General features: G+C 36.7%; 51 protein-coding genes, 3 pseudogenes and 1 riboswitch (1 of these 55 cut by a window edge). Of the genes and pseudogenes, 42 read left to right on the forward strand and 12 right to left on the reverse strand.

Annotated elements, in window-relative coordinates:
* From CP363_RS01500 to CP363_RS01565, 14 genes are all read left to right on the forward strand, one after another.
* A protein-coding gene (locus CP363_RS01500; RefSeq protein WP_013086159.1) for an RNA-binding protein crosses the window boundary here: on the forward strand, window positions 1-463 show its 3' portion. Its footprint begins 338 nt before the window's first position; only the last 463 of its 801 coding nucleotides appear in the window; its start codon lies beyond the left edge, outside the window; it ends in the stop codon at window positions 461-463.
* Window positions 439-1,263 carry a DivIVA domain-containing protein gene (locus CP363_RS01505; RefSeq protein ID WP_013086160.1) on the forward strand — a complete coding sequence of 275 codons (825 nt, stop codon included), beginning with the start codon at window positions 439-441 and terminating at the stop codon, window positions 1,261-1,263. Before CP363_RS01500 ends, CP363_RS01505 begins: the two co-directional genes overlap by 25 nt.
* A 227-nt stretch (window positions 1,264-1,490) precedes the next feature.
* Complete coding sequence (gene ileS, locus CP363_RS01510; RefSeq protein ID WP_098035726.1) at window positions 1,491-4,274, forward strand: isoleucine--tRNA ligase; 2,784 nt, start codon at window positions 1,491-1,493, stop codon at window positions 4,272-4,274.
* The gene (locus CP363_RS01515; protein WP_005721332.1) at window positions 4,274-4,477 is read left to right on the forward strand and encodes a cold-shock protein; all 204 of its coding nucleotides are present in this window, start codon (window positions 4,274-4,276) and stop codon (window positions 4,475-4,477) included. The genes ileS and CP363_RS01515 overlap by 1 nt, the downstream gene beginning before the upstream one ends.
* A gap of 15 nt (window positions 4,478-4,492) precedes the next feature.
* Window positions 4,493-5,062: an NUDIX hydrolase gene (locus CP363_RS01520; RefSeq protein ID WP_005724551.1), complete on the forward strand. Its 570-nt coding sequence runs from the start codon at window positions 4,493-4,495 to the stop codon at window positions 5,060-5,062.
* 2 nt (window positions 5,063-5,064) lie between these two features.
* Complete coding sequence (locus tag CP363_RS01525) at window positions 5,065-5,379, forward strand: hypothetical protein (protein ID WP_013086162.1); 315 nt, start codon at window positions 5,065-5,067, stop codon at window positions 5,377-5,379.
* A gap of 18 nt (window positions 5,380-5,397) precedes the next feature.
* Window positions 5,398-6,093, forward strand: a complete 696-nt coding sequence (locus tag CP363_RS01530; protein WP_089147655.1) for a 5'-methylthioadenosine/adenosylhomocysteine nucleosidase — start codon at window positions 5,398-5,400, stop codon at window positions 6,091-6,093.
* A gap of 2 nt (window positions 6,094-6,095) precedes the next feature.
* Window positions 6,096-7,253, forward strand: coding sequence for a cysteine desulfurase family protein (locus CP363_RS01535; protein WP_098035727.1), 1,158 nt, complete (start codon window positions 6,096-6,098; stop codon window positions 7,251-7,253).
* 47 nt (window positions 7,254-7,300) lie between these two features.
* Window positions 7,301-7,642 carry a DUF1831 domain-containing protein gene (locus CP363_RS01540; protein WP_013086163.1) on the forward strand — a complete coding sequence of 114 codons (342 nt, stop codon included), beginning with the start codon at window positions 7,301-7,303 and terminating at the stop codon, window positions 7,640-7,642.
* A gap of 7 nt (window positions 7,643-7,649) precedes the next feature.
* Entirely contained in the window at window positions 7,650-8,777 is a 1,128-nt protein-coding gene (mnmA, locus tag CP363_RS01545) for a tRNA 2-thiouridine(34) synthase MnmA (RefSeq protein WP_013086164.1), read from the forward strand.
* 92 nt (window positions 8,778-8,869) lie between these two features.
* The gene (locus tag CP363_RS01550; protein WP_005718864.1) at window positions 8,870-9,529 is read left to right on the forward strand and encodes a histidine phosphatase family protein; all 660 of its coding nucleotides are present in this window, start codon (window positions 8,870-8,872) and stop codon (window positions 9,527-9,529) included.
* The gene (locus tag CP363_RS01555) at window positions 9,529-10,179 is read left to right on the forward strand and encodes a lipopolysaccharide assembly protein LapB (protein WP_089143179.1); all 651 of its coding nucleotides are present in this window, start codon (window positions 9,529-9,531) and stop codon (window positions 10,177-10,179) included. The genes CP363_RS01550 and CP363_RS01555 overlap by 1 nt, the downstream gene beginning before the upstream one ends.
* Window positions 10,172-12,541: an ATP-dependent RecD-like DNA helicase gene (locus CP363_RS01560; protein ID WP_023488129.1), complete on the forward strand. Its 2,370-nt coding sequence runs from the start codon at window positions 10,172-10,174 to the stop codon at window positions 12,539-12,541. Before CP363_RS01555 ends, CP363_RS01560 begins: the two co-directional genes overlap by 8 nt.
* Before the next feature lie 106 nt (window positions 12,542-12,647).
* Window positions 12,648-14,285, forward strand: coding sequence for a nuclease-related domain-containing protein (locus tag CP363_RS01565; protein ID WP_089146706.1), 1,638 nt, complete (start codon window positions 12,648-12,650; stop codon window positions 14,283-14,285).
* Between the two features lie 25 nt (window positions 14,286-14,310).
* On the opposite strand, the gene CP363_RS01570 is transcribed toward CP363_RS01565, so the two are convergent.
* From CP363_RS01570 to def, 5 genes are all read right to left on the reverse strand, one after another.
* On the reverse strand, window positions 14,311-15,258 hold the full coding sequence (locus CP363_RS01570; protein WP_068813579.1) for a diacylglycerol kinase family protein: 948 nt from the start codon (window positions 15,256-15,258) through the stop codon (window positions 14,311-14,313).
* A 46-nt stretch (window positions 15,259-15,304) separates the two neighbouring features.
* Window positions 15,305-16,984, reverse strand: coding sequence for a ribonuclease J1 (gene rnjA / locus CP363_RS01575; RefSeq protein ID WP_057726411.1), 1,680 nt, complete (start codon window positions 16,982-16,984; stop codon window positions 15,305-15,307).
* Between the two features lie 6 nt (window positions 16,985-16,990).
* Complete coding sequence (locus CP363_RS01580) at window positions 16,991-17,212, reverse strand: DNA-dependent RNA polymerase subunit epsilon (protein WP_013086168.1); 222 nt, start codon at window positions 17,210-17,212, stop codon at window positions 16,991-16,993.
* A 123-nt stretch (window positions 17,213-17,335) separates the two neighbouring features.
* Window positions 17,336-17,500: a hypothetical protein gene (locus CP363_RS01585; RefSeq protein WP_013086169.1), complete on the reverse strand. Its 165-nt coding sequence runs from the start codon at window positions 17,498-17,500 to the stop codon at window positions 17,336-17,338.
* A 42-nt stretch (window positions 17,501-17,542) separates the two neighbouring features.
* Window positions 17,543-18,097: a peptide deformylase gene (gene def / locus CP363_RS01590; protein ID WP_005718875.1), complete on the reverse strand. Its 555-nt coding sequence runs from the start codon at window positions 18,095-18,097 to the stop codon at window positions 17,543-17,545.
* Window positions 18,098-18,349: 252 nt separating this feature from the next.
* Between def and typA the strand changes: the two genes are divergently transcribed.
* The 9 genes from typA (at window position 18,350) to holA (ending at window position 27,893) form a co-directional block, all read left to right on the forward strand.
* On the forward strand, window positions 18,350-20,194 hold the full coding sequence (typA, locus tag CP363_RS01595; protein ID WP_098035728.1) for a translational GTPase TypA: 1,845 nt from the start codon (window positions 18,350-18,352) through the stop codon (window positions 20,192-20,194).
* 99 nt (window positions 20,195-20,293) lie between these two features.
* Window positions 20,294-21,478 (forward strand): FtsW/RodA/SpoVE family cell cycle protein, encoded by a 1,185-nt coding sequence (locus CP363_RS01600; RefSeq protein ID WP_013086170.1) that lies wholly within the window; start codon window positions 20,294-20,296, stop codon window positions 21,476-21,478.
* Window positions 21,475-21,819: a YlbG family protein gene (locus CP363_RS01605; protein ID WP_005718878.1), complete on the forward strand. Its 345-nt coding sequence runs from the start codon at window positions 21,475-21,477 to the stop codon at window positions 21,817-21,819. Before CP363_RS01600 ends, CP363_RS01605 begins: the two co-directional genes overlap by 4 nt.
* Window positions 21,816-22,364, forward strand: coding sequence for a 16S rRNA (guanine(966)-N(2))-methyltransferase RsmD (rsmD, locus tag CP363_RS01610; RefSeq protein WP_005722810.1), 549 nt, complete (start codon window positions 21,816-21,818; stop codon window positions 22,362-22,364). The genes CP363_RS01605 and rsmD overlap by 4 nt, the downstream gene beginning before the upstream one ends.
* A gap of 2 nt (window positions 22,365-22,366) precedes the next feature.
* A complete protein-coding gene (gene coaD, locus CP363_RS01615; protein WP_005722811.1) occupies window positions 22,367-22,852 on the forward strand; it encodes a pantetheine-phosphate adenylyltransferase in 486 nt (161 codons plus the stop codon).
* Window positions 22,845-23,888, forward strand: a complete 1,044-nt coding sequence (locus CP363_RS01620; RefSeq protein ID WP_013086172.1) for a SepM family pheromone-processing serine protease — start codon at window positions 22,845-22,847, stop codon at window positions 23,886-23,888. Before coaD ends, CP363_RS01620 begins: the two co-directional genes overlap by 8 nt.
* Window positions 23,889-23,963: 75 nt before the next feature.
* Entirely contained in the window at window positions 23,964-24,653 is a 690-nt protein-coding gene (locus CP363_RS01625) for a helix-hairpin-helix domain-containing protein (RefSeq protein ID WP_098035729.1), read from the forward strand.
* On the forward strand, window positions 24,622-26,910 hold the full coding sequence (locus CP363_RS01630) for a DNA internalization-related competence protein ComEC/Rec2 (protein ID WP_098035730.1): 2,289 nt from the start codon (window positions 24,622-24,624) through the stop codon (window positions 26,908-26,910). Before CP363_RS01625 ends, CP363_RS01630 begins: the two co-directional genes overlap by 32 nt.
* Complete coding sequence (holA, locus tag CP363_RS01635) at window positions 26,907-27,893, forward strand: DNA polymerase III subunit delta (RefSeq protein WP_005718884.1); 987 nt, start codon at window positions 26,907-26,909, stop codon at window positions 27,891-27,893. The genes CP363_RS01630 and holA overlap by 4 nt, the downstream gene beginning before the upstream one ends.
* A 63-nt stretch (window positions 27,894-27,956) precedes the next feature.
* Here holA and rpsT read toward each other — a convergent pair whose 3' ends face one another.
* Window positions 27,957-28,214, reverse strand: a complete 258-nt coding sequence (rpsT, locus tag CP363_RS01640) for a 30S ribosomal protein S20 (protein WP_005718885.1) — start codon at window positions 28,212-28,214, stop codon at window positions 27,957-27,959.
* A gap of 201 nt (window positions 28,215-28,415) precedes the next feature.
* Between rpsT and rpsO the strand changes: the two genes are divergently transcribed.
* The 8 genes and pseudogenes from rpsO to yjeM form a co-directional block, all read left to right on the forward strand.
* Complete coding sequence (rpsO, locus tag CP363_RS01645; RefSeq protein WP_005718887.1) at window positions 28,416-28,685, forward strand: 30S ribosomal protein S15; 270 nt, start codon at window positions 28,416-28,418, stop codon at window positions 28,683-28,685.
* Between the two features lie 157 nt (window positions 28,686-28,842).
* Complete coding sequence (locus CP363_RS01650) at window positions 28,843-30,633, forward strand: ribonuclease J (RefSeq protein ID WP_023488142.1); 1,791 nt, start codon at window positions 28,843-28,845, stop codon at window positions 30,631-30,633.
* A gap of 2 nt (window positions 30,634-30,635) precedes the next feature.
* Window positions 30,636-31,469, forward strand: coding sequence for a tetratricopeptide repeat protein (locus CP363_RS01655; protein ID WP_023488143.1), 834 nt, complete (start codon window positions 30,636-30,638; stop codon window positions 31,467-31,469).
* 189 nt (window positions 31,470-31,658) lie between these two features.
* Window positions 31,659-32,849, forward strand: coding sequence for an elongation factor Tu (gene tuf / locus CP363_RS01660; RefSeq protein ID WP_013086177.1), 1,191 nt, complete (start codon window positions 31,659-31,661; stop codon window positions 32,847-32,849).
* Between the two features lie 145 nt (window positions 32,850-32,994).
* Window positions 32,995-34,326 (forward strand): trigger factor, encoded by a 1,332-nt coding sequence (tig, locus tag CP363_RS01665; protein WP_005718891.1) that lies wholly within the window; start codon window positions 32,995-32,997, stop codon window positions 34,324-34,326.
* A 128-nt stretch (window positions 34,327-34,454) separates the two neighbouring features.
* Window positions 34,455-35,720, forward strand: coding sequence for an ATP-dependent Clp protease ATP-binding subunit ClpX (clpX, locus tag CP363_RS01670; protein WP_005721319.1), 1,266 nt, complete (start codon window positions 34,455-34,457; stop codon window positions 35,718-35,720).
* On the forward strand, window positions 35,710-36,300 hold the full coding sequence (yihA, locus tag CP363_RS01675) for a ribosome biogenesis GTP-binding protein YihA/YsxC (RefSeq protein WP_089145758.1): 591 nt from the start codon (window positions 35,710-35,712) through the stop codon (window positions 36,298-36,300). The genes clpX and yihA overlap by 11 nt, the downstream gene beginning before the upstream one ends.
* A gap of 163 nt (window positions 36,301-36,463) precedes the next feature.
* A pseudogene (gene yjeM / locus CP363_RS01680) lies at window positions 36,464-37,653 on the forward strand (glutamate/gamma-aminobutyrate family transporter YjeM); the annotation flags it as partial.
* 88 nt (window positions 37,654-37,741) lie between these two features.
* Here the strand turns inward: yjeM and dapF are convergent.
* On the reverse strand, window positions 37,742-38,746 hold the full coding sequence (dapF, locus tag CP363_RS01685; protein ID WP_098035731.1) for a diaminopimelate epimerase: 1,005 nt from the start codon (window positions 38,744-38,746) through the stop codon (window positions 37,742-37,744).
* Window positions 38,747-38,754: 8 nt separating this feature from the next.
* Window positions 38,755-39,651 (reverse strand): annotated as a pseudogene (locus CP363_RS01690) (aspartate kinase); the annotation flags it as partial.
* Window positions 39,613-39,773: riboswitch (Lysine riboswitch) on the forward strand. It overlaps the preceding pseudogene by 39 nt.
* A 92-nt stretch (window positions 39,774-39,865) precedes the next feature.
* Between CP363_RS01690 and lysA the strand changes: the two are divergent.
* From lysA to CP363_RS01730, 8 genes are all read left to right on the forward strand, one after another.
* Window positions 39,866-41,176 carry a diaminopimelate decarboxylase gene (gene lysA / locus CP363_RS01695; RefSeq protein ID WP_098035732.1) on the forward strand — a complete coding sequence of 437 codons (1,311 nt, stop codon included), beginning with the start codon at window positions 39,866-39,868 and terminating at the stop codon, window positions 41,174-41,176.
* Window positions 41,177-41,190: 14 nt separating this feature from the next.
* Window positions 41,191-41,898, forward strand: a complete 708-nt coding sequence (gene dapD, locus CP363_RS01700; protein ID WP_098035733.1) for a 2,3,4,5-tetrahydropyridine-2,6-dicarboxylate N-acetyltransferase — start codon at window positions 41,191-41,193, stop codon at window positions 41,896-41,898.
* 1 nt (window position 41,899) lies between these two features.
* Complete coding sequence (locus CP363_RS01705) at window positions 41,900-43,054, forward strand: N-acetyldiaminopimelate deacetylase (protein WP_013086186.1); 1,155 nt, start codon at window positions 41,900-41,902, stop codon at window positions 43,052-43,054.
* Between the two features lies 1 nt (window position 43,055).
* Window positions 43,056-43,982 (forward strand): 4-hydroxy-tetrahydrodipicolinate synthase, encoded by a 927-nt coding sequence (gene dapA, locus CP363_RS01710; RefSeq protein WP_023488385.1) that lies wholly within the window; start codon window positions 43,056-43,058, stop codon window positions 43,980-43,982.
* A gap of 6 nt (window positions 43,983-43,988) precedes the next feature.
* Window positions 43,989-44,768 carry a 4-hydroxy-tetrahydrodipicolinate reductase gene (gene dapB / locus CP363_RS01715; protein ID WP_098035734.1) on the forward strand — a complete coding sequence of 260 codons (780 nt, stop codon included), beginning with the start codon at window positions 43,989-43,991 and terminating at the stop codon, window positions 44,766-44,768.
* A gap of 11 nt (window positions 44,769-44,779) precedes the next feature.
* Window positions 44,780-45,955 carry an aminotransferase class I/II-fold pyridoxal phosphate-dependent enzyme gene (locus tag CP363_RS01720; protein WP_089143519.1) on the forward strand — a complete coding sequence of 392 codons (1,176 nt, stop codon included), beginning with the start codon at window positions 44,780-44,782 and terminating at the stop codon, window positions 45,953-45,955.
* On the forward strand, window positions 45,955-47,013 hold the full coding sequence (locus CP363_RS01725; protein WP_098035735.1) for an aspartate-semialdehyde dehydrogenase: 1,059 nt from the start codon (window positions 45,955-45,957) through the stop codon (window positions 47,011-47,013). The genes CP363_RS01720 and CP363_RS01725 overlap by 1 nt, the downstream gene beginning before the upstream one ends.
* Window positions 47,014-47,175: 162 nt before the next feature.
* A complete protein-coding gene (locus tag CP363_RS01730; protein WP_098035736.1) occupies window positions 47,176-48,219 on the forward strand; it encodes a serine hydrolase in 1,044 nt (347 codons plus the stop codon).
* Window positions 48,220-48,261: 42 nt separating this feature from the next.
* Here the strand turns inward: CP363_RS01730 and CP363_RS01735 are convergent, their stop codons facing one another.
* Window positions 48,262-49,872 carry an Mbeg1-like protein gene (locus CP363_RS01735; RefSeq protein WP_005718909.1) on the reverse strand — a complete coding sequence of 537 codons (1,611 nt, stop codon included), beginning with the start codon at window positions 49,870-49,872 and terminating at the stop codon, window positions 48,262-48,264.
* 335 nt (window positions 49,873-50,207) lie between these two features.
* On the opposite strand from CP363_RS01735, the gene CP363_RS01740 reads away from it, so the two are divergent.
* On the forward strand, window positions 50,208-50,474 hold the full coding sequence (locus CP363_RS01740) for an FMN-binding protein (RefSeq protein ID WP_005728109.1): 267 nt from the start codon (window positions 50,208-50,210) through the stop codon (window positions 50,472-50,474).
* A 9-nt stretch (window positions 50,475-50,483) separates the two neighbouring features.
* Window positions 50,484-50,999, forward strand: coding sequence for a hypothetical protein (locus CP363_RS01745; protein ID WP_060461855.1), 516 nt, complete (start codon window positions 50,484-50,486; stop codon window positions 50,997-50,999).
* 25 nt (window positions 51,000-51,024) lie between these two features.
* On the opposite strand, the gene CP363_RS01750 is transcribed toward CP363_RS01745, so the two are convergent.
* On the reverse strand, window positions 51,025-51,951 hold the full coding sequence (locus tag CP363_RS01750) for a nucleoside hydrolase (protein WP_098035737.1): 927 nt from the start codon (window positions 51,949-51,951) through the stop codon (window positions 51,025-51,027).
* A gap of 131 nt (window positions 51,952-52,082) precedes the next feature.
* Between CP363_RS01750 and CP363_RS01755 the strand changes: the two are divergent.
* A pseudogene (locus CP363_RS01755) lies at window positions 52,083-52,738 on the forward strand (DNA alkylation repair protein).
* A 63-nt stretch (window positions 52,739-52,801) separates the two neighbouring features.
* Here CP363_RS01755 and CP363_RS01760 read toward each other — a convergent pair.
* The gene (locus tag CP363_RS01760; protein WP_098035738.1) at window positions 52,802-54,250 is read right to left on the reverse strand and encodes a 6-phospho-beta-glucosidase; all 1,449 of its coding nucleotides are present in this window, start codon (window positions 54,248-54,250) and stop codon (window positions 52,802-52,804) included.
* Window positions 54,251-54,336: 86 nt separating this feature from the next.
* Window positions 54,337-55,014 (reverse strand): GntR family transcriptional regulator, encoded by a 678-nt coding sequence (locus tag CP363_RS01765; protein WP_098035739.1) that lies wholly within the window; start codon window positions 55,012-55,014, stop codon window positions 54,337-54,339.
* Window positions 55,015-55,062 lie beyond the last annotated feature (48 nt).

Consider the following 55,062-nt stretch of genomic DNA (forward strand, 5'->3'; position numbering starts at 1 on the left):
CTTGGCGAATTCGGGTATTGATACAAGTATTTTTGGCGATATTATTACTGATAATCAAGGAAAATGGCAGTTTTTCACTAAAAAAGAAATGACGGAATTTTTTGAAGAGCAAATTGACCGCATTGGCAGAGCAAAAGTAAAGCTGAGACCGATTAGCTTCAAAGAAGTTTTGGTTCCTGAGGATGATTCGATTGAAAAAACGGAAATAGTTGCCTCAATGCGAATTGATGCTGTATTATCGGGTATTAGCAGACAAAGCCGCGGTCAAATTCAAAAGATGATTAATAGTCAGCTGGTTAAATTAAATTGGCATGAAATAGCAGATTCTAATATAATGATTAAAGAAGACGATGTCTTGAGTTTAAGACACTTTGGTCGGATTTTGATTGAGGATGTTTCGACTACAAGAAAAGGTAAATATAAGGTGGTGCTCAGACTTTGGCAGACAAAGAAACACAATTGACCCCGATGGATATTCACAACAAGGAATTTAAACGGCGTGGTCGTAATGGATATGATCGTCTTGAAGTAGATAGCTTCTTAGATCAGATTGTTGATGATTATGGTGATACACTTGATCAAGTGGTTGACTTGAAGAATGAAGTAGTTTCTTTAAATAAAAAGTTAACTGATTTACAAGAAAAAGTAGATGATTATCAAGATCAAGTTAATGAATATAACGAAAAAAAGCGTTCTTTAAATAAATCATTAATTTCGGCACAACAAACTGCTGATGAAATGAGAGAGAAAGCAGAAGCAGAGGCTAAGCAGATTATTGCGGATGCCAAAAAGCAAGCGGAAGATAATATTAACTTCCAAAAGCATCAACAAGATACTATTTCTACGGATTATATGCGTGTAAAAGAGCAAGTTAGTGAATTTCGTAGTAATATTCAAGAAATGCTACAGACTGAAATCGATAATTTGAATGATGAAAAGTGGCAACATGCATTGGATGATTACTTCAACTTAGAGCGTTATTATCCAGATGATGGTTCGGAGCCAGTAAGTGCTGATGATGAAGACGTTGAAGATGAAGATGTTGACAATGATGATGAAAATGACGTAAACTCTTCTCAAGGCCCTGATGATTTGGAGTTGGATCAACCGGATGATTCTGACGATGCAGATAATGAAGAAAATGCTGCACCTAAACCAATGACCGGGGACAGTCCAAGTCATGAAACAATTAATGTTAAGCCTGAAATGAAATCAGATCCTTTAGGCCCAACAATTGTTTTCCCTGACGACTATAAAAAATAAGCATATTAGATTGACAGTAAAGCTTGAAGGCAATTCAGCGAGCTAGTGATGGTGGAAGACTAGCATAAGAGCCTAAGAGCTGATCAGCTGCCTAATTAATCTAAACGGTATTTGCACGTTACGCAAAGTTAAGTGGAACTTATAATAAGTTCAATTTAGGTGGTACCACGGTTAGCCTCGTCCTAATTTTAGGATGAGGCTTTCTTTTTTAGAAAGGAATTTTGTTAATGAGAATCAAAGATACTCTTAATTTAGGTAAAACTAAATTTAAGATGCGCGGTAATCTACCTGTTCGTGAAGCTGAATGGCAAAAAGAATGGGAAGATAACAAGTTATATGAACAAAGATTAAAGTTAAACGAAGGTAAGCCTCGTTTTGATTTACATGATGGCCCTCCATTTGCTAATGGTAATATTCATATGGGACATGCGTTGAACAAGATTTCTAAAGACATCATTGTTCGCTACAAGAATATGAACGGTTATTATGCACCATACGTACCAGGTTGGGATACTCATGGCTTGCCTGTTGAACAACAATTAGCTAAGCAAGGCGTTGACCGTAAGACAATGGATCGTGCTAAGTATCGCGAGCTTTGTCGACAATATGCTGAAGAACAAGTTCAAAAGCAAATGGCCGATTTTAAGCGTCTAGGCGTTATGGCAGATTGGGATAATCCATATATTACCTTGCAACATGACTTTGAAGCACAAGAAATTCGCGTCTTTGGAGAAATGTACAAGAAAGGCTATATCTATAAGGGCAAGAAGCCAGTTTACTGGTCATGGTCAAGTGAATCGACTTTAGCTGAAGCCGAAGTTGAATATAAGGACGTTGAAGCTAATTCTATTTTCGTAGCATTTCCAGTTACTGATGGTAAAGAAATTATTGATCCTAAGGATACGTACTTTGTAATTTGGACTACTACTCCTTGGACTATTCCAGCTAATGAAGCTATCTGTGTTAACCCAAAGTTTGATTACTCAGTTGTTCAAGTTGGGGATAAGAGATATGTTGTTGCCAGTGGCTTACTTGATAAGGTAGCTGAAGAAATTGGTTGGGACGATTATAAAGTTGTTCAAACTCTCAAAGGCAAGGACATGGAATACATGAAGGCTAAGCATCCAATTTATGATAAAGATAGCTTAGTAATTGAAGGATTCCATGTAACTTTAGATGATGGTACTGGTTTAGTTCATACTGCACCTGGCTTTGGTGAAGACGACTTTAATGTTGGTCAAAAGTATCATTTACCAATCTTTAGTCCTGTTGATGCTCATGGTTGTTATACTGATGAAGTGCCAGAACTTAAGGGAATGTTCTACCAAGATGTGGATAAGTTAATGATCCAAAAGTTAAGAGATGCAGGTGCATTGCTTAAGCTTAAGGTCTTTACTCACTCATACCCACATGACTGGCGGACTAAGAAGCCGGTAATCTTCAGAGCAACTACTCAATGGTTTGCTTCAATTGATAAGTTTAGAAATCAAATCCTTGATCAAATTGAACAAGCCAACTTCATCCCTTCATGGGGTAAGACTCGTCTTTACAACATGATTAAAGATCGTGGCGATTGGGTAATTTCTCGTCAACGTGCTTGGGGTGTACCACTACCAATTTTCTACGCTGAAGATGGCACACCAATTGTTACTCCAGAAACAATTGAACATGTAGCAGAGATTTTTGCTAAAGAAGGTTCAAATGCTTGGTACACTCATCCTGCTAAGGAATTGTTGCCAGAAGGCTTTACTTCAGAACATTCACCAAACGGCGAATTTACTAAAGAAAAAGATATTCTTGATGTTTGGTTCGACTCTGGTTCATCTTGGTCAGGCGTAATGGAAAAACGTGATGGTTTACACTATCCAGCTGATCTTTATCTTGAAGGTAGTGACCAATACCGTGGTTGGTTCAATTCGAGTTTGATTACGTCTGTTGCAGTAACTGGTAAGGCACCTTATAAAGAAGTATTATCACAAGGCTTTGTGCTTGATGATAAGGGACACAAGATGTCTAAGTCACTTGGCAACGTAATTTCACCAAACGATGTAATTAAGAAGATGGGTGCTGAAATTATTCGTCTTTGGGTAGCTCAAGCTGATACTACTTCTGATGTTGCAGTCTCAATGGGAATTTTGCAGCAGTCTGCAGAAAGTTACCGTAAGATCAGAAATACCTTCCGTTACATGTTGGCCAACACTAGTGATTTTGATCCAAAAGAAAATCGCGTTGCTTATGCTGATCTTCGTTCAGTTGATCAATACATGGAAGTGAAATTAAATGACTTAGTTAAAGACTGTCTTGCTGCTTACGACAAGTTTGATTTTACTACTGTCTTCAAGAAGGTCTTCAACTTTGTTTCTAATGATCTTTCTGCATTTTATCTTGATTTTGCTAAGGATGTACTTTACATTGATGGTGAAAACAGCCATGATCGTCGCTCAATGCAAACTGTTATTTACGACGCTGCTGTTAAATTGGCTAAGATCTTAACACCAATTTTGCCACACACTATGGAAGAAATCTGGGGCTTCTTGAAAGAACCTGAAGATTACGTTCAACTTGCTAATATGCCAGAAGTTGAAGAATATGCTAACCATGATGATTTGCTTGAAAATTGGGGTAAATTCATGAAGTTGCGTGATGATGTCTTGAAGGCTCTTGAAGATGCAAGAAACAAGAAATTAATTGGTAAATCATTTGAAGCAGCAGTAACTATTTACCCAGACAAGGAAACTAAGACAATGCTTCAAGATTTAAATGCTGATTTCAGACAAATCTTGATTGTATCCAAGTTAACTATTGCTGATGGTGAAGCACCTGATAATGCAGAGCAATTGAATAATGCTAGTGTAGTAGTTGAACATGCTGAAGGCGAAGTATGTCCTCGTTGTCGGATGATTAGAACTGATATTGGCGTAGATCCAAAGTTGCCAATGCTTTGTGGTCGTTGTGCTAAAATCGTTGAAGCAGATTACCCAGAAGCTGTTCAAGAAAGATTTGAAAACTAATGCGGTTAGGTACTGTAAAACAATTTGATGAAGGCAGTAGCTATGGCTTTATTGAAGATGATCGTAATCATAAGTCATATTTTGTCTTCTATAAAGCAATTAAAGAGGAAGGCTATAAAACTTTGCAAGTAGGTCAAAGAGTTAAATATCAGTTAGCTCAAGGTAAAAATGGTCTGCAATGTGTAAATGTTTATTTAGCCTAAAAAGGAGCTGGGATTTTGGATTTAAAGGAAACAGAAATCTCGTCACAGCAGATTTTTCAAGGACGTATTTTGGATCTGGCTGTTCGTACAATTAAGCTTCCTAATGGTGAAACTGCAACTAGAGAAGTTATTAAGCATAAGCCTGCATCGGCTGTTATTGCAATTAATGATGAACAAAAGATGTTGTTAGTAAAGCAATGGCGGGAACCAATTAAGCAGATTACTTTGGAAATTCCAGCTGGTTTGGTTGATTCCACTGATGCAAGTCCGCTTGATGCAATGAAGCGTGAGCTGAATGAAGAAGGTGGCTATCGCGCAGATTACTGGGAAAAGGTCAGTGAATTCTATTCTTCTCCTGGTTTTTGTGATGAAAAGATGTATCTTTTCTATTGTGATACCTTAACTAAATTGACTGATAAGCGGGCACTGGATGCAGATGAATTTTTAACTTCTAGTTGGTATAGCTTAGATGAATTAAAAACTTTATTGGCTGAAGGAAAAATTGTTGATGCAAAGACAATTTATGCAATTACTGTTTGGGAGAATATGATGTTGCGTAATGCTCAGACCGATAATAAGGATTAGTTATGGTAGAAAAACGCTCTGATTATCGTAAAAGGCAGAAAAAAAGCCTACTTAGTAAGCTAAAATCTTCCTTTTCTGATAATGATTCAGAAGAAGTAGATGTAAATCCTGACTTTAAGCGGGATGGCTCTGAAGAAGAACCTAGAAGACGCCCTCTGGCTGGGGATGGACAAGAATTTTATCAGCATAATCAATCGAGTGATAAGGAAACGATTCGCCAAGAGAAGTCTTTAAGACTGAAAAAAAGATTGAATCGTGCTATCCTGATAGTGATTGTTTTAATTATATTGGTGCTATTAGCACTATTTCATTTATAGTGGAAATGAGGAAATAAATTGAAGATTGCGATTATCGTCCCAATGGCGGAAGAAGCTGAATTTTATCGTGATCATTTCCATGCAGAAACAAAAGAAATGTTCGGATCAACAGAATTCGAACATTTTTCTGTTAATGGCAATGATGTATATTTAGGTTTAAGTGGTATCGGAAAGGTACAAGCTGCAATGAACTTAGCCAGTTTGTTGAGTTGTGTTGATATTGATGTCATTTTTATGACTGGTTCAGCAGGTACTCTGGCACCAGATGTTCATCAAGAAGATCTAGTTCTGCCAAATACATTTGCTTATTATGATGCACATAATACTGCAGCTGGAGATTACGTTGAAGGTCAAATCCCTCAACAACCAGCCCAATTTGTACTTGATTCACCACAAAGAACTGCCTTTGCAGAATATTTGAAAGAGGCAGGTGTTTCTTTCCGTGAAGGATTGGTAGTAACGGGTGATTCATTTGTCGCTTCATCTAAACAAAAAGATGAAATTCGTCAAAATTTTCCAACAGCTTTAGCCTGTGAAATGGAAGGTGCCGCTTTTGCACAAGTTGCTCATGCATTTAAGAAGCCTTTAGTTGCCATGCGTGCAATTTCTGATAATGGAGATGGTAGTGCAGAAGAGGATTTCGAAACCTTTGTTAAAAAAGTTGGCGCTAAAGCAGCGAAGTTAATTAGTGATTATGTAGAAAAGATGAATTAGACGTGCGTGAAATTTATTTAGATAATGCTGCCACCACTCCAATGTCACCTAAGGTAATAGATATTATTACTAATGAAATGAAAAATGATTTTGGTAATGCTTCTAGTACTTATGAATTAGGTCGTCAGGCAAGAAAAGCAATTGATCGAGCTCGACATCAAATTGCCCAAGATATTAATGCTCAAGATGGAGAAATTATTTTTACTTCAGGTGGTTCAGAAAGTAATAATACTGCAATTTTTGGAACTGCTTATAGTCGTAAAAATATTGGTAAAAAGATTATTACTACACCAATTGAACATCCATCTGTGCTAAATCCTATGAAACGGTTAGAAGATGAGGGCTATGATGTTGTCTACTTAAAGGTAGATCAAACCGGTCATATTTCTTTAGAACAGTTAAAAAAGGAATTAACGCCAGACACTATTTTAGTATCGATTATGGCCGTTAACAATGAAGTTGGTACCATTATGCCGCTCAAAGAAATCGGGGCAATGGTAAAGGACTCCAATGCATATTTTCATGTTGACAATGTTCAGGGAATGGGCACAATTAAAATTGATGTTAAGGACATGAACATTGATTTTCTGTCTGTTTCTGCACATAAAATTAATGGACCTAAGTTTTTAGGCTTTTTATATGAAAATGCGGATATCGATATTCCAAATTTGATTTTAGGCGGTGAGCAGGAAACCAAACGTCGAGCTGGAACAGAGAACGTACCAGGAATTGCCGGCTTTGGCGAAGCTGTCCGTGAAGTATCCGAGATTGGTCGTGATGCTTTGCAAAAGAAATATGCTCATTATCAAGACATTATTTTAAAGGAATTAGACGATCATCAAATTAATTATGAAATTAATGGTGGGTATGGTCCGGGTTACTCACATCATGTGCTTAATCTGCATCTCAATGGTGTATCTACTACTTCTTTACAAACAAATCTTGATTTGAATGGATTTGCCGTGTCAGGCGGTTCAGCATGTACTGCTGGTTCTTTGGAGCCATCACATGTTTTAATTGCTTGTTTTGGAGAAAATTCACCAAGAATAAATGAGTCGATCCGAATTTCATTTGGGCGTTATAATACGGATGAAGAAATTGAGCAATTCGCTCAAGAATTAGTAAAAATTGTACAAAGAATTCAATCTAAAAATAAATAGTTGCTTTCAAAAAGAAAGTATCTTATTATAAATAAGTGAGGGAAATTATGGCAAATACAGTTGTGATTAATGGTGATAAACGTAAGTTTACTTTGAATCCTGAGTTGAAGCTTTATGCTTTGATTGATGCTGGCTTTGTGAAGACAGCTAAGGGTAATTTTAATTATGAACATCCCCTTTACAATGATTCACCTTATAACGCGCCTACTAAGTTAAAGATGACCATTAATAAGGACTTGTCGCATTTAACTATGGTTATTACTGATCGCAACGGTTTGCAGAAGGTTAATATTTTTAAAAATAAGCAATTAGCTCCTACTGTAGAACTTTTAGATTATATTTTAAAGGATCTTGAGGAGCGTAAGATTTTGCTTGAAGTAAAGGATTGATTGAATAATGGTTGACAATAGCAAGACTAGAGTAGTTGTAGGTATGAGTGGTGGCGTTGACTCGTCTGTTTCAGCACTTTTACTTAAACAACAAGGCTACGATGTTGTTGGTGTCTTTATGAAGAATTGGGATGATACCGATGATTCAGGCGTCTGTACAGCTACTGAAGACTATGAAGATGTAAAAAAGGTTGCCGATAAGATTGGTATTCCATATTATTCAATTAATTTTGAAAAAGAGTATTGGCACCGCGTTTTTGAATATTTCTTGGATGAATACAAGAAGGGAAGAACCCCTAATCCTGATGTAATGTGCAATAGTCAGATTAAGTTCAAGTCGTTCTTGGAGTTTGCGATGGACTTGGATGCTGACTACATTGCAATGGGGCACTATGCTAAGACTGTTAAGGATGCCAATGGTGTTACTCATATGATGCGTCCTAAGGATGGTAACAAGGACCAGACGTACTTTTTGAGCCAATTGAGTCAAGAGCAGATTAGTAAGGTTATTTTCCCTCTAGCTAACCTAACTAAGCCACAAGTTAGAGAGATTGCTTTGGCTAATGGTTTAGCTACCGCGAAGAAAAAAGATTCTACAGGTATCTGCTTTATTGGTGAGAGAAACTTTAGAAAGTTTTTAAGTGAATTCTTACCAGCTAAATCAGGTAAGATGGTCACTCCTGATGGTAAGGTAGTTGGTGAGCATGCTGGTTTAATGTACTACACCATTGGTCAAAGACAGGGCTTGGGCTTGGGCTCAACTAAGGAATCAACTGATCCATGGTTCGTGGTCGGCAAGGATCTTAAGAAGAATGAATTAATTGTAGAGCAGGGCTATGATAGTCCACTTCTATATGCTAGTCGCTTGAAGGCAAGTGATATGTCATTCTTTACTGGTAAGCCAGATCATGATTTTGAGATGCACTGTACTGCAAAGTTCCGTTATCGTCAATGTGATATCGGCGTGACTGTTAAGTATCATGCCGCAGACAATACTGCTGATGTTTACTTTGATGAGCCAGCTCGTGCAGTTACACCAGGTCAAGCACTTGTTTTATACAAGGGTGAAGAATGTTTAGGCGGCGGTAATATTGATGCTGCTTACCAAGAAGAAAAGCAATTACAATTAGTTTAAAAAATATGCAAAAAGAGCGTTCGATTTTTCGAACGCCTTTTTCTTTGTGCTAAACTATTCTTATTGATTAGACAATTAGGGGGATTTAAGCAATGCAAATTTATTTTGTTCGTCATGGCAAAACTGAGTGGAATTTAGCTAGTCGCTTCCAAGGAGGACATGGAGATTCACCACTTTTGCCACAAAGCTTAGAAGATATAAAAAAATTAGGTCATCACTTGCAAGGAACTAAATTTAGAGGAATTTTTGCCAGTCCGCTTGATCGGGCCTTTAATACCGCTCAGGGCATCGATGATGCAATGAACGCTAACTTACCTGTTGTGATCGATGAACGACTCAGAGAGTTTAATTTGGGTGATATGGAGGGAATGAAGTTTGGGGATGCAGAGAAAAAATTCCCTAAACAAATGGATAATTTTTGGCACCATCCAGATAAATATGATCCGACTGAACTTCATGGTGAGGATTATCCACATGTTATTGCTCGTGGAAAAGCATTTGCTCAAGAAATGGCACAAAGATTTCCTGACGATGATGATAAGATTCTAGCAGTTAGTCATGGTGCGGCATTATCAGCTATTATGGGTGGACTTTTAGGCTATCCATTGAAAGATATTCGCAAAAATGGCGGCCTTAGCAATACCTCTTTAACTGTCTTAGAAACACTAGATGGCGGAAAGACTTTTAAACCGGTAGTGTGGAATGAAACTAGTTATTTAGGACGTAAATTATCGAAGACGGACTCGTTATAATGGATCAAAAAATAGCGCAACTTTATGATGAAGGTAAAGTAGAACAAGCCATTCATCTTTTAATCAAAAAAATCGATCAGCATCCACAACAAGTTGCTAATTATTTGCAGCTATCGACGTATTTAATTGAGCAAGGAAGCTTGGATCAAGCACAGAAGCTATTGGAGCAGGCCCAGCATCTGGTTAAAGAGCCACAAGAATTAAATTATAATCTGGCAGTGTGTTATTACATGCAAGGCGATTTTGATAAGGCACTGGCTTTATTAGATCAGATACCTAATGATGACTTAACTCTTTATCAAAAGGCACTAACTTACTTAAAATTAGGGCAAGGCCAAAAAGCTTTAGCTTATGCTTTGACGATCAAAAAAGTTGATGAGCGAATTCAGGAATTGCTAGGCGATATTTGGTTAAGTTTGGGTGAGAATCAACAGGCTCAGCAAATGTATTTGGCAATTCCTGATAATAAGAAAAATGCGAAAGTTTATTTTTTACTAGGTGTCACTACATTAGAAAAAGATCGTGACCAGGCTCAAAAATATTTTGCTCAAGCTAAGCAGATGGATGCTAAGTATTATCAGCAAGCAATGAATCAGTATGCTTCAATTATGAAGATGCTAAATGACAAGGAAAAGAAAAATTATGAATGAATTTACCGGTAAGGTTAACGGGATTGTTTTTGAAAATAGTAAAGACTTGTATAAAATTCTTGACGTTGAAATTATCGGCACTTTATCCGATTATTCTCGTCCCGATATTAAGGTGACAGGGAATTTTGGCGATATTCAAATTAATAGCAGCTATCGCTTCGAGGGTAAACTAGTAATGCATGAAAAATTTGGCTTGCAGTTTAGAGCAAATAACTATAAGCAAGTCTTGCCACATGAAGAGGGATCTTTAACTAAGTATTTGAGTTCGAATAAGTTCCCTGGAATTGGTAAAAAGGCTGCGACTACGATTATTGATGAATTAGGGCTAAATGCCTTAGATGTATTGAAGGAAAGTCCAGCTAAGATTGATAAGCTTTCTTTAACTAGAAAGCAAAAGGATAGTCTTTTGGCAGGACTAAATGCGATGGATTCTTATTCAGAAGTAATTTTAAAATTGGCTAAATACGGCATTAATAAGCGTATTGCAGGACGGGTTTACCAGCTTTATCATGGTGAAGCATTAGCAAAACTAGAGAAAGATCCTTATGCAGCAGTTAATGATATTTCGGGTTTTGCATTTAAAACCGCGGATATGATGGGAAGCCAATTAGATATTGCTAGTGATGATCCACGTAGAATTAAAGGTGCTGTTTATCAAGTATTACTCGATGCTTTAAATGGTGAGGGAGATACTTATGTAGGCTTAGCTGAGTTATTAACAGAAGCAAGTAAATTGCTTCAAATCAATCAATTCGACCCAATTGCTAGCTGTATTAATAGTTTACAAGAAGCTGGCAAAGTAATAGTTGATGGTGAGAATGCTGCTCTACAAAATATTTATCAAACAGAAGTTGATATTGCTCGCTTGATGAAAAACTTGGTAGAAAAAAAAGAAGATAAAAAAAGAGAACAATATGATGATAAAAAGGTAGAGCAAGCAATCAAGGATGCTGAAAAGGAGCTTAAGATTCACTACGACGATACACAGAAGTTGGCCATCAAAAACGCAGTTAACCAACCGATTTCTATTTTGACAGGTGGACCAGGTACAGGTAAAACTACTATCATTAATGGAATTTTATTAGTATTACGCAAGCTGGCTGAGATTCCTTCCTCCGCTCTTTACAGTGAAGATCCTCCGTTTTTACTAGCAGCACCGACTGGACGTGCAGCTAAAAGAATGGGTGAAATTACCGGAATCAGTGCTAAAACAATTCACCGAATGTTGGGGTTAGGTATTGGTGATACTAACACTCAGGACTTGAATGAGTTAAATGGTGAAATCTTAATTGTTGATGAAATGTCGATGGTTGACATGTTCCTTTTTAAACAACTTTTGGCAAGTATTCATGATACGCGGCATATTGTTTTCGTCGGTGATAAGGATCAGTTACCTTCGGTTGGAGCTGGCAATGTCTTCAGTGACCTGATTAAATCGCAAGCGTTTCCAACTACTATTTTGAAGCAGATTCATAGACAGGGTGATGATTCAACGATTATTACTTTGGCGCATGATGTTAATGAGGGTAAAGATCAGCAAGCCTTGTTTAAGAAAACAAAGAATTATTCTTTTATTAGCTGTCGTCCCGAATTAGTAGGGGATGCAGTTGGACAAATTGTTAAACTTGCTTTAAAACGTGGATTTGCAAAAGATGATATTCAAGTGCTTAGCGCGATGTATCTTGGCAATGGTGGTGTAACTAACCTTAATAATGTTATTCAGGCAATTTTAAACCCATCTCAGCCTAAAAGTAAGGTATTAGAAGCACATAATGAAGTTTTCCGAATTGGCGATCGTATTCTGCAATTGCAAAATAATCCTGAAAAAGATATTTATAATGGACAAATTGGTAAGATCATTAGCATTGATGAAGATGATGCCAAGGAATGCATGATTGCAGATTTTGATGGAAGAGAAGTTGCCTTTTCTAGAAAAGATTTAAATGATCTGACCCGGGCTTATGCAATCACTATTCATAAATCACAAGGTTCAGAATTTCCATTGGTAATCTTGAATCTAACCATGCAGAATTTTGTGATGCTAAAACGAAATCTTTTGTATACTGCAATAACGCGAGCTGAGAAAAACTTAGTGTTAGTTGGTGATCCACGGGCATTTGTGGCAGCTTTTAAGACGCCGGGAAATGATCGTAAGACTGGCTTAGCAGCGAAGATTTGTCAGCAATTGGGTATTACAAAATCATTGGATAAATCTGATCAAAGCAAGCAGCACGAAAAAGCTCAAGAAATGGAGAATGAAACCGATAAAGCAGAAGTAGCAGAAGATTTTGTTCTAACCCCGGAAAAAATATATTCTGGTGAAATTGATCCAATGATTGGAATGGAAAATATCAAATTATAAGGATAAAAGCCCCTTGAATTGTTAAAACAAGGGGCTTTTTCATTATACAAAATCATGGTATAATTATTGCTGTCTAAACATACGTTCCAAAATATGGATAATTAACATGGATATTACAATAATTACACTAACAGTAGGCATATTAACCTATTATTTTTTTCAAAAGCGAAAAAAGAAGAAAATGAAAAAAATAGAATTATCTGTAACAGATAAGAAAGAAATAACTAAAATTGAAAAAATTGCAGGCAAAAGATTACCATACCGTTTTCCTAATCATAAGAACTTGACCTTTCAGATCATTGAATTAATGCGACCAGGTTATATTAAGCGACGCATTTTTGACAATAAAGGCCATTGTCATTATTTGATTAAGTACTATTTAGATCGTTCAGTGGCGGAATTAGTTGAATTTGGTAAGACGGATGGTCATTATTGGCGTAAGACTAGTTGGAATGGAGAAACTAAGGTAACTTACCATTATGGCAAACATGAATTCAATGAGTTAGACGAAATTACAAAAAATTTGCGCTATTATGGCTCAATAGTCAAAGAAGGTAGAAACAAAATTTTGCCTTTGGAAAATGACTTAAATCAGTATGTGAATGAGTTAGAAAATCATGCTAGCTATCAAAAAGCTTGGATTACACATAAAAAAGTAACTGATTCACAGACTGTTCATGATGCTATGATAGTTGAAAAAACTTTGTTGAATAATAAACGTGATTTGAAACGAGCTTTGGCTCTGCAAAATGTTTTACGAATTCGGGCAATTAATTCTGGCTATAAGGTTTACAATCAAAAAGTAAACGCATTTCAGAAAAGAATGACTGAACTACATTTGAATCAAATAAAAAATTTGCGACCTATGAATATTTTATCTCAACGTGATTTGCGCCATCTTAGCAATCTCTTGGCAGGCGCTGCCGCAGAAGAATTAGTGAATTCTCGTTTACGTGAAGTGCAGACAGGGAAAGAAATAATTCATAATTTACTGTTACCATATCCCTATGAAAAAAAGAATAGTTTAGGGAGTAACCAAATTGATCATGTGATAATTACGACTAGCGGGATTTTTTGCTTGGAAACCAAAGCACGAACAAGTAAAAATGGACAGTATAATGTGCAGGCTGATTATGATCAGATAGCTGATCAAGTGGCCAAGCATAAAGAAAGTATTAAATATGTCCTAGAAAAAAGCAACAACCCAGTGATTATTAATTTATTGAGACGCTTGCCAAATATAGATCAATTAATCAGAAACGTGGTTGTATTTGTAAGTAGAACAGATGATGAGTTCACATTGACTGATTCGAACCGTTATCAAAAAATGGGAATAGATGTTGTGCAATTGGCAGATATTCAGTCGTTATTAGTCAAAGCTAAAACTGGAATTGGATTACAGCCAGACGAAATTGCAGCTATCAAAGAAGAAATGGATAATAGTAAACAATTGCAAGAAGAAAAAAATTATCAAGAAAATGTTCTATTTTTTGAAGATCAGGAGTCAACGTTAACTCAAAAGCAGGTGGAAGAGCAATTGTATCATGCTAATCAGGTGATTAAACATATCGATCAGATTAATGGACTTCTTGGTAATTACTTGCAGGAAGCACGGGAGTGGCAAAAGCAGTACCAAAAATACCGTTATTGGAAGAAATTTTATGATCAAGTATATGATTTCATTGATCAGGATCAATATTATCAAAATCATAATTCGAAAAGAGATATTTTAGATAAGATATAAAAAAGGAAGAATTTGGAATTCTTCCTTATTTTAATAAATTAAAATGTTCAACTTTAAATGCTACTTTGAAGGGCTGCTTTTCAATATCTTCACCATCAATTTGAGCATATTCACTTTTATTGGTTTGAACTAGGATTTCTTTAGCTTCAATATAATGAAATTCCGGTGCATTAACGTGTGAACCATCTTTGATCAGCTTACCAAAAAGCCAGAGAAACTTGCGTAAACTTGGTTTTTCAACAATTACTGTATCAAGATGGTGACTGTAAATGTCCGCTTTTGGCAAAATAGCAAAACCACCGCCAAAGTAGGGATGGTTAGTAGTAGTGACAAAGTATGCATCTCCGTAACGAAGAGTTTCGTTTTTAGTTTTAACAGTCACTGTAAAGGTATCCTGCTTAATTAGTGCCTTGATTATATTTAGGCCATAAATCATATTTCCAGAATTGAGGTAATTGAGGTGTTTTTTTAATTGCTCATGATTACTCTGATGAACAACAAAGGCATCAAAACCAATACCGAAATTATTAACAAAGTAACCCTTAGGAATTTGTTTAATATTTGATGTGAAAAAACCACAATCAACTTGTTCCGGTTCAGGATCTCGGAGCAAATTGTTGATTAATTGCCTGGGATCTGCGGTTAATCCAGCACCACGGGCAAAATCGTTGCCTGTTCCTGCAGGCAAATAAGTAATAGCTGTCTCAGGATAATTAGAAGTCTTTATTCCATTTAAAACTTCATTAAAGGAGCCATCTCCACCAACTACGATTAAAACATGTTCAGAAGAGAGATGTAAATTAGCGTAATTTTGTGCTAGAACGACTAATTCTCCAGGATAATGACTTTTTTGTCGCTTAAAAGGAATATTCATTTCTTTTAGTATATCTTGTAATTCTTTATCAGCTTTAATAGCATTGCCATTCCCAGCGACCTCATTAACTAATAACTGAACTTTAATTTTTTTATGCATATTGTTCATTTTCTAAAATAAAAGACTCCCTAAGGAGTCCTTTTTACTATTTCTTTTCGATAATGATTGGTAAAATCATAGGCCGTCGTTCAGTCTTGGAATACAAGAAGTCTGAAAGATTTTCGGTGATCGCCTTTTTAATGTCACTTTCTTTTGGTCTATTTGATTTAGCCATTTCATTTCTAAGCACATGATAAACATGCTTTTGCGCTTGACTAATTAACTCAGTTGATTCACGCATGTAGACAAATCCGCGACTGAGAATATCAGGACCAGCTAAGACTCGCTTGTGCTTATAATCAACTGTAGCAACTGCAACAACTAAACCTTCTTCAGAAAGAATTTGACGATCATGAACAACAACGTTGCCAACGTCTGCAGTACCAGAAGTATCAACGTAAACGTCACCTGCAGGAATATGTCCTGCGATTCTAGCGCCATCAGGGCCAAAGCAGACAACTTCACCATTAGATAAAACAAAAGTGTTTTCAGCGGGTACACCGGCTTGTTGAGCAAGCTGGGTGTGAATAACCTGCATTCTGTACTCACCATGAACAGGAATCATGTACTTAGGCTTAACTAAGCGAACCATCATCTTTAACTCTTCTTGGCCGCCGTGTCCGGAAGTATGAACGTTATTTACTCTTCCGTGAATAACATCGGCTCCGCCTTCCATTAACTTATTGATTAAGTGGTTAACACTTAATGTGTTACCTGGAATTGGGTTAGAGGAGAAGATGACTGTATCACCAGGTTGTAAGCTGATTTGACGATGAGTACCATTAGCAATTCGCGATAAAGCGGCTAATGGTTCACCTTGAGAACCAGTACATAAAATCATTACTTTTTCAGGTGGTAGTTTGTTGATCTCATCTGCGTCAACAATTAGATCCTTAGGCAAATTTAAGTAGCCCAAGTCGACCCCATTATCAACGCCATTTTCCATACTACGTCCAAAAATTGCAACCTTTCTACCGGTATCAATTGCAGCTTGAATAGCAGTTGATACACGATAAAGATTAGATGCAAAAGTGGCAAAAATAATTCTACCGTGGATTCCAGTGATGATATTATGTAGTGACTTAGCTACAAATCGTTCAGACTTAGTAAATTGTGTTACTTCAGCATTAGTTGAATCTGAGAGAAGAGCAAGTACACCTTCATTGCCTAATTGAGCCATCTTTTGAAAATCTGGTGCAGGTTGATCCATTACTGGTGTTAAGTCAAACTTAAAGTCACCAGTAAAGACAACGGCACCGAGTGGTGTATGAACGGCAATACCTAAAGTATCAGGAATAGAGTGAGTAGTTCTAAAGAAAGAAACGGAAAGTTTCTTAAACTTCAAAACAGTATCCTCATGCTCTTCGTGTAGTTCAGTTGTCTTTAAAATTCCGTGTTCTTCCAATTTGCCTCTAATTAATGAAAGGGCAAATGGTGTCGCATAGACAGGAATTTCAGGAATTTTTTCTAACAAAAATGGAATACCACCGATATGGTCTTCATGTCCGTGACTAACCACAAGAGCTTTGATTTTCTTACGATTCTTGATTAGGTAAGAATAGTCTGAAATAACGTAATTAATACCTAATAGGTTATCTTCGGGGAATTTAATACCACAGTCCATGATGATAATTTCATCCTGATACTGAACACAATACATATTTTTGCCGATTTCATGCAAACCCCCGATTGCATAAACGGCTACTTCATTATTTTTAATTCGCACTCTTTATTACTTCTTGTCGAACGTTGTTAACTTAAAGTCAGCATGTTCTTTTTCGTAAGTTAACGAATTACCAGTTAATTCTTGGATGAGTTCAATGTTATAGGGGGTATTGTCCTCAACCATACTTCTTGCTTCGACCATGTTGTCTGCTTCCATGTAAAGAGTTTGTGTAGTTTCTCTACGAGGATTGACAATCTTGTTTTTTTGATACAAAACTTTGTAGATCATAAATGATTCTCCTTATTAATGTATAAACGTTCAATGTAGAGTAAAAATTACTCAATAGCTATAAAAATTTTATCATAATTATAAAGTTAAGTATATAATTATGTTTCTTTTGATTTTTACCGATTAAATTTGGTCAATGTTATTGACGTAAAATAACATCAGTTGTACGATAATCATGTAGTAAATGATTAATAAATTCATTTGCTCGTTATAAGAAGTCTCTTCAATCTTCTTAATTCCCAATGTATGAGTCACTGGCCTAGTTAACCAGTGACTTTTTTTATACAAAAAAGCCTGCAGATGCAGGCTTTTGTTTTGGTTAAATAACAATTAAGAAATTACGACTGTATCTTCTTTAAGTGCGAATGGATCCTGCTTATTAATGCGGTCATAGAACAAGTGACCATTTAAGTGATCAATTTCATGAGAAGAAACAATTGCTGGGTAATCCTTTAAGCGAATGGTTTTTTCTTCACCGTCAACGGTGTAGTAATGAATGGTTAATTTATCAGGGCGGGGAACGTAACCATTAATAACTTCATCAACACTAAGGCAACCTTCACCTTCGCTAAGACAAGCTTGACGAACAGATTCAGAGACAATCTCTGGGTTAACATAAACTTCTTTAAAGATAATTTTGCCTTGATCATCAGGAACTAAAAGTGCAGCCATTTGTACACCTTCACCTACTTGAGGTGCGGCTAGGCCAACGCCTGCTCTTAATTGGTGCTTTTCAGCAATCTTAGGATCTTGTGAATCAATTAAGTATTGCATCATATCATCAGCTAATTTTTTATAGTGATCACTAAGTGGAAATGTTAAAGGCTTGGCAACTTGACGTAAGACGGGATCACCGTCACGTACGATATCTTTCATTAAGATCAAAATAATTACTCCTTTTTAAAAATTATTATCTACATTATATTTTTACCATAGTTTAATAGTTTTTGCTTGTTTTTGCATAAAAAAATCCAGGGTTAACTTGATTGTTAAGCGTTGACCCGTATGCAGTTAGGTGGTAAAATTCACTAACGTAACTATACAGATTTAAGAAAAGCACTTCGATAAGGCGCTAATGCGTTACCGAAACTGTGACAGAGTCACAGTTTTTTTATTGAAGAGTGGGGAGGAATACTTTTGTCAGAAAAAAGAAGAGACGATCTAAGAAACATTGCGATCATTGCCCACGTTGACCACGGTAAGACTACCTTGGTTAACCAATTATTGAAGCAATCTGATACTTTGCCAGAACACATGAATCTGGAAGATCGTGCTATGGACTCAAATGCCATTGAACGTGAACGCGGTATTACTATTTTGTCTAAGAACACTGCTGTTAAGTATAAGGATACTACTATCAACATCTTGGATACACCAGGTCACGCTGACTTTGGTGGGGAAGTAGAACGTGTTATGCACATGGTTGACGGTGCATTGCTTTTGGTTGATGCCTATGAAGGTCCAATGCCACAGACTCGTTTCGTTTTAAAGAAAGCTTTGGAAGCTGGCGTAAAACCTATCGTTGTTTTAAACAAGATTGACCGTCCAGGCGCTCGTCCTAAGAAGGTTTTGGATGATGTACTTGAACTTTTCATCGAATTAGGTGCCAACGATGAACAGCTTGACTTCCCAGTTGTTTATGCATCAGCTTTGAATGGTACTTCATCATATGATCCAGATCCAAGTACTCAAAAGGAAACTATGGATCCAATCTTTGATACCATTATTAAGAATATTCCTGCTCCAGTAGACAACTCTGATAAGCCATTACAATTCCAAATCACCATGCTTGATTGGGATGACTATGTTGGTCGTATCGGTGTTGGTAGAATTTACCGTGGTAAGGTTAAAGTTAGTGACAACATCACTGTTATGAAGCGTGATGGTTCAACTCAAAACTTCCGTGTTACTAAGTTATTTGGTTACTTTGGCTTGAAACGTAACGAAATTAAGGAAGCTAAGGCTGGAGATATTATTGCCATTAGTGGTATTAATGATATCTACGTGGGTGAAACTATTGCATCAGCTGAACATCCAGAAGCATTGCCACTTCTTAAGATTGATCCACCAACTCTTCAAATGGACTTTGTTGCCAACGATTCACCATTTGCAGGTCGTGAAGGTGATCAAGTAACTCCTAAGAAGCTTGAAGATCGTTTGATTCGTCAAACTCGTACCGATGTTTCTTTGAAGGTTGAACCAACTGATCAATTGAACGCTTGGACTGTTTCAGGTCGTGGTGAACTTCACCTTTCAATTTTGGTTGAAGAACTTCGTCGTGAAGGCTTCGAATTACAACTTTCACGTCCTAAGGTTATTTACCGTGAAATTGATGGTACTATGTGCGAACCATTTGAATCAGTACAAATCGATACTCCAGATGAATATGTTGGTTCTGTTATTGACTCACTTTCACAAAGAAAAGGTGAGATGAAGAATATGGAATCAACTGGTAATGGTCAAACTCGTCTTGAATTTTTAGTTCCATCACGTGGTTTGATTGGTTACAATAATGAATTCATGTCACAAACTGGTGGATATGGTATCATGAACCACACCTTTGAAGCATATAAGCCAGTAGTAAAGAACTGGAACCCAGGTCGTCGTAATGGTGCATTGGTATCCATTAACCAAGGTCAATCAACTACTTACTCACTTCAATCAGTAGAACAACGTGGTGAGTTATTCATCGGTGCTGGTGTTGAAGTTTACGAAGGTATGATTGTTGGACAATCATCACGTGAACGTGATATTGCTGTTAACGTAACTAAGGGTAAGAACTTAACTAACACTCGTGCTGCCGGTAAGGACCACGCTGCTGCTATTAAGACTCCTAGAACGTTGACTCTTGAAGAAGCTATCGAATTCTTAAATGATGATGAATATTGTGAAGTAACTCCCGAATCTATTCGTTTACGTAAGAAGATTTTGAACACTTCAGAACGTCAAAAGGCTGATAAGAAGCGTAACCGTGCTAACTAAGATAGTTTAATAAATTTTAAAAGGTCGTCACTTGATAGAAGTGATGATCTTTTTGTTTTATAATGAAAAAAGTATTATTTAGATAAAGGGGCAACGCTTGTGCGTCGAAAATTACGTTATCTTAATTACCAGATTTTTATTCCCTATCTTATTTTAGTAGTGGTTGGGATAATTTTGGTATATTCAGCTAGTTCAGATATTTTATTAGTTAATGGATTTAAGCCAAATGTCTATGGGATACGGCAAGCAATCTATGCTATAGTAGCTTTCTTTTTGTTTGGGATTCCGTTTTTTGCATTAAGAATCAAAGTATTTAAAAATCCAAAATTTGTAGGGGGATTTTTATTAATTTGTATACTTATGCTAGGATGGCTAGTATTTCTACGTTTTGCTCATGGCAGTAGTGCGGCAGTTAATGGTGCTGTAGGTTGGATTAACTTGGGCTTTATCAATTTGCAGCCACTAGAAGTTACTAAATTGGCTCTGGTCATTTATTTGGCATATGTACTAGACAGAAGAGATGGAAAATTAGTCAAGGGTAAGATCAAACATAATTTGTCACACCCAGCAATTTTGGCGGCTTTTTTAATGTGCTTGGTTATTGTTGAACCTGATTTTGGTGGGACAGCAATTTTATTTATGATCACTTTGGTAATGTTTTCAGTATCAGGGGTTCCAACTAAATTAGCTTTAACTTGGTTAGCTGGGATTGTGATCTTAGTGGCAGCTGTATTTCTTATTGTAGTTGCCTGGAATCCTGGATTTTTACAAAGAAGTTATCAATTCCAACGACTAATGTCGTTCTTGCATCCCTTTGAATTAGAGCAAAAAGGTGGGGCCCAGCTAGTTAACTCTTATTATGCAATCCACAATGGGGGATTATTTGGCGTAGGACTAGGTAATAGTATGCAAAAGCGAGGTTACTTACCAGAGCCGTATACCGACTTTATTTTATCCATTACAGCAGAAGAAGTAGGTGTGATTCTGACAATTTTATTGGTTGGATTACTCTTTTATTTGATGTGGCAGATTATGGAAGTTGGGGTTCACGCGGTTTCTCAATTCGACGCATTAATTTGCTTTGGCGTGACGACTATTATTTTTACAGAAGCATTCTTTAATATCGGTGCAGTACTAGGATTGTTGCCGATTACGGGGGTTACGCTGCCATTTATTTCATATGGTGGTTCATCAATGATTGTCTTGACTGCTGCGATTGGTTTAGTACTGAACGTTTCAGCAAATGAAAAAATGTTACAAGAAAAGGATGAAACAGTTGCATGAGTATCAATAAAGAAATTGAAAGTACCCACTTAATTAAAAGGGTAGCATTGATTATTTATTTAAAATCAGTTAGTGATCAATATAAGTTGCGCCATTTTGGTGACATTGTTTATTTTTCTAAAAAAATGAAATATTGTGTTCTTTATGTTAATCGCAACGAATGCAATGAAATCAAAGGACAAATTGCTCATTTGGATTTTGTTAATCATGTCGAAATTTCAGCTGAAGAAGAAGTAAATTTGGATAGCCAACATATTGAAAATCAATTAGCTGAGATGGCCCAAAAAGCAGAAAAGAAATTGCAACTTGAACAAGAAAAAAGTGAGAATCAACTAAAATGAGAATTATTTCAGGGAAATATGCTAAAAGAAATTTATTTACTTTGAAAAGTAATCGGACAAGACCAACCAGTGATAAGGTGAAAGAATCCCTTTTTAATTCATTGGGACAATTTTTTCAGGGTGGTAATGTTTTAGACTTATATGCTGGTAGTGGTGCCTTAGGAATTGAAGCTGTTTCAAGGGGCTGTGACCATGCGAGTCTGGTTGATATTAATCATGCTGCTTGTACAATTATTAAGAAAAATGTTGCTTTAACTAAGGAAGAGCAGCGTTTTAATGTTTATAATATGCGCAGCTCTGCAGCATTAAAATTATTTTCTGAGAATGATGAAAAGTTTGATCTAGTTTTTCTTGATCCGCCCTATGCCAAAGAAAAAATCGCTAAGGACATGTTGCAGATGGTAAAGTCGAACCTACTTAATGATCATGCAATTGTGGTGGCAGAAACTGATGATCATACAGAACTGGGTGAAATTACTGGTTTTTCATTGATCAAAGAACACCATTTAGGAAAAACAATTGTGAGGATTTATCGAAAGGACTAATAATGACAATCGCTTTATTTCCAGGGAGTTTTGATCCGATTACTAATGGGCATGTGGAGACCGCTAAAAAGGCTGCTGAAATTTTTGATAAAGTATATGTAGTTGCGATGACCAATACAGCTAAGAAATACTTGTTTACGCCTGAAGAACGTGCTGATCTAATCAGGGATGCACTAAGGGAAATACCTAATATTGAAGTGCTAGAAAGACCGGAAGAAGTAACCGTAAATTTAGCACATGAATTGCATGCTAAAGTTATGGTGCGCGGTGTACGCAACAGTGCTGATTTCCGCTATGAACAGGAGATTGCTGGGATTAATAAAAAATTGGCTCCAGATGTGAATACAGTTTTGCTTTTTACGAGTCCAGAAAATTCTTTTGTAGCTTCAAGCATGATTAAGGAATTAGCTCGTTTTGATGAAGATGTTAGTCTGTTTTTACCTAAAAAAGCAGCGATTGCATTGAGAGAGAAGCTAAAACATGAATAATAAGAAAAACAATCAATCGAAAAAGCACTTGCGTAATTGGCTCTTGGCACTAATTGCGCTTGTTTTATTAGTGGTACTTGCTGTTTGGCCGACCGATTATTATATTGAATATCCTGGTGAGGCAATGCCCGTGGGCCAGTTTATTAAGTCATCAAATAAACGTCCGAATAATTTTTATTTGGTGACAGTTAGCGTAACTAGTCGGCCGGCTCCGGTTTTGCAATATCTATGGAGTTTTACTCGTCCCTATGATGAGCGTGTATCAAGCAAGGAGCTGCTAGGAGGTCAAACTAGTGCTCAATATAATGAGTTGCAAAACTGGTATATGGAAACAAGTCAGCAGAATGCAATTTATTATGCAGCTAAAAAAGCAGGTAAACAGCATAGCTTAAAATATCTAGGCGTTTATGTGATGGAAGTCCAGAAAAATTCTAGTTTTAAAAATAAGCTCCAAATTGGTGATACCGTTTTAGGCGCAAACGGGCATCGTTTCAGGTCAACTGAAGAGATGATGAATTATTTGCGTAAACAAAAGATTGGTGCACGAGTAACAATCTCAGTTTTGCGTGGTAAGCAAGAGAAACACTTTACTGGCAAAATTGTTAAAGTAAAGGGTACTAATAAGCCAGGAATTGGGATTCAATTAGTTGAGCATGTAGTTGTGAAAACTAAGCCTAAGTTAAAAATTAACGCTGGCGAAATCGGTGGCCCCTCAGCCGGATTGATGTTTACACTTGAAAGCTATGAGGTCTTTACCAAGCAGAACTTAAGTAAGGGACATAAGATTGCGGGAACAGGTACGATTTCACCTACTGGAAAAGTAGGAATCATTGGTGGCGTTGATAAAAAAGTGGTAGCTGCTAGCAGAGAAGGTGCAGAGGTCTTCTTTGCGCCGACTGATTCAACCAGTGTGAAGAAAAGTGAAACTAATTATGCAGTTGCTAAGAGAACCGCAAAGAAAATTCACACCAAAATGAAAATTGTCCCTGTGAGCACTTTTGATGATGCATTAAACTATCTAAAGACACACTACTAAAAAAATTCAAAAAAATTTGAAGTCCAGAAAAAATTCTGGGCTTTTTTTGCGTAATAAATAGTAGAGGTGATTTTTATGAATTTTGGAAAAATAAAAGAATTTGTGTTTGAGAAAAAAGTATATCTCATTGGTGCAATAATTCTTGTAGTTGGATTTTATGGATTAAAGAAAGGGGATCATCAAGAAAATGCTGCTGCAGTGCAGGATCAAGTTATGCAGTCTAGCACTAGTAGTTCAGGTGCAACCACTAATACTAATGCAGTGACTAGCAGTAGTTCAACAACCGTTTCTAAGACTGTAACTTGTGATATTTCCGGTGCGGTGAAGCATCAGGGAGTATATACATTGAAAAATGGTGCTCGTCTGCAGGAGTTAATTGAGGCGGCTGGAGGTACTACTGCTAGAGCACAATTAAAAGCTATTAACCGCGCTACTTTGCTTAAGGATCAAGATAAAATTCATATTCCTTACAAGGGTGAAAAGGTTGAAAATGTGGCAACTGCAGGATCAGCTGATAATAGTCAAAATAATGGGAGTACTAGTAGCAGTAGCCCAAGTAATCAAGGGGATGGCACTAAGATCAACTTAAATACTGCTAATGTAACGGAACTACAAAAGTTAACTGGAATTGGTCAAAAAAAGGCAGAACAGATTATTGCTTATCGTGAACAAAATGGTTCTTTTAAAAAGATAGAAGATTTAATGCAGGTATCGGGAATAGGAGAAAAGACTTTTGCGAGCCTTAAAGATCAATTGGCTGTTTAAAAATGAAGTTGGCTTTTACTTAATAACCGCTTTGTTGCTAATTACAATCTCTTTTTTGGCTTTTTCTTGTACAACAATGGTGCAAAAAATAGTAGCTTTATTTTTTCTGGGTTACTTTTTGCTACTGTTAGTACAAAAATATCGAGTTAGTTTAAAAATAGTTAGTCTAATAGTTGGGGCATTTCTATTACTAATTTTTTTAAGTAAATCAAAAACCAATTTTGTTTTAACCCAGCAGAGCCAATTAAGAATTTACCCTGATCAGGTAAGAATTAAAGACGACTACTTAACAGGTGTGGGTAATTTTGCTCAAGGTAAAATTTTAATTAGTGGCAAGGTAACAGATGCTCAAAAAGAACTGCTTAAGCATGGGAACCCTGTTTTAGTGACAGAAATTAATGGGGAATGCAATTCAATTGAGCCAGCAACTAATATTGGTGAGTTTAATTTTCAGAATTATTATCAGGCAAAACAAATTTACCAAAAATTGAAATACAGTAGTTGTCAAATGAAGCTATTACCGATTACTGATTTTGGGGATCAATTGCATCAATTACGTTTTGAATTGCAGAACTATTTTGCCAAGATGCCACAGTTGTTAGGCTTTTTCGCTAGTGAATTAATCTTGGGTGAAAATAATGCTCAAGAAAATCAAGAAATACTAAATAATTATCGAGATTTGGGTGTTATTCACTTGTTAAGCATTTCAGGCTTACATGTTGGAATCTATGTCTTATTAATTAGCGTATTTTGTTTTAACTTGAAACTGACGGATGAAGAAACTTTTGTCTGCTGTACATTGGTTTTATTGCTAGGTATTTTTCTAAGCAATGGTCAAGCCGGCTTTGTAAGAGCGAGTTTAACCTACTTTTTAGGCAAAATTTGTAAGTTTAAGAAATATCATGTTGCGTCGATAGATCTGCTGGGATTGACCTGCATTTTACATCTTTTAGTAGTACCGCGTTTATTTCTGGCAACTGGAGCCTTATTGAGCTATATTTTGGCATTGGGTTTACAGTTAACTGATAAGTTTGGCAGTTTTAAACAAGCAATTTTGTTAAATATTTTATTAACGCCATTACTATTGCTTTTCTTTTATCAGGTCAATTTTTTAACTGTAATTTTTAATATGTTAGTAGTGCCATATTTCAATTGGATAGTTTTACCAATTGCTTTTTTCAATATTGTGACGTTTGGTCTGACTAAAGATTTTGCTCCGGTATTAGAAAAAGTGCTTGAATTAGGTGAGAAAATCATTGGGCAATTATCTGCTACTAAGTTGGGACTACTAACTTTTGGGCAAATTAATTGGTGGCAGTGTCTGTTGCTATTAATAGTAACGATTATTTTGATTGTTTCTTTAAGAGAAAAAGTTAACTGGCGCTTTAATAGTAAGAAAATTATGGTGGGCTTGTTGAGCTTGTATGTAATTTTCTTCAGCATGATTCATTTTCCTTTGCGAGGGCAAGTAACCTTCATTGATGTGGGCCAAGGAGATAGTATTCTAGTGACTACGCCATTTCCTCGCAAGGTATATTTAATTGATACTGGTGGGAAACTAAACTTTAGTGGCAAAAAGCAGACACCTCAGATTGATCGAATTACTATTCCATTTTTGAAAAGTCAGGGAATTAATACGATTGACGGAGTCTTTGTTTCGCATCAAGATGCCGATCACGTTGGTGATTTAGGACCATTACTAGAGCAGGTTAATGTTAAGAAATTATTTATGGCCGAAGGACTAATTAAGAATCCATCTTTTCAAAAGAGATTAGATGGTCGTGTAAAAGATACCAAATTAGTGGAGTTACTTGCAGGAATGCAGGTGAAAGAACCGCAGATTACATTTAATGTGGTTTATCCATATCAAGCAGGAGAAGGAAAGAATGAAGATTCCCTGAGTTTGCTTTTTAGAGTAGCGAATAAGAACTGGTTGTTTACAGGAGATTTAGGTCAAGATGGTGAAAAGGAAATTATGCAGAGGATGAAACTTCAGGTAGATTATTTTAAATTGGGTCATCATGGCAGTAAAACATCATCCAATCCAGACTTTTTACGTGCAATCCATCCTAAGCAAGTTTTTATTTCTGCTGGTCGAAAAAATAGGTTCGGGCACCCCCATCAAGAGACGCTAACGACACTAACTCAACAACAAATACCATGGGTTTCAACGCAAGACTGTGGTATGATTAGCTGGTATTATGGCGGACTGCAAAGTCCTAGATTTAGTTACTTTTTAAAGCGGGATAAAAAATGACCTTACTTTCTTTGTTTAAAAATACAAATAACAATAATCCACATACCTTAATTTGGGGTGCAGATGACTTTCTCAATGATTACTTGGTGAGATCATATGCCAAGGAAGATCGCTTTAAAGATTTGGAGCACGTGACTGTCGATTGCGAAAGCGATGGCTTAGATGAATTGATTGCGAGCTTAACTGAATCCAGTTTATTTAGTGAACAGAAATTTATTGTAGTCAAAAATCCTTTCTTTTTAACAGCTAAGGTATCTAAAAAATTACAGAAACAAATTGATGACTTACAAAAAATTTTTGAAAACTTAGCTGATTTAGAAGATGTAGTAGTAATTGTTGCTTCTTATGAAAAAATTGATAGGCGTAAAAAACTGACTAAAACTGTTCTAAAGCAATTCAATGTGGTTGAGCCACAAATTAGGCCCTATGAAGTTGCTTCAACGACTAAAGCCTTGATCAAAGATGAGGGATATATAATCACACAGTCAGCTTTACAGCTGCTAATTGAGCGAAGTGATCAGGTAATTGACACTATTTTAAGCAATTATCAAAAGCTAAAAATGGTAGCTACCGATAACAAAATTACTGAAAAATCAGTAATGCAAAATGTAGATTTGTCCCTAGCACAAAATATTTTCGCTATTTTGGAGTCGGCTTTAGATAAGAATTACCGTGAAGCAGTTGAGCGCTTAGATAATCAATTACGTGAAGGGACTAATCCAATTCAATTATTAGCGGTCTTTGAAAATCAATTAGAATTGATTTTGGTCGTTAAAATCTTAGCACAAAGAGGTCGTAGCGAACCACAAATTGTAAAAGAATTAGGCGTTCATCCCTATAGGGTTAAGTTAGCCCTACGTAATCGGTTGAAGATAGACAAGCTAGAAAATTTATTAAGGGATGCAATCGACTTAGAATTTAAATATAAAAATGGAACTTACCGTGAAGATAATTTTTTGAAATTATTTATCTTAAATGTCTAAGAGTATACAAAAAGAGGAGATCGCTGCAGATCTCCTCTTTTTATTATTAGTAATAAGTAAGATTTACTTGTTTGCTAACTTGTTTAAACGACTCTTGTCACGAGCAGCCTTGTTCTTGTGGATTAAGCCTTTTGAAGCAGCCTTATCCAAAGCACGTTCAGCTTCTAAATGCAACTTGGAGACGTCTTCCTTACTATCACTTTCAACAGCGTTCTTAAACTTCTTGATAGCAGTTCTTAACTTGCTTAATTCAGAAGCGCGGCGTTCGTTAGTAGCGTTTTGAGTCTTAACACGTTTGATAGCTGATTTGATTTGTGGCATGAAATTCACCTCCAATGATTTAGAAATTTACTTCATCCATTATACTTAAGAAATATCACGGATGCAAGATAATTTCCGCTTGCTTTTTTAAAAAATAATGTGTATGATTAAGACTGTTGTGAACCGCTAACGCTGTTTATTTGTTCACGCCGACGATAAACGTTGTTAACGGCAATTATTTAATGAAAGGTGAATTTAACTATGGCAATTTCAAAGACTGAAAAAGAAAAGATTATGAAGGAATACGCAACTCACGAAGGTGACACTGGTTCTGTTGAAGTTCAAGTTGCTCTTTTGACTGCTGATATCAACAACTTGACTGATCACATGAAGAGTCACAAGCATGACCACCACTCATACGTTGGTTTGCTTAAGAAGATCGGTCACCGTCGTAACTTGCTTCGTTACCTTGAAAACAACGACATTAACCGTTACCGTGAATTGATCAAGAAGTTAGGTCTTCGTCGTTAATTTTCACATAATATTGAATAATGAAGCTAGCCGAAAAGGCTGGCTTTTTTTGTCTCTGTCATAATTTTATTCTTTATGCTAAAATTGAAACAGATTATTTTTACGTTGAGATCGATAGATCCATAAGAATTAAAAATTAGATAGAAAAGGAAATATAATGGCTGATCAAATCAAAATTATGATCTTGAGCGGTGTGCGTGAACAGGGTAAAGACATGTTTGCTGTTCAAGTTAATGATGAAATTTTTGTTCTTGATGCCGGATTAAAGTACCCTGATAGTTCTTTATTTGGTATCGATGTAGTAATTCCTGACCTTGATTTCTTTGAACAATACGGAGATCGAGTAGCAGGTATCTTTTTAACACATGGGCATGCTGATTCAATTGGTGCATTGCCATACATTTTGCGTAAATACGATATTCCAGTATTTGGTTCACAATTGAGTATCGAACTTGCTAAAATTGAAGTACAACGCGAAAACAAACGCCGTAAGAATAGTTTGTTCCACGTAATCGATGCAGATACTGAAATTGATTTTAAGAATGCAAGTATTTCATTCTTCCATACGACACACTCAATTCCTGATTCACTTGGAATAGATGTACATACACCAGCAGGTGAAATTGTTTATACTGGTGACTTTAAATTTGATCCAACAGCTGCGTTAAATTATCGGACTGATATGGATCGCTTAGCTGAAATTGAACAAAAGGGCGTTTTAGCGCTTTTAAGTGATTCATCTAATGCAGAAGCATCTTTCCCTAATGCATCTGAACAAGATATTGGTAAATTTGTGACTAATGTCTTCAGAAATGCTAAAGGCAGAATTATCGTAGCTGCTAAAGCCTCTAACTTGAATCGTGTTCAAGAAGTTTTAAATGCTGCAGCAGCAACAGGGAAACGCGTCTTATTAACTGGCCGCGATCTAGCTAAGATTGTTAGAACTTCAATGAAATTAGGCTATTTAGATGTGCCTGAAGGCTTGTTGATGCGAGTTAAGGATCTGAAGACTGTGCCAGATGAGCAGACAGTTATATTAGAGACTGGGCGTATGGGTGAACCACTTAACTCATTACAAAAAATGGCTAAGAAGCGTCATAGTATGATTACGATTCATAAGGGCGATTTGGTCTTTATTGCAACTACTCCGTCACATGCGGTTGAAACGATGGTAGCTGAAACCAGTGATTTGGTATATAAGGCTGGCGGTACGGTTATCCAGTTAGGCAGAAATATACATACTAGTGGGCATGCAACTGGTCGTGATCTGCAACTTTTGATTACAACCTTGAAGCCAAAATTCTTAATTCCAGTAATTGGTGAATATCGTTTACTTGAAGTAGTACGTGATTTGGCTATTAAAGCTGGAATGAATCCTAAAGATATATATATTACCAAGAATGGTGACTGTCTTGAATATGACTTTAAGCAGAAGCGTTTCTTCTTAACTGACCCAGTACCAGGTGAAGATACCATGATCGACGGTTCTGGTGTTGGTGATGTTGGTAATATTGTGCTACGTGATCGTGAGGTCCTATCAGATGACGGAATCTTTATTGCGGTTGTTACAATTGACCGTAAGAAGAAAAAGATTATTGCAGAGCCAAAAGTCACTAGTCGTGGTTTCGTCTATATCAAGGCTAATCGCCAGTTGATGAGTGATTCAATTGATGTAATTAAAAAAGCAATTCAGGCCAATTTTGAACACAAAAAGTTTGATTGGACTGAATTGAAGCAAGATATCCGCGGTGATTTGGAGAAGTTTTTATACAAGAAAACTAACCGTCGTCCAGTGATCTTGCCCGTGGTCATGGAAGTAAATCAAAACCGTCATCGTGCTATGCAGAAACGCAATGAAAAAGCACAAAATGACAATAAGAACCATGCCAAAGACGAAAATAAAAAAACAAAAATAAATAAGAAAAAAGAAAGTAATAAGAAAGACTAAAAATGACATCAGTAAGCCAACAAAATTTATTGAAACTTGCTGAAGAAGATGAGCGTAAGGGAGATCTCGAAGCAGCTATTCAAAATCTAGAAGAAGCATTACGTGGAGAGCATTCATTGGACGTTATTTTGAAACTCTGCAAACTCTATTGCGCTAATAAACAAGAAGATCAGGCATATGCTTTAATTAAAGAGGAGCCTGATCTTTTTTCTGATCAGCGAGTATTTAAAAGTTACTGTCAAATTCTAGCTAAAAATAATTTTTTTATTGAAGCTCTACAACTAAAAAATCTTGTTGGAGTGGACTTATCAGAAAAGGTAAAACCAGCTTCTGAAGAAAAACAGCGGCAGATTATGCAAAACTTTAAACAACGAGAACAGGTTACTCAGTTGGATTATGAAAGTTTACATAAGTTAAACCTGCCTAATTTTAAAGCTTTTGCACGAAGCGTCTTATTAGATCCAACGCCAGATTTTGCTGTTAGGTTGTCACTTTGTGAAGATCTAGTTCGCTTGGGACTTGAAGAAAAGTTTGAAATTTGGGTAATAGGCCAGATGGAGAGCTTTATTCCGGCGAATACACTGCTTCTAGAAAAAGAACCTAAGTACCGTGAAATTATTTCTAGCATTGGAAGCAAATTTCACAATAGTCCAAGTCAGTTGCCATTAATGCTGGGAGAAGTGAATTTGGTATTAGGCAGTCTTTACCCTAAAATTAACCAATATATTGATGAGCCTGACAGTTTTGCTAGTGATTTAGTTTCATTTTTACAAAGAAAAGATGGCCGTAGTCATCAAAAATTACTAGAAAAAATATATAAATACTTACCGCAATAAAAAATAAGTAAAAAAGGTTTACATTTTCAAACTATTTAGTATAATTAGCAAAGGATATTTTCGTTAGGCAATTTCGCTTAAGCTTTTTTACTAGGCATTTGCCGAAGAAAGTAGTACAATATTCAACAGAGAATTATCCGTTAACTTATCTCAACGGACTTCTTGCAAATTTACAGGAGGGTCATTTTAATGGCAGAAAAAGAACATTACGTTAGAACTAAGCCACACGTAAACATTGGTACTATCGGTCACGTTGACCACGGTAAGACCACTTTAACTGCGGCTATTACTACTGTTTTGGCTGACAAGGGTTTGGCTAAGGCTGAAGATTACTCACAAATCGATGCTGCACCAGAAGAAAAGGAACGTGGTATTACTATTAATACCGCCCACGTAGAATACGAAACTGAAAATCGTCACTACGCTCACATGGACGCTCCAGGCCACGCCGACTACATCAAGAACATGATTACCGGTGCTGCACAAATGGATGGTGCTATCTTAGTTGTTGCTGCAACTGATGGTCCTATGCCACAAACTCGTGAACACATTTTGCTTGCTCGTCAAGTTGGTGTTAACTACATCGTTGTTTTCTTAAACAAGTGTGATTTAGTTGACGACCCAGAATTGATCGACTTAGTTGAAATGGAAGTTCGTGACTTGTTGACTGAATACGATTACCCTGGTGACGATATTCCAGTTGTTCGTGGTTCAGCTTTGAAGGCTTTACAAGGCGACAAGGAAGCTCAAGAACAAATTCTTAAGTTGATGGACGTCGTTGACGAATACATCCCAACTCCAGAACGTCAAACTGACAAGCCATTCTTAATGCCAGTTGAAGACGTATTTACTATCACTGGTCGTGGTACTGTTGCTTCAGGTCGTATTGACCGTGGTACTGTTAAGGTCGGTGACGAAGTTGAAATCGTTGGTTTGGTAGACAAGGTTCTTAAGTCAGTTGTTACTGGTTTGGAAATGTTCCACAAGACTCTTGACTTAGGTGAAGCCGGCGATAACGTTGGTGTATTGCTTCGTGGTATTGACCGTGACCAAGTTGTTCGTGGTCAAGTATTGGCTGCTCCAGGCTCAATTCAAACCCACAAGGAATTCAAGGGTCAAGTTTATATCTTGAAGAAGGAAGAAGGCGGCCGTCACACCCCATTCTTCTCAGACTACCGTCCACAATTCTACTTCCACACCACTGATATTACTGGTGAAATTGAATTGCCAGAAGGTACTGAAATGGTTATGCCTGGTGATAACACTGAATTTACTGTTAAGTTAATCAAGCCAGCTGCCATCGAAAAGGGTACTAAGTTCACCATCCGTGAAGGTGGTCGTACCGTTGGTGCCGGTCAGGTTACTGAAATCCTTGACTAATTTCTAACGATATAGTTAAAAAAGATGCACTTCTTCACAGGAGCGCATCTTTTTTCTTTTAAATTTGTTTTTTGCGGCCTTTTAAGGTAAGATAACTTAGTATGCAAGAAGCAAACTCAAATTTGACATTGGAGGTATTTAATTAATGTCTGTTAAATGGGAAAAGACCGGTAAGACAACCGGTGATCTTACTTTTGATATTTCACAAGATGAAATTAAATTAGGTTTAGACCAAGCTTTTAGAAGAGTAAAGAAAAACTTGCGTGTTCCTGGCTTTAGAAAGGGTCACGTATCACGTGTGATCTTTGATCAATATTACGGTGAAGAAGCATTATATGAAGATGCCTTAAATATTGTATTACCAAATGCATATTCTGCTGCTGTTAAAGAAGCAGGTATTAAGGCAGTTGGCCAACCACAAATTGTTCCTGTATCAATGGATAAGGACAAGGATTGGACTATGAAGGCTACTGTTACTGTAGAACCAGAAGTTAAGTTAGGTGACTACAAGGGTATCGAAGTTCCTAAGCAAAACACTCGTGTTTACCAAAAGGACATTGATGCTGAACTTGACAAGCGCCGTGAACAAAATGCAGAACTTGTTCTTAAGAAGGGTAAGGCTGAAAAGGGCGATACTGTTACTATCGATTACAAGGGTACTATCGACGACAAGCCATTCGAAGGCGGCTCAGCTGAAAACTACTCACTTGAATTAGGTTCAGGTGCATTTATTCCTGGCTTTGAAGATCAACTTGAAGGCCATGAAGCCGGCGATGATGTTGATGTAGTTGTAACTTTCCCTGAAGATTACGGTGCAAAGGATTTAGCTGGTAAAGAAGCACACTTTGCAACTAAGATTCACGAAGTTAAGTCAAAGCAACTTCCTAAGTTAGACGATGAATTTGCTAAGGACGTTGATGACTCTGTAGACACCCTTGATGACTTAAAGGAAAAGATCAAGAAGGACTTGAAGGAACAAAAGGAACAACAAGCAAACGACGCTATTCAAGAAGCTGCAATTGAAGGTGCTGTAAGCAACGCTACTATCGATGAAATTCCTGATGCTATGATTCAAGAAGATGTTGATACTCAATTGAACCAATACTTGGGTAATATGCAACGTCAAGGTATTGACCCACAAACTTACTACAAGTTGACTAATACCAACGAACAACAATTGCGTTCACAATTTGAAAAGAATGCAGCTGAAAGAGTTAAAACTAACTTAGTTCTTGAAGCTATTGTTGCTGCTGAAGACCTTAAGGCAACTAAGGAAGAAATTGATAAAGAAATCAAGGATCTTGCTTCAGAATACAACATGGATGAAAAGATGGTACGTAACACCTTATCAGATGACATGTTAGGCCACGACATTACTGTACGTAAGGCTATGGATCTTATTACTGATAATGCTAAGCAAGTTGCTAAGTCAAAGCTTGAAAACAAAGAAGACGATGACAAGAAGGAAAGCAAGTAATAGTAATATTTGCTAATTTCTCAAAAAGAGCGGCTATAGGCCGCTTTTTTTGCTGTTCGAGCTTAATATTTATCAATATTAGTTAATTTATGATAATCTGATTTTTGGTAGATATAGGAGGAAAAATAATGGCAAATCAGTTTACAGATCAAGAAGAGATTAAATGCGCTTTTTGTGGCAAAACTCAAGACCAAGTTAAGAAAATGATTGCCGGTAACGGTGTATATATTTGTAATGAATGTGTTGACTTGGCTAAAAAAATTATTGACGATGAATTACGAGCAGATTCACTTAAAGCAGCTCGTGAATTACCTAAGCCTGTTGAAATAAAAAAGGAACTTGATCAATATGTTATTGGTCAAGACCGTGCTAAAAAAGTCTTATCAGTTGCTGTATATAATCACTATAAGAGAATTAGCCAAATGGATGTTGATTCTTCAACTGAATTACAAAAATCAAATATTGCAATGATCGGACCAACTGGATCAGGTAAGACATATCTTGCTCAGACTTTGGCTCGTATTTTAAATGTCCCATTTGCAATTGCCGATGCAACTACCTTGACTGAAGCAGGGTATGTTGGTGAAGACGTTGAAAATATTTTGCTTAAGTTACTACAAAATGCTGATTATGATTTGGAACGTGCACAGCGTGGCATTATTTATATTGATGAAATTGATAAAATTTCTAAAAAATCTGAGAATGTCTCAATTACGCGTGATGTTTCAGGTGAAGGTGTACAGCAATCATTATTAAAGATCTTGGAAGGTACAATTGCCTCTGTTCCACCTCAAGGTGGGCGTAAACACCCTCAACAAGAAATGATTAAGATGGACACGACTAACATTCTATTTATTGTTGGTGGGGCATTCGACGGAATTGAACAAATCGTTAAAAATCGTTTAGGTAAAAAGACCATTGGCTTTGGTGCTGAAAATGAGGCAGATAAAATTAATGCAGATGATTGGACACGCCATTTGACTACAGCTGATTTAGTTAAATTTGGAATGATTCCTGAATTCATTGGTAGAATTCCAATTATTACTACGCTTGATAAATTGAGTAGTAAGGATTTGGTCAGAGTGCTAACTGAACCAAAGAATGCTTTAGTTAAGCAGTATAAGAAATTATTATCACTTGACGATGTTAATTTGAAGTTTACTGATGGTGCTCTGAAGGCAATTGCTGACTTAGCAATCCAAAGAAATATGGGTGCACGTGGACTTAGAACAATTATCGAAAATTCAATTATGGATATTATGTATGAAACTCCTAGTGAAGAGGATATTGAGACCGTTGAAGTAACTAAGGACGTAATTACTAAGCACGCTAAGCCAAAGGTAATCCGCAAAAATACTGATAATAAAGAACAGGTAAGTGTCAATGATCATTAAAAGCAGTAGTTATGCAGTTAGTGCTGTTAGAGAAGATCAATATCCTAAAGATAACTTGCCTGAGATCGCATTAGCAGGCCGCTCAAACGTGGGAAAGTCCAGCTTGATAAATACCCTATTAAAGCGTAAAAACTTAGCTAGGACCTCGTCACAGCCTGGAAAGACACAAACTTTGAATTTCTACAAAGTCAATGAAAAATTTTATTTGGTTGATGTACCAGGTTATGGCTATGCCAAAGTTTCACAGAAGAAGCGGCAAGAATTTGGCGAAATGATTCAAGATTATTTAGAAACTAGACCCAACCTAAAGGGACTAATTATTTTAGTAGATAGTCGTCATGAACCAACCAAAGATGATATTGCTATGTATGATTATGCTCAATATCTAAATATCCCAATTTTGGTAGTTTGTACCAAGATGGATAAAATAAAAAAGAGTCAAACTAATAAGGTGATATCAGGCTTAAAGAAAAAGTTGAATCTCAACTATGATCATGTCACTGTTTTGACTTTTAGTTCGGTCACTAAATTACATGTAACTGAATTAAGTAATTGGATTGAAAAAAGAATTAATGAATAAAAATGAAGGGCTACTAGTGAATAACTAGTAGTTTTTTCTTATGAGCCTAAAATTAGAATAAATTTATTCAAGATAAACGATGCTAAAATGGAAAGTGTAAATAGAAAGTAGAGGCTTTATCTTGGATGATGAAAATTCACAAACTAAAAAATCATTGACGACTATGAGCCTTGTGTTGATGATTATCACAACGGTTTATGGTTTTGGCAATGTTTCTGTTTCTTATGAGCAAATGACATATGCTGGGATCATTTGGTTTATTTTGGCTGGCGTCTGTTTCTTTTTCCAAGCTGGCTTAATGATGGCAGAATATGGGTCTGCTTTTCATGATGCTCAAGGTGGTATTTATTCATGGTTAGCTGGCTCAGTTGGACAAAAATAGGCCTTTATTGGGACTTTTGTATGGCTGGCTAACTGGGTGCTGTGGCTGGTTGCAAGCGCCTCAAGGCTTTAAATTTCAATCTCTGCCCTTATTTTTGGCAAAGATACAACTCAAGAATGGAATATTTGGGGCTTGCATGGTACTCAATTGATAGGTGTACTAGCAATTTTATTCATGATTGTATCAACGTACCTGTCTTCCAGAGGGATAACTGGAATTAAAATTATGTCATCAATCGGTGGTTGGTTCATGATTGTAATGAATGCAGTCTTTATTCTAGCTAGTTTAACGGTCTTGATTATGAATCATGGACAATTGGCTCAGCCGATTACTGGGTGGCAAAGTTTTATTATTTCGCCTAATAAAAGTTTTCAAACGCCAATTACGATTATTTCTTTCGTAGTTTATGCAGTCTTTGCATATGGTGGGATGGAAACCGTCGGTGGTGTGATTGACAGTATGAAACACCCAGAAAAAGATTTCCCTAAAGGCTTAATTATTGGGTCATTGTTCACTATTATTTCTTATGTTTTGATGATTTTTATGACCGGTTTTTCAGTTAATTATCAAAAAGATATTTTAGCAGCCAATGCCAATACTGGAAATATTACGTATACCGTATATGACACACTTGGCAAAGCCTTTGGAACCGCACTTCATTTGGATTCTAACACGAGTTTATTGATTGGTAAATTCTTTACTAGAGCAATTGCTTTATCTGGTTTGATGGGAATGACAGGTGCTTTCTTTGTTTTGCTTTATTCACCAATTAAATCTTTCATCATGGGATCTGATCCACGTTTGCGACTAAATTAAATAAACACGGTATTCCTGCTAATGCGATGTGGGCTCAAACTGTCTTCGTTTGCCTATTAATTGCGGTGGTCTCATTCGGTGGTAGCGCAGTGACTAGCTTTTATCAAATTCTGACGGATATGGGTAACGTAGCCGCTACTGCACCTTATATTTTTTATCGCGTTTCCAAGAAAAAGCATGGCTTGAAAGACTTAGATTAATAATTAAAAAGTAAAAATGGCTTGCGTGTTGCAAGCCATTTTTTTACGCTAAAGTTGTAATGTCATTGAACTTTGGCAGATTAGCAATAAATTTTTCATAAGCACTTTGTTCAGCAGTCTTTTGGATCTGGACATTGGAAAAATCACCTTTCCTTAAGTCAGCTTCAGAAAGCTTAATTCGATGAGTAAAAGTAGCGTTACCAATAAGCTCGATCCAATAACTATTTTTTTCATAATGCACGATAGTTTTAACCATACCGCCAGGATTATAAACTGATATTGGTGTATTTAAGTTGCCTATTTCGGGGTGGGTTAAAGTAAGAGCAAGAGAAGTCGCGGACATTCCAGTACCACAGGCATTGGTAAAACCAACGCCCCGTTCGTAAGTGCGGACAAAAAGTTTATTTTTATCTAAAATTTGCGCGAAATTAACATTGACGCCATCTGTAAAGTAGGGATTATTGCTATTTAATTTTTTACCAACAATGCCTAAGATCGGGCCGGTAATTTCTGCTTGATTAACAAAAGAAATCAAATGTGGGTTAGGTACGGCAATTGAAGTAAAACGTAATCCAGGATAAATTTCTGGCAACCAAGCATCAATAATCCGTTCTTGTCCTAAATTATCAAAAGGGAGTGTCTCTTTATTAAAGCGTACAGGAGAGATCTCAACTGCAAATGCTGGCACGTTAGAAGCAAAATCTTTTTCTCTTCTAACACGTAAGCTGGCATTCATTGTGTCAACTAGGAAATTATCTTTTCCCGTTTTTTCACTTAGGTAACGAGCAACGGTGCGTAGACCGTTGCCACACATTGATGCTTCACTTCCATCAGCATTGATTACACGCATCTGGCCAAGTGAGTTAGAATGCACGGGATGATTAACTACTAAAACGCCATCTGCTCCGTGAAGCAGTCCAGTTTGTGGATTGGTAATCTTTTGCGTAAAATTTTTTAGCTCGGCGTCACTTAATTCGTGTTCGAATTGTGTTTGATCAAGAATAAAGAAATGATTTTGAGAACCGTGAACTTTGAATAAATTAATCATAATGCCCCCTAATTAAAAAACTTTTGATAAATAATTTTTACTGCTTCATCAGCCTTTTCTTTTTTAGTACCGATCATGATTGAAATTTGAGAAGCTCCCTGATTGATCATTTGTGGTGAAATATCATGATCGCCTAAAGAATCGATAATTTGACGGCTGATGGTATGTTTTTGTCGCATTCCTTCGCCGACAACCATAATAATTGCATAATCTTCAATCCATTCGAGTTGATCTGGATTAATTGTAGCTTGAATTTCATTACAAATTTGATCAATTAACTGATCGTTTAGAAAATCATTGTTAAAAATAATGGTAATATCGTCAATCCCAGATGGCATATGCTCATATGGAATATTATGTTGGTATAAAATTTGTAATATACGTAAGGTGAAACCAGCTTCTTTATTGAGCAAATATTTATGCAAATATAATGCGGAAAAATGTTTTTGGCTGGTTACGCCGGTTATTGCATTATCTGGGACAAAATCCTTTTCTGGGACAATCATAGTGCCAGGATTGCTAGGATCATGAGTATTTTTCACATTGATAGGAATCTGTCCTTGAATAGCAGGAATCAATGCTTCATCGTGAAAAACAGAAAAGCCAGCATATGACAACTCTCGCATTTCGCGATAAGTCATTTTCTTGATGGATTGGGGATGCTCAATAATATGAGGATTAGCGGCAAAAATCCCATTGACATCTGTAAAATTTTCATAGAGATCAGCATGAAAGCCGCGAGCTAGAATAGCCCCGGTAATGTCTGACCCGCCACGGGAAAAAGTGGCGATATTACCAGACGGAGTCATGCCAAAAAAGCCAGGAAATACGATACGTTCATCAGCCTTAATTTTAATTTGGTCAAGATTTAAGTAGCTCTCTGGATTGACAATGGCATCATTGGGCAAAACGAAGATGAATTGTAAAAGGGGAGGTTGCCGAAGCTGAGTCATGCTAAAGGCTTGAGCTGGGGCGTAGTTGAATAAACTGCGGACTGTCGCGAACAAAATTCGCGGAGCGCTATCGACCATAGATTAAGTAGAAATTAATCCATTGTTTGTTTGGCGCAGACAATGGATTTTTTATTAGCGTTTCGCCTGAAAAAGACAGGAGAACAAAATGAATTCACAAATTGCAGTAGATCAGATTAATGAGCAAGGCCATTTAACGATTGGTGGAGTTGATACAGTAGAATTAGCTCAAAAGTATGGTACGCCATTAGTAGTTTATGATGTCGATCAAATTCGTCGACAAATTCGGGCTTTTAAGAAAGTTTTTGAAGAAGAAAACATGGCCTATGCTGTTAGTTATGCAAGTAAAGCTTTCGCAGCAATCGCAATATATCAGGTTATTGCAGAAGAGGGAGCATACACTGACGTAGTTTCAGCAGGTGAGTTATTTACTGCAATAAAAGCCAATTTTCCAATGGAGAGAGTTAGCTTTCATGGTAATAATAAATCATTAACTGAATTGGAAATGGCCGTAAAAAATCATGTTGGCAAAATTATTATTGATAATTTTCATGAGATTCAGTTATTGGCGCAAGTTTTAAAAAAGTACGATGCTACGATTAGTGTCATGTTGCGTATTGCACCAGGGATTTCAGCACATACCCATGAATATGATCAAACAGGTCAGATTGATAGTAAATTTGGCTTTGATCTTGAATCAGGTCAAGCAGAAAAGGCATTAAAACAAGTTCTAGCTAATCCTAGGATGAAAATGTTGGGGATTCATGCTCACATTGGCTCACAGATTTTTGCCTTAAACGGCTTTGAAATGGCAGCACAAAAATTAATGGTAGTAGCGCAAGATTGGCGAGAAAAGTATGGCTATCTTGCACAAGTTATTAATATTGGTGGCGGTTTTGGGATTAAATATACCCAAGAAGATCATCCATTACGACCAGAAGAATTTGTTAAGACGATTGTTAAGGTGATCAAAACTGAAGCTGAAAAAATGAATTATCCTTTACCTGAAATCGATATTGAACCGGGAAGATCAATTGTTGGTCCAGCCGGTTACAACCTTTATACGGTGGGTAGCCGTAAGGATATTCCAGGTTATCGTTCTTATATTACTGTCGATGGCGGGATGGGAGATAATATTCGCCCTGCACTTTATCAGGCTAAGTATGAAACAGTTTTAGCCACCGATCCACAAGCGCCTTTGACTGAACATGTTCGTATTGCTGGTAAGTATTGCGAGAGTGGCGATATATTAGCAGAAGATCAAGCTTTGCCACAAGTCAAAGCTGGAGACTTGTTAGCGATGTTGGATACAGGTGCATATGGGTATTCAATGGCTTCAAATTATAATCGTAATCCTCGACCAGCAGTGGTATTTGCAGAAAATGGTAAAGCAAAATTAGTCATTAAGCGTGAAAGTTTAGAAGACTTGGTTCATTTAGATCAATCATATTTAAATTAGAAAAGAGAAAAAAGATGGCAAAGTTAAATGCAAAAAGTATTATTGATTACATCGGTAATGCACCAAAAAAGACACCGGTAAAAGTCTTTATTAAAGGAGATTTAGCACAAATTGATTTTCCAAAGAAAATTGAGAATTTTACTGAAGCTCATTCTGGCGTGATCTTTGGTGACTGGAAAGATATTGAACCATTTTTAAAAGAAAATCATCAAATTACGGCCTACCATATTGAAAATGATGCACGAAATTCAGCAGTTCCTTTATTGGACTTCAAAAAAGTTAATGCTCGAATTGAACCAGGAGCTATTATTCGTGATCAAGTGGTAATCGGTAATAATGCAGTAATTATGATGGGTGCCATTATTAATATTGGAGCAGAAATCGGGGCTAATACCATGATTGATATGGGCGTAGTTCTCGGTGGCCGTGCCATTGTTGGACAACATTGTCATATTGGAGCTGGTAGCGTATTGGCTGGTGTAATTGAGCCTGCTTCAGCTAAACCGGTTCAAATTGATGATAATGTCATGATTGGAGCTAATGCAGTTGTAATTGAGGGTGTTCATGTAGGTGAAGGAGCCGTTATTGCAGCCGGAGCAGTAGTTACTCATGATGTGCCAGCACATACGATGGTAGCGGGCGTTCCTGCTAAAATTATTAAAAAAGTTGATGAAAAAACTAGTAGTAAGACGGAACTAGAAGATAATCTGAGAAAGTTATAAAATGTCAGTTTTAAGTGAAAGTGAGTTAATTCAAATTAGAAGGCATTTACATCAAATACCTGAATTAGCACTAGCAGAAAAAGAAACACATGATTATTTAATCGAGATAATTCAAAAATTTAAGCAAGATTATTTGGAAGTTGAGATACCGTCGACACTGCCTACCGCAATTCTAGTATTAGTTAAAGGAAGAAAACCGCACAGAACGATAGGATATCGTGCTGATATCGATGCTTTACCAGTTACTGAAAAAACTGGACTGGCATTTTCATCAAAACATGAGGGAGTAATGCATGCATGTGGACATGATATTCATATGACCGTGGCATTAGGTTTGTTAAGCTATTTTAGTGAAAATCAGCCACAAGATAATTTGCTTTTTTTCTTTCAGCCAGCCGAGGAAAGCCAAAGTGGTGGGATGCAAGCTTATGAAAAAAGAATTTTTCATGATCAATTTAAACCTGACGAGTTCTATGGCTTGCATGATAACCCCGCTTTGCCTGCTGGTAGCATTGGGTGTCGGATGGGTACACTTTTTGCTGGTACAACTGAAGTCAATATTGATATTTTAGGTAAAAGTGGACACGCAGCTTTTCCGCAAGATGCAAATGATACGGTAGTTGCAGCAGCAAGTTTGATCATGCAGGTTCAAACTATTATTTCACGAAGCATAGATCCAATTCAAAGTGGTGTTATTACTCTAGGCAAAATCGAAGCTGGTACGATTAGAAATGTAATTGCAGGTCAAGCTAGAATTGAGGGCACGATTCGTGGCTTAACTCAAAATATGATTTTGACAATCGATCAACGTCTCAAAGAAATCTGTCTTGGTATTGAGAAAAGCTTTGGTGTAGAAGTGAAGTTAGATTTGAATCAAGGTGGATATTGGCCAGTAGAAAATAACCCACAATTAACCAAGAACTTTATTTCATATATGAAAAGTCAGCCGACGGTTAACTTTATTACTACTGAACCAAAAATGACAGGTGAAGATTTTGGCTTTTTGCTGGCTAAATTCCCTGGGACAATGTTTTGGCTAGGTGTTGGTGATCCTGATTCACAATTGCATACGGCTACACTTAATCCTGATGAGAAAAGCATTCAGCGCGGCGTTGATGCAATCAAAGGATTTTTGATTAATAGAATGAGGCAATAAAATGGCAACATTAATTGATGCAGATTTGTTAACGGCGATTGTTACGCCATTTGATGAGAATCAAAAAATAGATTTTGCCAGTTTAGAAAAGCTGGTTAATTATTTAATTGACCAAGGTTGCAATGGCTTTGTAGTTGGTGGTACGACCGGAGAAACGCCAACTCTGACTCATGATGAAAAGATAGACTTGTACCAGCATTTTGGTCAAATTGTTAATGGACGTGTTCCGGTTATTGCAGGAACGGGCAGTAACGACACTGCAACCACTATCGCCTTCACCAATGAGGTAGCACAAATTAAAGGAATTGATTATGCCTTAGTAGTAGTGCCACCGTACAATAAGCCTGATCAGCGTAGCATGATTGCACATTTTAGTGCTATCAATGAACAAACTAAGATCCCAATTTTGATCTATAACATCCCTGGTCGAACTGGCGTGAAGATGGAAAAAGAAACGGTAGTCCAATTATCACGCCTTAAAAATATTAAGGGAATCAAACAATGTGCATCTTTAGAAGAAATGGAATACATTATTGATCATAAAGATCCTAATTTTTTGGTATTTAGTGGTGAAGATACGCAAGCGTTACCTGCAAGATTACTAGGAGCCAATGGCGTTATTTCCGTAGCTAGCCATTTATATTGCAAACAAATGCGGCGAATGTTTGATGATCTTTATGAAGGAAATTATCCTGAGGCGGGCACGATTCAACGCTGGTTAACGCCGAAAATGCAGGCTTTGTTTATGTATCCTTCACCAGCTCCTGTTAAGGCAGCCTTGAATGCTCAAGGATTTATAGTAGGGGGATGTCGTTTGCCATTAGTCGCTTTAGGTGATGAGGAAAAAGAAAAGTTGGCCCAGCATTTAGGTTTAAATGCTAATGCATTGATGCAAAAGTTGCCACTTAATTTAGGAAAGGATTGGTAAGACGAGATGCCTAAAAAAGTACTAATAGCTGGGTTTACTGGCGCAATGGGGCAAAAGGCTGTTAGTTTAGTTAATCAGCTGCCCAATTTTGAATTGGTGGCTGGATTTGCTCCAAAGGCAGTAAATGAGCCTGAAAGATATCATTTACCTAAAACAGCCCAAATTTTTAACCAATTAAGTCAAATTCCTGACCATGCTGCAGATATTTGGATTGATTTTACTACTCCCGCAGCTGTCTATGACAATGTTTGTTTTGCTTTAACGCATCAAATTAAACCTATTGTTGGAACTACTGGCTTGAGTGATGATCAAGAAGCAACTTTGATTGAACTAGCCAAAAAGGAAAAATTAGGTGGTTTAATCGCACCTAATTTTGGAATGTCAGCAGTTTTATTAATGAAGTTTGCTGAAGAAGCTGCTAAGTATTTCCCTGATGTTGAAATTATTGAAATGCATCATGCAGATAAAAAAGATGCACCTTCAGGCACTGCCTTAGCTACTGCAAAAATGATCGCGCAAAATCGTCCTGAACATCAAACTGCGCCTGATGAAACTGAGACTTTAGCCAATGTTCGCGGTGGAGATTATCAAGGAATTAAAATCCATTCAGTACGCTTACCTGGCTATATTGCACATGAGCAAGTTTTATTTGGTGGACCTGGCGAAGCTTTAACCATTAGACAGGATTCATTTGATCGTGATTCCTTTATGAGTGGGGTTAAAGTTGCTTTAGAAAAAGTTGATCAATTAACTGAACTAGTTATTGGCTTAGAGAATATTTTATAAGAGGAAAAATTATGCCAGAATTAGCAAATGACTTGGCTTTAAGTAAGAAGATTCAATCTGTTAAGGCTTCGGGGATTAGGATTTTTGATAATAAAGTTTCAACCATTCCTGGAATTATCAAGCTGACTTTGGGTGAGCCTGATATGAATACACCTGAGCATGTTAAAACAGCTGCAATTGAAAGTATTCGAAATAATGATTCACACTATGCGCCACAAAAGGGAAAATTGGAACTTAGGCAAGCAATTAGCAATTATTTGAAAAAAGCAACTGGAGTAGTTTACGATCCAGAAACTGAAATTGTGGTTACAGTTGGCGCAACTGAAGCAATTAATGCGACACTATTTTCAATTACCAATCCGGGTGATAAGGTTGCTATTCCTACACCGGTATTTTCACTATATTGGCCAGTTGCAACTTTAGCAGATGCAGATTATGTATTAATGAACACGTCAGAAGATAACTTTAAATTAAGGCCAGAAAGATTAGAAAGTACACTTAAGGAAGAATCTAATATCAAGGCGGTTATCTTAAACTACCCAGTTAATCCGACAGGAGTTGAATACACCGAAAGCGAAATTAGGGCATTAGCTGAAGTGATAAAAGCACACAATCTGTACGTAATTACTGATGAAATTTACAGTACTTTAACTTATGGCGTTAAGCATTTTTCAATTGCAAGTGTGATTCCTGAACGGGCAATTTATATTTCTGGATTATCTAAGTCACATGCAATGACAGGATACCGACTGGGTTATGTAGCTGGTCCGGCAAAAATTATGGAACAAATTGGTAAAGTCCATGGTTTAATGGTTACGACTACAACTGACTCTTCTCAAGCTGCAGCGACTGAAGCTTTGGAGCATGGATTGGATGATCCAGAAAAATACCGCAAAATATATCAAAGACGGCGCGATTTTGTGTTGGATGAATTAGCTAAGATGGGGATGCAAGCAGTTAAACCACAGGGAGCATTTTATATTTTCGCTAAGATTCCAGCTAAATATGGTAAAAATGATATGCAATTTGCACTGGATTTAGCATTTGAAGCAAAAGTCGGTATTACTCCAGGTAGTGCTTTTGGTCCTGGTGGAGAAGGGTACGTTAGAATGTCATATGCTTCCAGTGATGAAAATCTACATGAAGCGATGGAAAGAATGAAGAATTTTTTGCGAGGAGAAAAATAATAGTGAAAGAATATAATGTTGCAATTCTAGGTGCTACTGGTGCCGTGGGAAGAAGAATGATCGAACAATTGGAACAATCAACGATTCCAGTTAAAAGCTTAAAGCTACTCGCATCCTCACGTTCAGCAGGTACAGTTTTAAAATTTAAGGATCAAGATTTGACAGTTGAAGAAACTACACCAGAATCATTTGATGGTGTAGATTTAGTACTTTCCTCAGCTGGTGGTGCAGTGTCAAAGAAGTTTCTGCCGGAAGCCGTTAAGCGTGGTGCTGTCTGTGTTGATAATACATCAGCATTTAGAATGGAACCAGATGTACCACTGGTTGTACCTGAAGTTAATCCAGAAGCATTGAAAAAGCATCACGGCATCATTGCCAATCCAAATTGTTCAACAATTCAAATGGTAATGGCTTTGGAACCAGTTCGAAGAAAATTTGGTTTGAAACAAATTATCGTTTCCACTTATCAAGCTGCTTCAGGAGCAGGGCAAGCAGCAATTGATGAATTAAAAAAGGAAAGTCAAGATTACCTTGATGGTAAAGACATGCAAGCAGATGCTCATATTTTACCTACTAAAGGAGACAAAAAGCATTACCCATTAGCCTTTAATTTGTTACCTCAAATTGATGTTTTAGAAGATAGTGGCTATTCTCATGAAGAATGGAAGATGATTCATGAAACAAAGAAGATCATGCTAAATGACATGAATGCCAAAGATATCAAGGTAACTGCAACTTGTGTTAGGGTTCCTGTGCCAATTTCTCATGGGGAAAGTGTCTACTTTACTGTTGAAGATGAGACTGCAACGGCACAAGATATTAAAGATACAGTTGCTGCCTTTCCAGGTAATGTTTTGGAAGATGATATTAAACATCAAATTTATCCGCAACCAATTAATGCAACAGGTAAGCGAGAAACTTTTGTTGGCCGCATTCGCCCTGATTATGAAAATAAGGGTGCCTTCAACATGTGGATTGTAGCCGATAATTTGCTTAAGGGTGCTGCATGGAATACGGTTGAAAATGCGGAATACCTAGTTAAGATGAACTTACTATAAAAATTTTGAAAAATAAAAATGAAAGCGCAAACCATGATTAAAAGTGATTTTGCGCTTTTTGATTGTGGTAGAATAGTTCAGGATTAAAAGGAGATTGAAATTTTGAAGACACTAAAAAAGTTCGGGATAGCTTTCATTTTATTTTGTTCATCGTGTTTGATAATGTCAAATCATGCTGTGCAGGCGAAGAGTTATTCAAATAAGCAACTATGGCAATATACGCTTAAGATGATGAAAAAGCATCAGTTACGAGGAAGCATTGAAATTGTAAAAAATGGGCATGCTCAACGTGTTAGCTTAGGCTACGGTTATTACAGCAAACGACTGAAAAATGGCAATACAAAATTGCTTTATCCAGTTGGTTCTTTGCAAAAGATGGTTACTGCTGCAATAATTACACAGTTAATCTACCAGAAGAAATTCAATCAGAATACTAAGATTTCACGCTGGTATCCAAATTTGAAGCATGCAAACCAAATTACGGTGGGGCAGTTAATGACACATACCTCAGGAATTAACGTAATTGGAACAGAATCTAATCATGGAGTTAATTTTTCTGAAAATGGCGCGATCAATTGGATAATTGCCCAAGCCAATGCACGAGAAAATACGGGACGCAGTAAATTTAATTACAATAATGCTAACTATGTTTTGCTGGCAGGCATTATCAGTAAAGTAACGGGAAAGTCTTATGCTGCTAATGTGAAACAGCGGGTTATTCGACCATTGAAGTTGAAGCAAACCTATATTTACCAACAAATTCCGCGGTCAAAGACTGATGCGATTTCATATCTTTATTCTGGTGGTAAAAATTACAGTGCTAGTGCCTATGCTAATCGTAATGTTGTTTCTCAATTGCCTGGTGCTGGGAATCTATTTTCAACGGCTAATGATTATTATAAAATCCAATCAGGTATGCAAAATGGCAAGATTCTGACTAAAAAACAGTTCCATTATCTTGGTCATTTAAGTTCTAAGGTTAATACTTACTCAGGTGGTTTTTATCTGAAAAAGAATCAAACTTTAAAAGTCGCTTATGGCAATTTTGGTGATACCCACTTTGTTAACTGGATGCAACTGACTACTGATAATCAGAATGGAATTGTAATGTTTTTGAATCAAACTTATGGTAGTAAAAATCATATTCGTGCAATCGGGTATAACATTTTAAAGCATATAAAGGCTAATACCTTTATTAAGGGCTAAGAAAAAAGCTTGTTAACTGATATTGAAGTTAACAAGCTTTTTTTAACGATGATTTTTAGGCATTTTGCTGCGCTGGCCAAATAATTCGCCAACTAACTTGAAGAAGCCGTAAGCAATTAGCAAAATACCGATAATAATAATTGCTCTCCGATTAAAGGCACTAGGGTTAACCACTACGATAATTCCTAAAGCAAAAGCAATTAATGCCTCGATCGCTACAATAGTAATCTGAAAAATTCCGGGTAATTTACGAAAGACTAGTTGCCTAATTCGAATGTAGGAATAGATAATTAAGAATAGTCCTAAGAAGTAGTGAGCTAAGAAAATTAGTAGACGGTTATTAGAAATTAACGCGGTTGATAAAGCAAAAACTACTAAATACGAAATAATAAAGAAGTTTTTTTGTCGGTCTTTTAGACTAGATTTTGCCGTTGTTAAAATTTGGTGAACACTGAAACCAATCCCCGTGAAGGCAACTAGGGCGCCAAAAGCGCGCACTGCATATTGGGGTAGAGTTAGACTAATGATTCCTAATACTACCAGCACCCAACCAACAATTGTGTCTGTTGAGAAAAGCGCTTTGGTCAGTTGCTGGCTCTTGATCGTCTGCCAAATGCTGGAAAATAATGAACCAAAGACGAAACGGGTTCGCCGAGATGAATCAGCCAGTGAAAACAAAATTGCACCAAAACCGCCAAAACCATTTTTATCAAGTTCGTTGATCTTAGTTGCGCCGCTAGAGCTTAAAGCAGAGAAGAGGTCATTAGTTAAAGACTCACGTTCTTCTAGGGTGGCGTTACCAATCCATTGATTGATTAGTTGATTATATACTTGAGATTGAGCATTGCGGTGGCGTCTGGTGTCGAAGTTAGAACCGATTATTTGCCAGGAAAAAGCATCGTGTTGGCTTAGTCCCTTGCGAGTACTATCAACAATAGTGGCTGGAATATTTTTCGACTCAAATAAGCGACCGATGACGCTAAAATCTGGCACAAAGCGGCGTAGAGTATTTTGCAAATACTTATTAGGGAGCTGAGCACCAATTTCTTCTGCAATTCCAGGTGAATCAAAGGTATAAATACGTTTGATTCTTTTTCTTAATTTGGGCTCAATATTAATGGCAGCATATTCAGCTAAATTGCCACCTTTTGAGTGACCGCCTAAGTAATAATCTTGATCATCAGCTTTGAGAATAGTTTCGAGCAATTTTACTGCTTGTTGTTGGGCTACAGTGATTTTAAAACTAATTTCAAAATCTTCTTTCCAGCCAATTAGTGAATCGTCAGTCCCACGAAAAGCAATAAAGTTGGTCCCATCAGTTAGTTCAATTTTGATTGCACTAAATTGAGTATGTTCAGTTAACGTACTAATAAAATACGACAGTTTTGCATTTTTAAAGCGGTCTGCATGAGCCATTAATTTAAATAGTTCTTGGTATTGCAAATTATCATAACGAGGATGATCATCTGCAAAATAGAGCTTGGCAGCCTTCTCTAAACTAATTGTCGTTCCGTTACTTTTAACAATACCTGGTAATTCAAGATAAGAAAAAATAGATAAAACAAGTGCATCAATATCATTAAAAGGCGATGTTGAGAAGTCAACGTCACCACGCCATTTTAAATATGTAAGAATATTATTATCTGGATACATGCTTTACCTTCTTTAAATATAACTTTATAATTCCATTTCAATTTTAACGTAACTTATAAAGGATAGTGCAAGAAAAAAGCCCTTTTGAGAAAATTTTCAAAAGAACTTAGGATTTGATATAACATCAGTTATTTATTGTGGTATAATAAAACAGGTAGAAGGGGATTCTACTACCTGCACATGGGTCATAATAAGGACTTATAAAAACAATCAAGACCCAAGAAATAGTATATCAATATGATATACTAAACACAATATCTTTGTGGCTTTTTTTAGGAATACTGTTATATTTATTATATAGCAGTATTTTTGTTTTATAAAAAAGAGGAAAAAGGATGTTAAAAGAAGGAACATATAGTGCCCGTGCACGCGGCATGGCAGGCTTTGTAGGTGTGACATTAACTGTAGCTGATAATAAAATTTCAACTGTAGATTTAGATTTATCTACGGAAACGCCGCAGTATGGTCAAAAAGCAGAAAAAACATTAAAGCAGGAAATTTTGGATAAACAATCTGCTGATATCGACGCTGTTACTGGTGCAACATTTACTTCCAATGGGGTTAAAGAGGCTACAAGCGAAGCCTTAAAACAGGCAAAGTAGGAGATAACTGTGCACGTTACTACATATTTCATCATTGCTGTAATTATTATAGTAGTATTTTTGTTATTCAGATCAGAGCACAAGTTTGAATTCTTAAAGGCTGCAATTTTATTTGTCATTCAGCTGTGTTGTTCAACAATTAATTTCTTAATTTTCATGGTAATTGCGTATTTGATCATGAGTCAATGGGACCATGTTAATTTGGGAAACTTGTTTTTGCTGTTAGCAGCATTTGTTGTACTTTCAGGTGTTTTTGTTTATTGGGGGATGCGACTGGCTAGCAAAATTTTTAAGTTTTCGACAACTACACTCACTTTGGTAGAATATTATATTCAGTGGTCGTTAATATATGTTACAGTTTATCAAGCGATATTTAGTAACATAAAACATATTACTTCAATTACAAACTTCATCAGAGTAGGTAATTTTTTAGATCCAAATTTGTTTGTAGTTGTGATACTGCCATCATTCATTTCAGTTTGGATTGCGGTAATTCTTTACAAAAAGTCAATTAAGGCAATATAAAAAAGAGGCGTGAGCCTCTTTTTTGTTATTTTCTTTCTAAAATTTCATCCATCTTTTGGAAGAAGAGATCCTTATTGGCTTTAGTAACAAGAGTTACTTCTCTTCCTTTAGGATCCCGTACAAAGCTTCCTGCACTTAACCCATCAGTGATGACTCTTGCTTTAGCCGTTTCGGTTTCAACAACTTCTGGATATAGTGCGCTGATTGTAGTTAGCACATCCCAAAGGTAGAGTTCGGCTGATGGTATAGATACGATTAGACTATAGCCTTGTCCTATCAAGTCCATTGCAGGATATTTGCGTAAACTTGCCCAGTGCTGGCGCAACTCATCGTTAAGTGGTAATTCTTCCGTACTTTCTAATCCGACCATCTGAATTGGAATATTTGATTCAAATACGCGTTTAACTGCGTATGGATCCCAAAACGAGTTCCATTCTTGACTACCGTCAGCGTTAACCATAGCAACGTTGCCGTGCCCATCAAGAGAACCACCCATCCAATAAAGTTTTTCAATGTTTTTCTCAATGTCGGGATCGACATCTAAAGCGCGAGCTAGGTCAGTTAACGGACCTGTCATAACTAAAGCGATAGGCTCGTCTGCTTCTTTAATTTTTTCGACCATGTCTAAATGAGCAGGAAGCTTTGCCTGTTGCGTATCAATCTTGCCACTTTCATTGAGCATGGGAAGATAATTAAATGAATAAGTTGCCATCCGCCACTCGTGAGGAAATTGGTTGACTGCACGTGAGTTGGAACGAGCAATAGTCAAATCATCACCACGTAAGTTAAAAAGATCGGTCATTTTGCGACATGCTTCAACACTAGGATCAATGTAGCCGTCTGCATCAATTGCACCAACGCCTAAAAGTTTGATATTTGGTGCTTGTAGTAAGAGCAGATAAGATACTAAATCATCGATATTACCATCATGGTTAAAATAAATTTGTTTCATTGTTTATGCCTTTCTTAATATAGATACTTTTATTCTACCAAGATTTTAGTTGAAATGATCGGGTAGATGATTATTTTTACGATAAGCGTCTCTAGAATTTGGAGACCTCTTTTTGTGCTAAAATAAAAAACATGAATATTGAAACATTAAAAAAAGAATTTAGCGCTCGGGCAAATGAAGAAAAGGCCAATCATCTTGTTGGTTACATGCGAAATCAATTTCTATTCTATGGCCTACAAACACCAGAACGTAGGGCGATTTCTCATAATTTTTTGAAAGATGAAAAGAAGAAAAAAGAAGTTGACTGGAAGTTGCTAGACCAGGCATGGGATGAAGAACAACGCGAATTGCAATATTTTGCCTGTGATTATTTATTGGCAATGAAAAAGTATATTGTTTTTGATGATTTAGCTAAAATTGAGCGTTTTGTTAGAACAAAGCAATGGTGGGATACGATTGACTCATTAATCAAAATTTATGGCTATGTTGGCTTAACGGATAATCGAGTAGACGATCTAATGCTCAAGTGGTCGCAAGATCCAGATTTCTGGGTAAGAAGGGTCGCGATTGAGCATCAATTATTGCGTAAAAAGAAAATGAACACCGCGTTATTACAAAAAATTATTGAAAATAATCTTGATAGTCAGGAGTTTTTTATCAATAAGGCATTGGCTGGGCTTTGCGTGATTACTCTAAGACCAATCCAGATTGGGTGCGTAACTTCATTGAACTGCATCGAGAGCATTTAGCTAAATTGAGTATTAAAGAAGGCAGTAAATATTTATAAAATAAAAAACTGATATTCAATGATTAAAGTCTGAATATCAGTTTTTTGCTATTAATAGTTTAATTAATCTAAGTCTTGACCGTTAGATTCGATAACTTTCTTGTACCAGAAGAATGAGTCCTTACGTGAACGAGCCAATGTACCTTCACCAGCATCGTTTTTATCAACGTAGATAAAGCCGTAGCGCTTATCCATTTGACCAGTACCTGCAGAAACAAGGTCAATACAGCCCCATGGTAAGTAGCCCATTAAGTTAACTCCATCGAGTTCAACTGCCTTTTCCATTTCTGAAATATGGTTTCTTAAGTAGTCAATTCTGTAGTCATCGTGAATTGACCCATCAGTTTCAACTTTATCGTAAGCTCCAAGACCATTTTCAACGATGAATAATGGTTTGTGATAACGGTCTTGCAATTGATTTAATGCAATTCTTAAGCCTTCTGGGTCAATTTCCCAGCCCCAATCGCTACGCTTTAAGGTTGGATTCTTAGCAACAGCTTTAGCCAAATCAGTTAATTCATCAGGTTTAACTTTTTCGCTAGAAACGGTAGTAGTCTGATAGTAGGAGAAGCCAACGTAGTCAACGGTGCCTTCCTTTAGGACAATTTTATCTTCATCAGTTATATCAGGACGATAGCCATTTCGTTCAATGTAGGCTTCAACTGCATTTGGATATTCACCAAAAACATGTACATCTGAGAACCAGTCACGGCGTTGCTCCCATTTATCAGCTAAAAGGACATCATCACTTGATGGAGTGAGCGGACGTACAGGTGAGTAGTTAATCATACAACCGATTTGGAAATCAGGATTAATCTTGTGACCAATCTTAACAGCTAAGGCTGAAGCAACTAATTCATAGTGACCTGCTTGATACATGGCGGCTTCTTTATCTCTGTCAGTCATGCCATCTTTGAACAAAATGCCTGAGTTAGTAGTCATCAAGAAATCATTATTGAATGCAGACTGATTATCAATTTCGTTAAAGGTCATCCAGTACTTAACTTTATTCTTGTAGCGTTTGAAGCAAACTTCTGCAAAACGAACGAAGAAATCGATTACTTTTCGGTTGGTAAAACCACCATAGTTTTTAGCTAAATTAAAAGGCATTTCAAAGTGGGAGAGGGTAATAACGGGTTCAATGCCGTATTCATGACAAGTATCGAATAAGTCGTCATAGAACTTTAAACCCTCCTCGTTAGGTTCGGCTTCATCACCATTAGGAAAGATTCTTGTCCAGGCAATTGAAGTTCTAAAAGCCTTGAAGCCCATTTCAGCCATTAATTTAATGTCTTCTTTGTAGTGATGATAAAAATCAATGGCTGAGTGATTAGGATAATTTTTGCCTTCAAGAACACCGTCAGTAATTTCACGTGGCCTAGTAGCTGAACCAACGGTCATTACATCAGCAACAGAAGTACCTTTTCCTCCTTCTTTCCAAGCACCTTCAAGTTGGTGGGCAGCAACTGCACCACCCCATAAAAAGTTTTTAGGCATTTTTGCTGAATACATTAAATTTTTCCTCACTTTCTTGTATGTAATTGGAAACGCTTACGAGAGCCATTTTGCCATAATTGATTTTTTTAATCAAGTAACACTTATTTGCCATTAACTGTTAAATCACCACGGTCATAGCGATTACGTGACTCAGAAATTTCAAAAGGTCGTCCGTCTTCAAGGAATGCCTTTTGCTGAATACATAAAACAGGATCATCATTTTTACATTCAAGATACTTCATATCATATGCATCAGATTTTTCAGCTGTAATAATGCGATGTGCTCGGCCGATCTTAAGCCCAAGATCATTTTGAATATAAGAGTAGATTGACTTGTGCAAAATATCTAGGGTGATACCGGGGATGCGGCTAACTGGCATCACGGTATATTCTAATTTAGCTGGCTTTTTATTTAAAATTCGTTGTCTAATAATATCGTAAACTTCGTCATCTTTTTCTAAACAAAGAGCTTTTCGTTCACTAATACTAGGTTTGCGAATGTTAAAGGCAATCACATTACTGGTTATTGCGAGAGCATTATTGACATGACGAGTAAAGCCGGTATGCTCATTGACATCAGAATTAAGAAAAATGTCGGGAATAGACTTGCTTGTAATAAAGGTCCCATGTCCCTTGACAGTCCGTATTAATTTTTTATTTTGTAAAATCTTTAAGGCGTGAACGATTGTGACCCGACTAGTTTGATATTTTTGGGCCAGTTCAAATTGTTCAGGTAGTTTTCTTGTATATTTTTTCTCAATAATATTTTTTTGGCGGATTGTAAAATCAAATTGAACACTTCGTTCAAATATTAAAAAAAGTCCATT

This window comes from Lactobacillus sp. UMNPBX12 (genome assembly GCF_002553955.1).
Classification (GTDB): Bacteria; Bacillota; Bacilli; order Lactobacillales; family Lactobacillaceae; genus Lactobacillus; species Lactobacillus crispatus.

Excerpts from the sequence above, each read along its gene's own strand:
- dapB (WP_098035734.1), top strand. The coding sequence starts at position 43,989 with ATGCCTAAAAAAGTACTAATAGCTGGGTTTACTGGCGCAATGGGGCAA.
- CP363_RS01705 (WP_013086186.1), top strand. The coding sequence starts at position 41,900 with ATGTCAGTTTTAAGTGAAAGTGAGTTAATTCAAATTAGAAGGCATTTA.
- coaD (WP_005722811.1), top strand. The coding sequence starts at position 22,367 with ATGACAATCGCTTTATTTCCAGGGAGTTTTGATCCGATTACTAATGGG.
- rpsT (WP_005718885.1), bottom strand. The coding sequence starts at position 28,214 with ATGCCACAAATCAAATCAGCTATCAAACGTGTTAAGACTCAAAACGCT.
- mnmA (WP_013086164.1), top strand. The coding sequence starts at position 7,650 with ATGGTTGACAATAGCAAGACTAGAGTAGTTGTAGGTATGAGTGGTGGC.
- CP363_RS01625 (WP_098035729.1), top strand. The coding sequence starts at position 23,964 with ATGAATTTTGGAAAAATAAAAGAATTTGTGTTTGAGAAAAAAGTATAT.
- CP363_RS01555 (WP_089143179.1), top strand. The coding sequence starts at position 9,529 with ATGGATCAAAAAATAGCGCAACTTTATGATGAAGGTAAAGTAGAACAA.
- CP363_RS01580 (WP_013086168.1), bottom strand. The coding sequence starts at position 17,212 with ATGATCTACAAAGTTTTGTATCAAAAAAACAAGATTGTCAATCCTCGT.
- CP363_RS01570 (WP_068813579.1), bottom strand. The coding sequence starts at position 15,258 with ATGCATAAAAAAATTAAAGTTCAGTTATTAGTTAATGAGGTCGCTGGG.
- rpsO (WP_005718887.1), top strand. The coding sequence starts at position 28,416 with ATGGCAATTTCAAAGACTGAAAAAGAAAAGATTATGAAGGAATACGCA.
- CP363_RS01735 (WP_005718909.1), bottom strand. The coding sequence starts at position 49,872 with ATGTATCCAGATAATAATATTCTTACATATTTAAAATGGCGTGGTGAC.
- dapA (WP_023488385.1), top strand. The coding sequence starts at position 43,056 with ATGGCAACATTAATTGATGCAGATTTGTTAACGGCGATTGTTACGCCA.
- yihA (WP_089145758.1), top strand. The coding sequence starts at position 35,710 with ATGATCATTAAAAGCAGTAGTTATGCAGTTAGTGCTGTTAGAGAAGAT.
- CP363_RS01540 (WP_013086163.1), top strand. The coding sequence starts at position 7,301 with ATGGCAAATACAGTTGTGATTAATGGTGATAAACGTAAGTTTACTTTG.
- CP363_RS01605 (WP_005718878.1), top strand. The coding sequence starts at position 21,475 with ATGAGTATCAATAAAGAAATTGAAAGTACCCACTTAATTAAAAGGGTA.
- CP363_RS01525 (WP_013086162.1), top strand. The coding sequence starts at position 5,065 with ATGGTAGAAAAACGCTCTGATTATCGTAAAAGGCAGAAAAAAAGCCTA.
- CP363_RS01750 (WP_098035737.1), bottom strand. The coding sequence starts at position 51,951 with ATGAAACAAATTTATTTTAACCATGATGGTAATATCGATGATTTAGTA.
- CP363_RS01565 (WP_089146706.1), top strand. The coding sequence starts at position 12,648 with ATGGATATTACAATAATTACACTAACAGTAGGCATATTAACCTATTAT.
- CP363_RS01515 (WP_005721332.1), top strand. The coding sequence starts at position 4,274 with ATGCGGTTAGGTACTGTAAAACAATTTGATGAAGGCAGTAGCTATGGC.
- CP363_RS01730 (WP_098035736.1), top strand. The coding sequence starts at position 47,176 with ATGTCAAATCATGCTGTGCAGGCGAAGAGTTATTCAAATAAGCAACTA.
- CP363_RS01720 (WP_089143519.1), top strand. The coding sequence starts at position 44,780 with ATGCCAGAATTAGCAAATGACTTGGCTTTAAGTAAGAAGATTCAATCT.
- lysA (WP_098035732.1), top strand. The coding sequence starts at position 39,866 with ATGAATTCACAAATTGCAGTAGATCAGATTAATGAGCAAGGCCATTTA.
- clpX (WP_005721319.1), top strand. The coding sequence starts at position 34,455 with ATGGCAAATCAGTTTACAGATCAAGAAGAGATTAAATGCGCTTTTTGT.
- CP363_RS01620 (WP_013086172.1), top strand. The coding sequence starts at position 22,845 with ATGAATAATAAGAAAAACAATCAATCGAAAAAGCACTTGCGTAATTGG.
- holA (WP_005718884.1), top strand. The coding sequence starts at position 26,907 with ATGACCTTACTTTCTTTGTTTAAAAATACAAATAACAATAATCCACAT.
- ileS (WP_098035726.1), top strand. The coding sequence starts at position 1,491 with ATGAGAATCAAAGATACTCTTAATTTAGGTAAAACTAAATTTAAGATG.
- CP363_RS01655 (WP_023488143.1), top strand. The coding sequence starts at position 30,636 with ATGACATCAGTAAGCCAACAAAATTTATTGAAACTTGCTGAAGAAGAT.
- CP363_RS01560 (WP_023488129.1), top strand. The coding sequence starts at position 10,172 with ATGAATGAATTTACCGGTAAGGTTAACGGGATTGTTTTTGAAAATAGT.
- CP363_RS01550 (WP_005718864.1), top strand. The coding sequence starts at position 8,870 with ATGCAAATTTATTTTGTTCGTCATGGCAAAACTGAGTGGAATTTAGCT.
- tig (WP_005718891.1), top strand. The coding sequence starts at position 32,995 with ATGTCTGTTAAATGGGAAAAGACCGGTAAGACAACCGGTGATCTTACT.
- tuf (WP_013086177.1), top strand. The coding sequence starts at position 31,659 with ATGGCAGAAAAAGAACATTACGTTAGAACTAAGCCACACGTAAACATT.
- dapD (WP_098035733.1), top strand. The coding sequence starts at position 41,191 with ATGGCAAAGTTAAATGCAAAAAGTATTATTGATTACATCGGTAATGCA.
- CP363_RS01740 (WP_005728109.1), top strand. The coding sequence starts at position 50,208 with ATGTTAAAAGAAGGAACATATAGTGCCCGTGCACGCGGCATGGCAGGC.
- CP363_RS01760 (WP_098035738.1), bottom strand. The coding sequence starts at position 54,250 with ATGTATTCAGCAAAAATGCCTAAAAACTTTTTATGGGGTGGTGCAGTT.
- CP363_RS01650 (WP_023488142.1), top strand. The coding sequence starts at position 28,843 with ATGGCTGATCAAATCAAAATTATGATCTTGAGCGGTGTGCGTGAACAG.
- dapF (WP_098035731.1), bottom strand. The coding sequence starts at position 38,746 with ATGATTAATTTATTCAAAGTTCACGGTTCTCAAAATCATTTCTTTATT.
- rsmD (WP_005722810.1), top strand. The coding sequence starts at position 21,816 with ATGAGAATTATTTCAGGGAAATATGCTAAAAGAAATTTATTTACTTTG.